Annotated in this window: 46 protein-coding genes and 2 pseudogenes (2 of these 48 only partly in view); 40 read left to right on the top strand and 8 right to left on the bottom strand. The window is 70.2% G+C overall.

All coding sequences use genetic code 11. The features are described from left to right. The 13 genes and pseudogenes from ubiE to FHR56_RS13320 all read left to right on the top strand — a co-directional run. On the top strand, positions 1 to 121 hold the end of the coding sequence (ubiE, locus tag FHR56_RS13260; RefSeq protein ID WP_160945464.1) for a bifunctional demethylmenaquinone methyltransferase/2-methoxy-6-polyprenyl-1,4-benzoquinol methylase UbiE. It extends 641 nt beyond the left edge of the window; only the last 121 of its 762 coding nucleotides appear in the window; its start codon lies off the left edge, out of view; the stop codon is at positions 119 to 121. A 124-nt stretch (positions 122 to 245) separates the two neighbouring features. Next, a pseudogene (locus FHR56_RS13265) lies at positions 246 to 346 on the top strand (bifunctional demethylmenaquinone methyltransferase/2-methoxy-6-polyprenyl-1,4-benzoquinol methylase); the annotation flags it as partial. 151 nt (positions 347 to 497) lie between these two features. After that, positions 498 to 2438, top strand: a complete 1941-nt coding sequence (locus tag FHR56_RS13270; RefSeq protein ID WP_160945463.1) for a M1 family metallopeptidase — start codon at positions 498 to 500, stop codon at positions 2436 to 2438. Positions 2439 to 2855: 417 nt separating this feature from the next. Continuing rightward, positions 2856 to 3206 carry a cupin domain-containing protein gene (locus tag FHR56_RS13275; RefSeq protein ID WP_160945462.1) on the top strand — a complete coding sequence of 117 codons (351 nt, stop codon included), beginning with the start codon at positions 2856 to 2858 and terminating at the stop codon, positions 3204 to 3206. A 33-nt stretch (positions 3207 to 3239) separates the two neighbouring features. Further along, positions 3240 to 4223, top strand: a complete 984-nt coding sequence (locus FHR56_RS13280; RefSeq protein WP_160945461.1) for an alpha/beta fold hydrolase — start codon at positions 3240 to 3242, stop codon at positions 4221 to 4223. Further along, entirely contained in the window at positions 4220 to 4939 is a 720-nt protein-coding gene (locus tag FHR56_RS13285) for a hypothetical protein (protein ID WP_160945460.1), read from the top strand. The genes FHR56_RS13280 and FHR56_RS13285 overlap by 4 nt, the downstream gene beginning before the upstream one ends. A 5-nt stretch (positions 4940 to 4944) precedes the next feature. Then, complete coding sequence (locus FHR56_RS13290) at positions 4945 to 5583, top strand: HAD family hydrolase (RefSeq protein WP_160945459.1); 639 nt, start codon at positions 4945 to 4947, stop codon at positions 5581 to 5583. 408 nt (positions 5584 to 5991) lie between these two features. After that, a complete protein-coding gene (locus FHR56_RS13295; protein ID WP_160945458.1) occupies positions 5992 to 8004 on the top strand; it encodes a methanol/ethanol family PQQ-dependent dehydrogenase in 2013 nt (670 codons plus the stop codon). 80 nt (positions 8005 to 8084) lie between these two features. Next, positions 8085 to 9749: pseudogene (locus FHR56_RS13300) on the top strand (quinoprotein dehydrogenase-associated putative ABC transporter substrate-binding protein); the annotation flags it as partial. 77 nt (positions 9750 to 9826) lie between these two features. Further along, on the top strand, positions 9827 to 10411 hold the full coding sequence (locus FHR56_RS13305; protein ID WP_160945457.1) for a c-type cytochrome: 585 nt from the start codon (positions 9827 to 9829) through the stop codon (positions 10409 to 10411). Then, positions 10408 to 11427 (top strand): beta-propeller fold lactonase family protein, encoded by a 1020-nt coding sequence (locus FHR56_RS13310; protein ID WP_160945456.1) that lies wholly within the window; start codon positions 10408 to 10410, stop codon positions 11425 to 11427. Before FHR56_RS13305 ends, FHR56_RS13310 begins: the two co-directional genes overlap by 4 nt. 53 nt (positions 11428 to 11480) lie before the next feature. Further along, positions 11481 to 12590, top strand: coding sequence for an S-(hydroxymethyl)glutathione dehydrogenase/class III alcohol dehydrogenase (locus tag FHR56_RS13315; protein WP_160945455.1), 1110 nt, complete (start codon positions 11481 to 11483; stop codon positions 12588 to 12590). Between the two features lie 16 nt (positions 12591 to 12606). Next, a complete protein-coding gene (locus FHR56_RS13320; protein WP_160945454.1) occupies positions 12607 to 15003 on the top strand; it encodes a TonB-dependent receptor in 2397 nt (798 codons plus the stop codon). Positions 15004 to 15548: 545 nt separating this feature from the next. On the opposite strand, the gene FHR56_RS13325 is transcribed toward FHR56_RS13320, so the two are convergent. Together FHR56_RS13325 and FHR56_RS13330 are read right to left on the bottom strand one after the other, a co-directional pair. Further along, positions 15549 to 17531, bottom strand: coding sequence for a sigma-54-dependent Fis family transcriptional regulator (locus FHR56_RS13325; RefSeq protein WP_160945453.1), 1983 nt, complete (start codon positions 17529 to 17531; stop codon positions 15549 to 15551). A gap of 293 nt (positions 17532 to 17824) precedes the next feature. Continuing rightward, positions 17825 to 18757 (bottom strand): carbohydrate kinase family protein, encoded by a 933-nt coding sequence (locus FHR56_RS13330; RefSeq protein ID WP_010343691.1) that lies wholly within the window; start codon positions 18755 to 18757, stop codon positions 17825 to 17827. 260 nt (positions 18758 to 19017) lie between these two features. Here FHR56_RS13330 and FHR56_RS13335 point away from each other — a divergent pair, with 260 nt between their 5' ends. From FHR56_RS13335 to FHR56_RS13380, 10 genes are all read left to right on the top strand, one after another. Further along, complete coding sequence (locus tag FHR56_RS13335; protein ID WP_010343692.1) at positions 19018 to 20064, top strand: rod shape-determining protein; 1047 nt, start codon at positions 19018 to 19020, stop codon at positions 20062 to 20064. A 169-nt stretch (positions 20065 to 20233) separates the two neighbouring features. Next, the gene (gene mreC / locus FHR56_RS13340) at positions 20234 to 21322 is read left to right on the top strand and encodes a rod shape-determining protein MreC (protein ID WP_160945451.1); all 1089 of its coding nucleotides are present in this window, start codon (positions 20234 to 20236) and stop codon (positions 21320 to 21322) included. Beyond that, positions 21319 to 21804 (top strand): rod shape-determining protein MreD, encoded by a 486-nt coding sequence (mreD, locus tag FHR56_RS13345; protein ID WP_010343694.1) that lies wholly within the window; start codon positions 21319 to 21321, stop codon positions 21802 to 21804. Before mreC ends, mreD begins: the two co-directional genes overlap by 4 nt. A gap of 1 nt (position 21805) precedes the next feature. Continuing rightward, the gene (gene mrdA, locus FHR56_RS13350) at positions 21806 to 23866 is read left to right on the top strand and encodes a penicillin-binding protein 2 (RefSeq protein ID WP_160945450.1); all 2061 of its coding nucleotides are present in this window, start codon (positions 21806 to 21808) and stop codon (positions 23864 to 23866) included. Next, positions 23863 to 24969 (top strand): rod shape-determining protein RodA, encoded by a 1107-nt coding sequence (rodA, locus tag FHR56_RS13355; protein WP_160945449.1) that lies wholly within the window; start codon positions 23863 to 23865, stop codon positions 24967 to 24969. Before mrdA ends, rodA begins: the two co-directional genes overlap by 4 nt. 323 nt (positions 24970 to 25292) lie before the next feature. Beyond that, entirely contained in the window at positions 25293 to 26633 is a 1341-nt protein-coding gene (locus tag FHR56_RS13360; protein ID WP_160945448.1) for a virulence factor family protein, read from the top strand. Further along, positions 26630 to 28060 (top strand): glycosyl hydrolase family 28 protein, encoded by a 1431-nt coding sequence (locus tag FHR56_RS13365; protein ID WP_160945447.1) that lies wholly within the window; start codon positions 26630 to 26632, stop codon positions 28058 to 28060. The genes FHR56_RS13360 and FHR56_RS13365 overlap by 4 nt, the downstream gene beginning before the upstream one ends. A 332-nt stretch (positions 28061 to 28392) precedes the next feature. Then, the gene (mltB, locus tag FHR56_RS13370; RefSeq protein WP_160945446.1) at positions 28393 to 29526 is read left to right on the top strand and encodes a lytic murein transglycosylase B; all 1134 of its coding nucleotides are present in this window, start codon (positions 28393 to 28395) and stop codon (positions 29524 to 29526) included. Then, a complete protein-coding gene (locus FHR56_RS13375) occupies positions 29523 to 31007 on the top strand; it encodes a septal ring lytic transglycosylase RlpA family protein (RefSeq protein WP_160945445.1) in 1485 nt (494 codons plus the stop codon). Before mltB ends, FHR56_RS13375 begins: the two co-directional genes overlap by 4 nt. Positions 31008 to 31157: 150 nt before the next feature. Beyond that, positions 31158 to 32369 (top strand): D-alanyl-D-alanine carboxypeptidase family protein, encoded by a 1212-nt coding sequence (locus FHR56_RS13380; protein WP_048491032.1) that lies wholly within the window; start codon positions 31158 to 31160, stop codon positions 32367 to 32369. A gap of 219 nt (positions 32370 to 32588) precedes the next feature. Here the strand turns inward: FHR56_RS13380 and FHR56_RS13385 are convergent, their stop codons facing one another. Further along, positions 32589 to 33644, bottom strand: a complete 1056-nt coding sequence (locus tag FHR56_RS13385; RefSeq protein WP_160945444.1) for a lipid A deacylase LpxR family protein — start codon at positions 33642 to 33644, stop codon at positions 32589 to 32591. 334 nt (positions 33645 to 33978) lie between these two features. Here FHR56_RS13385 and FHR56_RS13390 point away from each other — a divergent pair, with 334 nt between their 5' ends. The 4 genes from FHR56_RS13390 (at position 33979) to FHR56_RS13405 (ending at position 38391) form a co-directional block, all read left to right on the top strand. Further along, complete coding sequence (locus FHR56_RS13390) at positions 33979 to 34257, top strand: YbeD family protein (RefSeq protein ID WP_160945443.1); 279 nt, start codon at positions 33979 to 33981, stop codon at positions 34255 to 34257. Then, on the top strand, positions 34245 to 34952 hold the full coding sequence (gene lipB, locus FHR56_RS13395) for a lipoyl(octanoyl) transferase LipB (protein WP_160945442.1): 708 nt from the start codon (positions 34245 to 34247) through the stop codon (positions 34950 to 34952). The genes FHR56_RS13390 and lipB overlap by 13 nt, the downstream gene beginning before the upstream one ends. A gap of 22 nt (positions 34953 to 34974) precedes the next feature. After that, the gene (gene lipA / locus FHR56_RS13400; RefSeq protein ID WP_160945441.1) at positions 34975 to 35985 is read left to right on the top strand and encodes a lipoyl synthase; all 1011 of its coding nucleotides are present in this window, start codon (positions 34975 to 34977) and stop codon (positions 35983 to 35985) included. 228 nt (positions 35986 to 36213) lie between these two features. Continuing rightward, positions 36214 to 38391: a carboxy terminal-processing peptidase gene (locus FHR56_RS13405; RefSeq protein WP_017908122.1), complete on the top strand. Its 2178-nt coding sequence runs from the start codon at positions 36214 to 36216 to the stop codon at positions 38389 to 38391. Between the two features lie 330 nt (positions 38392 to 38721). Here FHR56_RS13405 and FHR56_RS13410 read toward each other — a convergent pair whose 3' ends face one another. Continuing rightward, positions 38722 to 39465, bottom strand: coding sequence for a sulfite exporter TauE/SafE family protein (locus tag FHR56_RS13410; RefSeq protein ID WP_160945440.1), 744 nt, complete (start codon positions 39463 to 39465; stop codon positions 38722 to 38724). Positions 39466 to 39551: 86 nt separating this feature from the next. Here FHR56_RS13410 and FHR56_RS13415 point away from each other — a divergent pair, with 86 nt between their 5' ends. Continuing rightward, positions 39552 to 40451, top strand: coding sequence for a LysR substrate-binding domain-containing protein (locus tag FHR56_RS13415; protein WP_160945439.1), 900 nt, complete (start codon positions 39552 to 39554; stop codon positions 40449 to 40451). A gap of 575 nt (positions 40452 to 41026) precedes the next feature. Here FHR56_RS13415 and FHR56_RS13420 read toward each other — a convergent pair. Next, positions 41027 to 41908, bottom strand: coding sequence for an endonuclease/exonuclease/phosphatase family protein (locus tag FHR56_RS13420; RefSeq protein WP_160945438.1), 882 nt, complete (start codon positions 41906 to 41908; stop codon positions 41027 to 41029). Between the two features lie 88 nt (positions 41909 to 41996). Then, the gene (locus tag FHR56_RS13425; protein WP_160945437.1) at positions 41997 to 42995 is read right to left on the bottom strand and encodes a glycosyl hydrolase 53 family protein; all 999 of its coding nucleotides are present in this window, start codon (positions 42993 to 42995) and stop codon (positions 41997 to 41999) included. A 283-nt stretch (positions 42996 to 43278) separates the two neighbouring features. On the opposite strand from FHR56_RS13425, the gene FHR56_RS13430 reads away from it, so the two are divergent. The 6 genes from FHR56_RS13430 (at position 43279) to FHR56_RS13455 (ending at position 49348) form a co-directional block, all read left to right on the top strand. Continuing rightward, positions 43279 to 44334 (top strand): bifunctional nicotinamide-nucleotide adenylyltransferase/Nudix hydroxylase, encoded by a 1056-nt coding sequence (locus FHR56_RS13430; RefSeq protein WP_010343124.1) that lies wholly within the window; start codon positions 43279 to 43281, stop codon positions 44332 to 44334. Between the two features lie 60 nt (positions 44335 to 44394). Then, complete coding sequence (locus FHR56_RS13435) at positions 44395 to 45819, top strand: nicotinate phosphoribosyltransferase (RefSeq protein ID WP_160945436.1); 1425 nt, start codon at positions 44395 to 44397, stop codon at positions 45817 to 45819. Between the two features lie 9 nt (positions 45820 to 45828). Beyond that, on the top strand, positions 45829 to 46935 hold the full coding sequence (locus FHR56_RS13440) for a hypothetical protein (RefSeq protein WP_160945435.1): 1107 nt from the start codon (positions 45829 to 45831) through the stop codon (positions 46933 to 46935). Beyond that, a complete protein-coding gene (locus FHR56_RS13445; RefSeq protein WP_160945434.1) occupies positions 46928 to 47977 on the top strand; it encodes a DNA methyltransferase in 1050 nt (349 codons plus the stop codon). Before FHR56_RS13440 ends, FHR56_RS13445 begins: the two co-directional genes overlap by 8 nt. Before the next feature lie 124 nt (positions 47978 to 48101). Next, the gene (locus FHR56_RS13450; protein WP_160945433.1) at positions 48102 to 48848 is read left to right on the top strand and encodes a DUF2242 domain-containing protein; all 747 of its coding nucleotides are present in this window, start codon (positions 48102 to 48104) and stop codon (positions 48846 to 48848) included. Positions 48849 to 48979: 131 nt separating this feature from the next. Then, complete coding sequence (locus FHR56_RS13455) at positions 48980 to 49348, top strand: glycine zipper 2TM domain-containing protein (protein WP_160945432.1); 369 nt, start codon at positions 48980 to 48982, stop codon at positions 49346 to 49348. A 141-nt stretch (positions 49349 to 49489) separates the two neighbouring features. Here FHR56_RS13455 and FHR56_RS13460 read toward each other — a convergent pair whose 3' ends face one another. Next, complete coding sequence (locus FHR56_RS13460) at positions 49490 to 50380, bottom strand: TIGR01777 family oxidoreductase (protein WP_160945431.1); 891 nt, start codon at positions 50378 to 50380, stop codon at positions 49490 to 49492. A gap of 183 nt (positions 50381 to 50563) precedes the next feature. Here FHR56_RS13460 and FHR56_RS13465 point away from each other — a divergent pair, with 183 nt between their 5' ends. Further along, positions 50564 to 51865 (top strand): hypothetical protein, encoded by a 1302-nt coding sequence (locus FHR56_RS13465; protein WP_160945430.1) that lies wholly within the window; start codon positions 50564 to 50566, stop codon positions 51863 to 51865. A gap of 69 nt (positions 51866 to 51934) precedes the next feature. Further along, the gene (gnd, locus tag FHR56_RS13470) at positions 51935 to 52879 is read left to right on the top strand and encodes a phosphogluconate dehydrogenase (NAD(+)-dependent, decarboxylating) (RefSeq protein ID WP_160945429.1); all 945 of its coding nucleotides are present in this window, start codon (positions 51935 to 51937) and stop codon (positions 52877 to 52879) included. Positions 52880 to 52889: 10 nt separating this feature from the next. On the opposite strand, the gene FHR56_RS13475 is transcribed toward gnd, so the two are convergent. Next, a complete protein-coding gene (locus FHR56_RS13475; RefSeq protein WP_160945428.1) occupies positions 52890 to 53930 on the bottom strand; it encodes an oxidoreductase in 1041 nt (346 codons plus the stop codon). Between the two features lie 145 nt (positions 53931 to 54075). Here FHR56_RS13475 and FHR56_RS13480 point away from each other — a divergent pair, with 145 nt between their 5' ends. The 4 genes from FHR56_RS13480 to FHR56_RS13495 form a co-directional block, all read left to right on the top strand. Further along, a complete protein-coding gene (locus FHR56_RS13480; protein WP_019796628.1) occupies positions 54076 to 54492 on the top strand; it encodes a BON domain-containing protein in 417 nt (138 codons plus the stop codon). Between the two features lie 189 nt (positions 54493 to 54681). Further along, complete coding sequence (locus FHR56_RS13485) at positions 54682 to 55026, top strand: hypothetical protein (protein ID WP_237473011.1); 345 nt, start codon at positions 54682 to 54684, stop codon at positions 55024 to 55026. A gap of 199 nt (positions 55027 to 55225) precedes the next feature. Further along, positions 55226 to 57037 carry an ATP-binding protein gene (locus FHR56_RS13490; RefSeq protein ID WP_160945426.1) on the top strand — a complete coding sequence of 604 codons (1812 nt, stop codon included), beginning with the start codon at positions 55226 to 55228 and terminating at the stop codon, positions 57035 to 57037. Next, positions 57034 to 57316, top strand: the 5' portion of a protein-coding gene (locus FHR56_RS13495) for a response regulator (RefSeq protein ID WP_019797077.1). It continues 158 nt past the right edge of the window; 283 of the gene's 441 nt are visible here — the first part of the coding sequence; its start codon is at positions 57034 to 57036; its stop codon lies off the right edge, out of view. Before FHR56_RS13490 ends, FHR56_RS13495 begins: the two co-directional genes overlap by 4 nt.

Below are 57316 nucleotides of genomic sequence, written 5' to 3' on the forward strand. Positions count from 1 at the left end.
CCGCAAGCATCCGCCGCAGGACGCGCTGAAGGGCATGATGGAAGAGGCGGGCTTCGCTCGCAGCCACTACAAGAACCTCACCGGCGGCATCGTGGCGATCCACTCGGGCTACAAGATTTAGAGCCGGGATTGGGGAATCGGGATTGGGGAATCGCAAGAGCGGGCGATCGGTTGCTGACCGATCGCGGTGCTGTGCCGTCCTTGTGGGGGGACTTCAGTCCCGACGCGCGGTCCGGCGGCGCCGGCGCAAGCATCCGCCGCAGGACGCGAAGGCAAGGATGGAGCAGCCGGCTTCGCCCGCAGCCACTACAAGAACCTTGCCGGCGGCATCGTGGCGATCCACTCGGCGACAAGATCTGAGTGGAGGCGGGATTGGGGACTGAAGATTCGGGATTCGTCAGCACGCGCCGCACTGCCGTTGCGAATCCCCACTCCCAAATCCCGAATCCCAGGCCTTCCGGTAAACTTCCGGTTTCCCCGAACCGGTGCTGTCTGCCATGCGTTCCCCGTTCCTGTTGTTGTCCCTGGCCGCGATGGTCGCGTCCGGGTGTTCCCGTGAAGCGCCTGCGCCCGATGCGGCCGCATCTGCCGCCAAGCCGGCGCCCGCCGCGGCCAAGCCGGCCGACCGCAGCCACGACGAGACGTCCTACGCCGAGCCGTCCAAGGTCGTGATCAAGGACCTGGCGCTGGATCTGAAGCTGGATTTCGACAGCAAGCAGATCGGCGGCACCGCCACCTACACGCTGGACTGGAAGGACAAGAGCGCCAAGCAACTCGTGCTGGACACGCGCGACCTGACCATCGAGAAGGTGCAGGCCGACGACGGCAAGGGCCAGCAGGCGCCGCTGCAGTACGCGCTGGCGCCGGCCGACAAGATCTACGGCAGCAAGCTGACCATCGAGGCGCCGACGCAGCCGCAGACGATCAGCATCACCTACCACACCGCGCCGACCGCCTCGGGCCTGCAGTGGCTGGAGCCGTCGATGACCGAGGGCAAGCAACTGCCCTTCATGTTCAGCCAGTCGCAGGCGATCCACGCGCGTTCGTGGGTGCCGTTGCAGGACACGCCGAGCGTGCGCTTCACCTACAGCGCGCACGTGGTCTCGCGTCCGGACGTGATGGTGCTGATGAGCGCCGACAACGATCCCAAGGCGGTGCGCAACGGCGACTATCGCTTCAAGATGCCGCAGCCGATCCCGTCCTACCTGCTGGCGATCGCCGCCGGCGACCTAGTGTTCAAGCCGATCTCGGCGCGCTCGGGCGTGTGGGCCGAGCCGGCGATGGTCGACAAGGCGGCCAAGGAGTTCGAGGACACCGAGAAGATGATCGTGGCCGCCGAGACGCTGTACGGTCCGTACCGCTGGGGCCGCTACGACATGCTGGTGCTGCCGCCGTCGTTCCCGTTCGGCGGCATGGAGAATCCGCGCCTGACCTTCGCCACCCCGACGGTGATCGTCGGCGACAAGTCGCTGGTGTCGCTGATCGCGCACGAGCTGGCGCATAGCTGGTCCGGCAACCTGGTGACCAACGCCAGCTGGAAGGACATCTGGCTCAACGAAGGCTTCACCACCTACGTGCAGGCGCGCATCACCGAGGCGCTGTACGGCCCGGAAGCGGCGGAGATGGAGCGCGAGATCGACCAGACCGACCTGCTCGCCGAACTGAAGGGCATGAGCCCGGCCGACCAGGCGCTGGCGCTGCCGGCGCTGACCGAGCGCGATCCGGACGAGGCGCTGAGCCAGGTCGCCTACGTCAAGGGCGCGTGGTTCCTGCAGTTCCTGGAGCAGCGCTTCGGTCGCGACATCTTCGATCCGTTCCTGCGTGGCTGGTTCGACGACCACGCGTTCCAGAGCGCCAACACCGACCAGTTCGTCGAGTACCTCAAGACCCATCTGCTGGCCAAGAAGCCCGACGCGGTGACCGCGCAGGAACTGCATGCGTGGCTGGACGAACCGGGCATCCCGGCGTTCGCGCAGAAGGCGCGCTCGCGCAACTTCGCCATGGTCGACACCGCGCGCATCGCCTGGACCGGCAGCGGCACGCTGCCGGGCAAGCAGGTGACCGATGCGTGGAGCACCCAGGAGTGGACGCGCTTCCTCAGCGGCCTGGGCGAGAAGTTGACCCCGGCGCAGCTCAAGCAGCTCGACGACGCCTATCACTTCACCGGCACCGCCAACGGCGAGATCGCCATGCGCTGGTATCCGCTGGCGATCCGCAGCGGCTATGTGGACGCGCGCCCGGCCGCCGGCGAGTTCATCGCCCGCGTCGGCCGCCGCAAGCTGATCCTGCCGATCTACGCCGAACTGGTGAAGACCCCGGACGGGCTGGCCTTCGCCGAGGAAGTGTTCGCCAAGGCCAAGCCCGGCTACCACCCGATCACCACGGTGTCGGTGCAGGAGATGCTGGACAAGGCCAAGGCGGGCAGCACCGCGCACTGACGCGCGGCGTCCGCGGCAGACCGCGCACACGGCGCCGGGAGCGATCCCGGCGCCGTGTGCGTTTGTGCGACAGGCAGGTTGCGATGATCGCGCCGTGCTGGAGCGAGACGATCGTGGCGACGGATTGGGCGAGCGCGCGTTGCGCCATGTCATCGTGCGCGGCGTCGCATGCGCTTCCTCAGGAGGTGCGCATGTCCACCACGGCGTTAACGAATTCCACACGCGCCGCCGCTGCTGGGCAGTGACCCGCTGCCACGCATTCGCGATATCCTCGGCAGTCCCGATGGTTCCCGGTCCATGCGTGCATGACATCGTCCGCCACCGCCGCCCCGGTCTCCGCTGCAAGCGCCATCGCCCCGGCAGGCGACGGCCGGAGCCGATGCAAGCGGACCCACCTGCGCCAGGCGAGGCGGTGAGATGAGCGACGCCCGCGTCCTGTCCGGTTCCCTGCTGGCCGCGCTGCCCGATGCGCGTGGCGGCGAAGTCTTCACCGAATTGCTCCGGCGCTCCGGTTGCCGTGTGGAGCGCATCGTCTCGCACGGACAGACCACGCCGCAGGACACGCCCTACCAGCAGGCGCACGACGAATGGGTGCTGCTGCTGCGCGGCAGCGCGCGGGTGGTGCTATGCGAGCGCGAGGTGACGCTGGCGCCGGGCGACCATCTGTTCATCCCCGCCGACACGCCGCATTGGGTCACCTTCACCGATCCCGACCAGCCGACCGTGTGGCTGGCCCTCCATCTCGGCGAAGCCGACGTGGTGGTGTGAGCGCATGACCCGGATCCGCCCCCTGGTGTCGCCGTGCTGGTGCTGACCATGGCCTGGCTGCTGCTGGCAGGGGTGCTGCTGGTGGTGGCGGCGCTGATCGGCATGGTGCTGGTGCTGCGCGATCCGTTCCTGCTGGTGCGTTTGGAAAGCCTGCGCCAGCGGCGCGGCAGCGGACTGCAGCGCCGCCAGGCGCACGTCGCCGGGCATGCCTGGACCTATCTGGTGCGCGCCGCGGCCGATCCCGCTGCGCCGACCCTGCTGCTGGTGCACGGCTTCACCGGCAGCAAGGAGAACTGGCTGCCGCTGGCGCGCGCGCTGGGCACCCGCTATCACCTGGTGATCCCGGACCTGCCCGGCTGGGCCGAGAGCCAGCGCATCGCCGGGCAGGATTACGGCTTCGTTGCGCAGGCCGAGCGCGTGGCCGCGTTCGCGCGGCAGTGCGCGCGCCGTGCGGGCAGCGACTGCGTGCTGCTCGGGCATTCGATGGGCGGCGGCATCGCCGCGCTGGCCGCGGCGCGGCATCCGGCGGTATTCGACCGGGTCGGTCTGTTCAACGCCGCCGGCGTCCGCTTCGCCGACAACGCCTTCGGCCAGGCGGTGCTGGATGGGCACAATCCGTTCGCGGTGCACGATGCCGCATCGTTGCAGCGCTACATCGACACCGTGTTCCTGCTCGATCGCGCCAAGCCGCGCATCCCGCGCTGGGCGGTGCCGGCGGTGGTGGCCTGGCGCCGCCGCGAGGCGGCGTTCGAACAGCAGGTGCTGGCGCGCATCGGCCGCGGCGAGGAGGCGTTCCTGCCGTTCGAGGAGGCCGCGCACATCCGCCAGCCGGCGCTGCTGCTCAATTGCGTGCAGGATGCGGTGATCGACGCCAGCGCGCTGGCGCTGTACGCGCAACGCCTGCCGCAGGCGATCCAGGTGCTGCTGGACGGCAGCGGCCACATGTCCATCGTCGAGAAGCCCGCCGAGGTCGCGCAGGCCATCGACACCCTGATCCAACGAGGAACCCCACGATGAAACGCATCCTGCTCGGCGCGCTGTGCGCCGTCGCCCTGGCCGCTTGCGGCGATCACGAGGCCGAGCGCAAGGCGCAGGCGGCCGCCGAAGCGCAGGCCAAGGCGCAGGCCGCCGACGACCTGGCCAAGCAGTACGACGCCGCGGTGAAGTCGGGCAACTGGGACCTGGCGCGGATCCACGGCGCGGCGCTGCTGCAGCAGTATCCCGGGTCGGACGCGGCCGAACGCATCCAGCCCGGCTACGCCGAGGTCAAGGCCAAGGGCGAGGCGGCGCGCGAGCTGCGGCGCATGCAGGCGGCCTGGCAGTACTCGCAGGTGCCGGCCGGCAAGGGCGTGCAGCGCTCGGCGATGCTGTACAGCCGCGACAAGGTCGACGTGGACGGCAGCGGCCCCAAGCCGGTGCAACTGGTGTTCCGCGACCATCCGGAATGGAAGCGCAGCGCCTACCTGGTGCTGCAGTCCGGCGATTTCCGCTGCGCCGGCGGCTGCAAGGTGGAACTGAAGGCCGACGACGCGCCGCCGCGCGCGGCCGCGGCCTGGCGGCCCAAGACCGACGAGGCCATCGCCATGTTCATCAGCGACGACAAGGCGCTGTGGAAGCTGGCGCGCAAGACCACGGTGCTGCAGATCACCTTCCCGGTGAAGGCCGGCGGCACCCGCACCGCGGTCTTCGAGACCGGCGGCCTGGACGGCGCGCAGATGCCGGGCTGGGATTGAGCACGATGCACGCTGCGATACCGCCATCGGCCGAGGCGCTGCGCCAGGTGCGCCACTGGGTGTTCGACATGGACGGCACCCTGACCCGCGCCGTACACGATTTCGCATTGATCCGCCGCGAACTGCAGATCCCGCCGCAGGCCGACATCCTGCAGCACCTGGCGGCGCTGCCGGAGGCGCAGCGCGCCAGCAAGCACGCCTGGCTGCTGGAGCACGAGCGCGTCCTTGCCCAGGAGGCCACCGCGGCCAATGGCGCGCCGGCGCTGCTGCGCACCCTGCACGCCGCCGATTGCCGGCTGGCGGTGCTCACCCGCAATGCGCGCGAACTGGCGCAGTTGACGCTGGAAGAGATCGAGGTCGACGACCTGTTCGAGGAGGTGACCATCCTCGGCCGCGACGAGGCGCCGCCCAAGCCGCATCCCGGCGGCCTGCTGCAGTTGGCCGAGCACTGGGGCGTGGCACCGCAGGCGCTGGCGATGGTCGGCGACCACGCCTACGACCTGCAGTGCGGGCGCCATGCCGGCGCCACCACCGTGCTGCTGCATCCGGACAATCCCTGGCCGGCGCTGGCCGACCTGCACTTCGCCGATTGCGCCGCGCTGCTGGCGTGGTGGCAGGACCACGCCGGGCCGCAGCCGCACTGACCGTTGCTCCGCGGCGGCTGCGCGCCGTCGCGCGTTCACCCGATTCCGCCGTCCCACGCGGCGGCGGGCGTGCCGCGTGCGCGCTGCCACCGCGCGTTGCGCCGTGCGCATCCGCGTGGGACGGCAGCGTGCGCGCCGATGGCACAGGCGGTGCCACGCGCGCGTGCCGGCACTGCGCCAATCGCGATGCAAGGGCATGGCACAAAGTGTCACGTTCTCGAGACGCCTTCGATCGCGATGCGTGCAGCGCTGGGACAACCACCGACGTTGTGATCCGTCCGTCAGGGGATGTTGCATCGCAGCGGCGCGATGGCATGGACGTTGCTCGTAGATACCCACGCTTCAGGTTCCGTGGCACACGCCCACCAGGTGCAGCTGTCGCGGCTCTTCAACGAGGGGAGTAGAACGATGCACAGTCATCCACGTCGTACCCAGGCTTGTACATTGCTCGCACTGGCCACTGCGTTGGCGCTTGCGGGCTGCAAGAAGCAGGAAGAGGCCGCGGCGCCGGCCGCGCCGGCCGCCGCGCAGCAACCGCCGGCCGCCGCGCCGGCCGCGGTCGCCGATACCGACAGTGAGTTCGCCAGCAATGCCGCCAACCCCGACAACTGGGGCGGCGTCGGCCGCGATTTCGGCCTGACCCGGCACAGCCCGCTGGCCGAGATCAACCGCGACAACGTCAAGAATCTGAAGATGTCGTGGGAGATGAAGACCGACGCCACCCGCGGCCACGAAGGCCAGCCGCTGGTGGTGGGCAGCACCATGTACATGGTCAGCGCCTATCCGAACAACGTGTTCGCGATCGACCTGTCGCAGGAAGACAACGGCAAGGTGCTGTGGAAGTACACCCCGCAGCAGGACGAGCGCGCGGTGGCGGTGGCCTGCTGCGACACGGTCAACCGTGGCGCCTCCTACGCCGACGGCAAGGTGGTGTTCGGCAGCCTCAGCGGCGACGTGATCGCGCTCGATGCCAAGACCGGCAAGGAAGTGTGGAAGCAGAAGCTCGCCTATCCGGAGAAGGGCGAGACCATCACCATGGCCCCGATCATCGCCGACGGCAAGGTCGTGGCCGGCATCAGCGGCAACGAGTTCGGCGTGCGCGGCCGCGTCGCCGCGTATGCGCTGGCCGACGGCAAGCAGGCCTGGTCCTGCGAAGCCACCGGCACCGACAAGGACATCTGCCTCGGCCCGGACTTCAACAAGGCCAATCCGCAGCACGGCCAGCTCGGCGACCTCGGCCAGAAGACCTATCCAGACGAAGGCTGGAAGCGCGGCGGCGGCGCGGCCTGGGGCTGGTACAGCTACGACCCCAAACTCAAGCTGGTCTACTACGGCACCGGCAATCCCGGCCTGTGGAGCCCGTCGTACCGCTGCGGCAAGACCACGCAGAAGGAGTGCGATAGCGGCGAGTACGACAACAAGTGGTCGATGACCCTGTTCGCGCGCAAGATCGACACCGGCGAAGCGGTGTGGGGCTACCAGAAGACCCCGTTCGACCAGTGGGACTACGACGGCATCAACGAGCCGATCCTGGTGGACCTGACCATCGACGGCAAGCAGGTGCCCTCGGTGGTGCAGTTCGATCGCAACGGCTTCGCCTATGTGCTCGACCGTCGCGACGGGACCCTGCTGCGCGCCAACAAGTTCGTGCCGGCCAACTGGGCCGAGCGCATCGACATGAAGACCGGGCGCCCGGTCAAGGTCGCGGCGCATTCGCCGCTGGAGCGCGGCCGCAAGGTCGAGGCGTTCCCCTCGGCGATGGGCGGCAAGGACCAGCAGCCGTGCTCGGTGGATCCGGCCAATGCGGCGGTGTTCTTCTGCGGCACCAACAACTGGCACATGGAGCTGGACCCGCAGGAGCGCGGCAACACCATGATGGGCCTGCCCTACGTGTTCGCCAACGTGATGATGAAGCCGAACGAGCCCGGCGCGCTGGGCATCGTCAAGGCGTTCGACGTGGTCGAAGGCAAATCCAGGTGGGAGATCAAGGAGAAGTTCCCGGTGTGGAGCGGCACCCTGGTCACCGACGGCGGACTGGTGTTCTACGGCACGCTGGACGGCTGGTTCCGCGCCGTGGACAAGGACACCGGCAAGAAGCTGTGGGAGACCAAGTTGCCCTCGGGCATCATCGGCAACCCGATCGCCTACAAGGCCAACGGCCACCAGTACGTGGCGGTGTTCTCGGGCATCGGCGGCTGGATCGGCCTGCCGGTCGCCGCCGGCCTGGATCCGGGCGATCCGTACGGCGCGCTGGGGGCCGCGGGCCTGGCCTTCAGCAACGGCTTCGACAAGATCCCGTTGGGCGGCATGGTGCACACCTTCCGCATCGACGGCGCCGGCAAGACCGTCACCCCCACCACGACCGCCACCGCGGCCGCGGGTGGCGGCAGCGCGGCGGTCGCCGCCAAGACGGTGCGATGAGCCGGCGGCGCCGCGTCCAGGAGGCGAGCGGGGGCCGCATGGCGCCCGGCTCGTGGCGCCTGCCTGCGGGCGCGCGCGCCGTGTTGCTGTTGTGCAGCCTCGGACTCGTCGCCGCAGGCTGCACGCGCGAGCCGTCGTCCGCGGCGGCTCGCGCTTCTGCTGCCCCAGCCGCCACCGCGGCGCCGGCCTCGGCCGCGCCCGCTGCCACGCTGCCGGCCGATGCGCCGGTGCTGCGGGTCTGCGCCGATCCCGGCAACATGCCGTTGTCCGATCGCGCAGGCGAGGGGTTCCAGAACAAGATCGCGCAGGTGGTGGCCGCGGAGATGGGCCGGCGCCTGGAGTACGCGTGGCGCAGCTACTACCAGCGCGGCCTGGCGCGCAGCACGATCAACGCCGGGCGTTGCGACGTGCTGATGGACATGAACAGCGATTTCGAGATGGGCCTGCCCACGCGCCCGCTGTATCGCTCCACCTATGTGCTGGTCACCCGCAAGGGCCTGGAGCTGCGGCCGGCTTCGCTCGACGATCCGGCGTTGAAAAAACTCAAGGTCGGCGTGTTCCAGAGTTCGCCGGCGCGGCAGGCGCTGTTCGACCATGGCGTGCAGGGCGAGGTGCAGTACCTGTTCTACGACTCGGCCAGTGCGCCGCAGGAGCATCCCGGCAAGCTCGCCGAGCAGGTCGCCGCCGGCAAGCTCGATGCCGCCGAATCCTGGGGGCCGGTGGCCGGCTATTACGCCGCGCGCGGCGGCCTCGGCGTGGTGCCGTTGAACGTCATCGACAACGAGGTGCTGGAGTATTCGATGGCGTGGGCAGTGTCGCGCAAGAACGCGGCACTGCGCGATGCGCTGAACGCGGCGATGCAGCGCAGCGCCGGCAAGATCGACGCGATCCTGCGCGATTACCACGTGCCGCTGGTGACCTGCGCCGATTGCATCGTCGCCGGCGACCTGCGCTCGCACGGCCCCTATCCGGTGCCTGCTGACCAAGACGACACCCCCAGTGCGCAGGCGTCATCTGACATGCTGGCGCAATTGCAGCTGCGCATCGCCGGTGGCGCCGATCCCGACGAGGAACTGGCGCATGCGCTCGACGCCGGCGATGGCGTGCGCGTGGCCTGGCTGCTGCGTCACGGCGCCAGCGCCGACCAGCCCAACCGGCTCGGCGAGCCGCCGCTGCAGCAGGCGATCCGCAACCAGGCGCCGCTGCTGGTCGGCGAACTGCTGGCCGCCGGTGCCCAGGTCGAACGCCGCGACAGCAATGGCTGGACGCCGCTGATGAAGGCGGCGTGGTCCAACGACGGCAAGAGCGTCGCGCAGTTGCTGGCGCATCACGCCAAGGTCGAGGCCGTGTCCACCGACGGCTGGACGCCGCTGGACCTGGCGATCTCCTACGCCGATGCCGACGTGGTGCAGGCGTTGCTCGACGCCGGCGCCAGCGTGCGCCGCGCCAATCCGGCCGGCTTCACCCCGGTGATGTTCGCGGTGGCGCGCAACGATCCGACGATCCTCGACCTGCTGCTCAAGCGCGGCGCCGAGGCCGACCGTGCGAACCGCGCCGGCGTCACCCCGTTGATGCTCGCCGCCGCGGCCGGGCGCGAGGACAGCGCCCGGCGCCTGCTCGCCGCCGGTGCCAGCGCCGATGCGCGCGACGCCGACGGCAAGACCCCGGCAGCGCTGGCCCAGCAACGCGGCAATGCCGAACTCGCCCACCTGTTGACGGAGGCCCAGCACCGCCGCACGCAATGACCGCTTCCTGCCGTCCCGCACACGCCGTTCGCGCGGCCTGTTCTTCCCATCGTGCACTCCGCAAAGGTGTTGTCCCCATGCGTCCTGCCTCCATCCGTCGTCGCACCGTCTCCCTGCTGTTTCCCGTGTTCCTGTTCGCTTCGCTCCTGTTGTTGGCCGCCTGCGGCAAGCAGGAGACGCCACCAGCCCCGGCGGCCACCCCCGCACCGGCCGCCCCTGCCGCGGCGCCCGCGTCTGCGCCTGCCTCCGTCCCGACGGCGGCCGCGCCCGCCGCTGCCGCCGCACCGGCACCGGCACCGGCTGCGGCGGTGACGCCGATTCCGAAGGGACCGCCGGTCAAGGTCACCCCGGAACTGGTCGCCGAGGGCAAGGCGATCTTCAACTCCGCCGGCTGCACCGCCTGCCACGGCGGCACCGGTGGCGGCGGCATGTGCCCGCCGCTGACCAACGACATCTGGGTGTACGGCAACGACGACGACACCTTGCGTACCCTGATCATCGAAGGCACCGCCGGCATGGCCGCGCACGGCAAGACCCGGATCGGCCACGAGAAGGTGGTGGGGCAGATGCCGCCATTCGGGCCGGTGCTCAAGCCGGACGATACCGAGAAGCTGCTGGCCTTCATCCACTCCATCAACAAGACCGCGGGCGCCACGCAATGAGGAACGGGTTGCGCTTGTCCGCCGTGGTCGCGCTGTCGCTGTTCGCCGCGGCCTGCCAGCGCACGCCTGCGCCGGCGGCCGGCACCGATGCCGCGGCGGCCGCACCGGCGCCTGCGGCCAGCGCGGCGGCGCTGGCCTACGTACCGAACCAGCGCAGCGGCACCATTTCGGTGATCGACACCGGCAGCGACCGCGTGGTGCGCACGCTGTCGGCGCAGGGCCAGCTCGGCAAGCGCCTGCAGCAGGTGGTGCCGGGGCCGGCCGGGCATCTGTACGTCATCGACGCGCAGGGCCATCGCCTGCTGGAGCTGGATACCGTGCAGGACCGCGTGCTGCGCAGCGTCGACATCGGCGAGAACGCCGAAGGCGTCGCGGTGGCGCCGGATGGTCGCCAACTCGCGGTATGCGTGGAAGGCCAGAACCAGGTGATGCTGATCGACCCGGCCAGCTTCGCGATCGGCGCGCACATCGCCACCCGCGGGCAGGCGCCGGAACACTGCGTCTACACCCCGGACGGCGCGTTGTTGCTGACCAGCAACGAAGGCTCCAACGACCTGGACGTGATCGACGTGCAGGCCGGCACGTCCACCGGCGTCATCGCCACCAGCGGGCATCCGCGCGGCATGGCGTTCGCGCCCGACGGCAAGACGGTCTACGTGGCGCAGGAGTCGGCCAACGTGGTCGACGTGATCGATCTGGCGGCGCGCAAGCGCGTGGCCAGCATTCCAGCCGGGCAGCGCACCGCCGGCATCGCCATCGCCCGCGACGGCAGCCGCGTGTACGCGTCCAACGGCGCCGGCACGGTCAGCGTGATCGACACCGCCGCGCGGCGCACGCTGGCCGAGATCCCGGTCGGGCAGCGGCCGTGGAATCCGGCGCTGAGCGCGGACGGCAAGGCGCTGTACGTGGCCAACGGCCGGTCCAACAGCGTCAGCGTCATCGACACGGCGGCGATGAAGGAGATCAAGCAGATCGGGGTGGGCGAGACGCCATGGGGTGTGGTCGTGGCGCAATGAGGTGAGGCCAGCGACGCCAGCGGGCGCCGCGACGGGGAGGCGGGAGAGCCAGAATGAAGACGCGAGCCGCGGTCGCTTGGGCGGCGAACCAGCCGCTGGCCATCGAGGAGGTGGATCTGCAGCCGCCCAAGGCCGGCGAAGTGCTGGTGCGGATGGTCGCCAGCGGCATCTGCCACAGCGACGAGATCGCCCTGTCCGGCGCCGATGCCGAGGCGGCGTTCCCGGTGATCCTGGGCCAGGAAGGCGCCGGCGTGGTCGAGGAGGTCGGCATCGGCGTGACCAGCGTGCGCCCGGGCGATCACGTGATCCCGCTGTACATGCCCGAGTGCGGCGTGTGCAAGTACTGCCGTTCCAACCGCACCAACCTGTGCCAGGCGATCCGCAGCAGCCAGGACCGCGGGCTGATGCCCGACGGCAGCAGCCGCTTCTCGCTGCACGGGCGCCCGCTGCTGCACTACATGGGCACCAGCACCTTCGCCGAATACACGGTGCTGCCGGAGATCGCGGTGGCCAGGATCCATCCGTCGGCACCGCTGGACAAGGCCTGCCTGCTCGGCTGCACGGTCACCACCGGCATCGGCGCGGTGCTCAACACCGCGCGGGTGCGACCGGGCGAGAACGTGGCGGTGTTCGGGCTGGGCGGCATCGGCCTGTCGGTGGTGCAGGGCGCGGTGATGGCGCGCGCCGAACGCATCATCGTGGTCGACATCAACCGCGACAAGTTCCCGCTGGCGCGCGCGCTGGGCGCCACCGACTGCCTGGACCCGAAGGATTTCGGCGCGCCGGTGCAGCAGGTCATCGTCGACCTCACCGATGGCGGCGCCGACCACAGCTTCGCCTGCGTCGGCGACGTGCGCGCGATGCGCGCGGCGCTGGAGTGCTGCCACAAGGGCTGGGGCGAAAGCATCATCGTCGGCGTGGCGCCGAGCGCGCAGGAGATCAGCACCCGGCCGCTGCAACTGGTCACCGGGCGCGCCTGGCGCGGCAGCGCGTTCGGCGGGGTCAAGGGGCGCAGCGAATTGCCGGCCTATGCCGAGCGCTACCTGGCCGGCGAGATCCGCATCGACGAACTCATCAGCGAAACCCTGCCGCTGTACCACATCAATCGCGGTTTCGAGACGCTGCGCGCAGGCCGCGGCATCAAATCGATCGTCCTCTACTGAGCCTCAAGGAACCGGCATGACCCTGACTCCAGGATGCAGCACCCCGCCGGCGAGCCTGCTCGCGCTGGCCGTCGCCACCGCCATCGGCGTGCTCGCCGCACCGGCGCGCGCGCAGACCACGGTCAACGCCGACGATGCGCAGATCACCGCGCTGGACCGGGTCGAGGTCACCGCCACGCCGATTCCCGGCACGCTGATCGATGCCGACCTGCTGCCGTACACCGTGCAGACCGCCAATGCCGACGACATCGCGCGCAGCCAGGCCGGCAACCTCACCGACTTCCTGCTGCGCGAGATGAACGGCGTGGACACCAACGAGGTGCAGGGCAGTCCGTTCCAGACCGATCTGACCTTCCGCGGCTTCCGCGCCTCGGCGCTGCCCGGCGCCTCGCAGGGCGTGTCGGTGTACCTGGACGGCGTGCGCATGAACGAGCCGTTCGCCGACATCGTCAGTTGGGACATGATGCCGGAGGCGGCGATCCGCAGCGTGGCGCTGATGCCGGGATCCAACCCGCTGTTCGGTCCCAACACGCTGGGCGGCGCGCTCGCCTTCACCACCCAGTCCGGCCTGACCGCGCCGGGCCTGCGCACCGACCTGTCGGTGGGCAGCGGCGCGCGCAAGCGCCTGGACGCGTCCTACGGCTACGCCGGCCGCGACGGCCTGCATGCCTTCGTCGCGGCCACCGGCTTCGACGAGAACGGCTGGCGCGACGCCTCCGCCGGCCGCCTGGGCACCGTGTTCGGCAAGCTCGGGCGGCAGGGCGAGCGTACCGACTGGGACGTGTCGCTGCTGCACGGGCGCAGCCGGCTGGTCGGCAACGGCCTGCTGCCCAGCCATCGCTACTCCGACGAGGGCATCGAACCTGGTTTGTATGAAGCCGACCGTGCCGCGGTCTACACCTCGCCGGACCTGACCCGCAACCGCAACACCTTGCTGACCGGCCAGTTCAACCATCGCTTCGACGAACGCACCGCGCTCCATGTGCTGGCCTACTACCGGCAGGGGCGCCGCGACACCGTCAATGGCGACATCAACGACGACTACGAAGACTTCGTCGACGACTGCGCCGATGGCTACGCTGCCGATGGCACGCCGCTGGATGCGGGTTGCACGGTCGCGCGTGCCGATGCCGACGCGCTGCACAGCGGCGTGCTCAACACCACGCAGATGCGCCAGCATGCCGAGGGCGTGGCGCTGAATCTCAGCCGCCAGGCCGGCGCGCATGCGCTGAGCATCGGCGCCACCTACGACCGCAACCGCGTGCGCTACCGCCAGTACGCGCAGGACGCGTTCGTGCAGGACGACCGCTCGGTGGTCGCCGATCCCGACGAGGACCGCGCGTTCTTCTCCGGCGTCGACGGCCGCAGCAGCACCCTGGGCCTGTTCGCCGCCGATACCTGGGAGTTGAGCGAGGCCACCCATGTCAGCGGCGCGCTGCGCTGGAACCGCGTCGCCGTCGCCAACACCCTGTCCACCGGCGACGACGGCGTGTTGCCGCGCGAGCGCTTCGTGTTCGCCAAGGCCAACCCCTCGCTGGGCATCACCCAGCGCCTGGGCGGCGGCGTCACCGCGTTCGCCTCGGCCTCGCAGAACAGCCGCGCGCCGACCGCGATCGAACTCGGCTGCGCCGACCCGGAGCAGCCGTGCCGGTTGCCGACCGGGCTGCAGGCCGATCCGCGCCTGGAGCAGATCGTCTCGCGCACCTACGAACTCGGCCTGCGCTGGAACCCGTCGCCGGCGCAGGCGCTGAACGCCTCGCTGTACCGCGCCGACAACCGCGACGACATCCTGTTCCTGCGCGCGCCCAATACCCAGCAGGGCTATTTCGACAACGTCGGCCGCACCCGCTACCAGGGCGCCGACCTCAGCTACCGCGGCAGCCGCGGCGCGCTGCGCTGGTTCGCCGGCTACAGCTACCTGGACGCCACCTACCGCAGCGTCGGCGAACTGCTCTCGGGCGAACGCACCGTGGCGCTGCGCCCGGGCACGCGCATCGCCGGGCTGCCGCGCAACACGCTGAAGCTGGGCGTGGAATGGCAGGCGCTGGCGCAGCTGGCGCTGGGCGCGGACCTGCGCGCGGTGTCGCGGCGCGTGGCCAGCGGCAACGAGGACGGGCTGGTCGAGGATCCCGAGGACGGCGAGGCGCCCGCGCGTCACGACCTGTCCACCGGCGGCTACGCCTTGCTCGACCTGCACGGCACCTGGCAACTCGCCGACGGGCTGTCGCTGTACCTGCGGATCAACAACGTGTTCGATCGCCGCTACGAGACCTATGCGGCGATCGCCGAGGACCTGTTCCCGGGCGGCGCCTTGGCGCGCCCACAGGACGCTGCGGTGGAGGACGGCCCCTCGCGCTTCGTCGCGCCTGGCGCCCCGCGTCAGTACCAGGTCGGCCTGCGCTGGCGTTTCTAGCGGGCGCGGTGTGGCGGGGCGCTGCGTGGGGCTCATCGGCTTCGTATCCTCCGCCTTGTCCACCGGCCGGGAGCTGGTCGGCTCCGGCGGCGGTCGCGGCTGAAGCCGCTCCTACAGAAGCGCTGCGCCGGTGACGAAGCGCGACCCGTTAGGAGCGGCTTCAGCCGCGACCTAGCAGCCGTGGAGCATTCGGCTTTGGCAGCAGTCGGGACTGACGTCCCTCCCACAGGGTGTGTCGCCCAATCGGCTTGCCTGCCGTTGTCGTAGGAGCGGCTTCAGCCGCGACCGTGAGGCCGAAAAGCTTCTGGCTTCGACAACAGCCGGGACTGAAGTTTCCGCCACAGGTTGTGCGGTCTCACCGACTCGCCGGCTGGTGTGGGAGCGACTTCAGCCGCGACATCGAAGCCAGACATCCTCCAGCCGCCTCAGCGGTCGGGATGCGAATACCGGCAGCACTCACGTCGCTACCGAATGGCAGGTCGCGACAGACGAGCCTGCATTCGCGACGCCCAGTAAGGTCCGCAAGGGTGCGACACCGCCTCGACTCACACCGTCGCCAACCCATGCTTGCGCAACTTGCGATACAGGGTGTTGCGGCTGATGCCCAGCGCATCGGCGGTGCGGCTGACGTTCCAGCGGTGGCGCTCGAGTTGCTGCTGCAGCACGCTGCGCTCGGCGCTGTCCAGGGCGACGCGGCCGGGCACGCCGTCGGCGGCGTGCGCATCGTCGCCGAGCAGGCACGGCCCGCTGTCGGCGTCGACGATCTCCTGCGGCAGGTTGGGGATGCGGATGACGCCGTCGGCGCACAGCACGGCGGCGGTGCGCAGCACGTTGCGCAGCTGCCGCAGGTTGCCGGGCCAGGCATAGCTGAGCAGCTTGTGCAGGGCGTCCTCGCTGATGCGCACCGGTTGCTCGCCGCTCTCCTCGCGCAACAGGGTGCGGATCAGTTCGGCCTTGTCGCTGCGCTCGCGCAGTGGCGGCAGGTGCAGCACCACGCCGTTGAGCCGGTAGTACAAATCCTCGCGGAAGCCACCGGTGCCGACCATCTGCGCCAGGTCGCGGTGGCTGGCGCTGATCACGTGCAGTTCCAGCGGCATTGCGCGGTCGCTGCCCAGCGGCGTCACGCTCTGTTCCTCCAGCACGCGCAGCAGGCGCGTCTGCAAGGGCAGCGGCATGTCGCCGATCTCGTCCAGGAACAAGGTGCCGCCGCTGGCCTGCAGCAGCTTGCCGTGGCGTCCTTCGCGCGCGGCATCGGTGAAGGCGCCGCGCGCGTAGCCGAACAGTTCGCTCTCGATCAGCGCTTCGGGAATCGCCGCGCAGTTCACCGCCACGAACGGCCGGTCGGCCCAGGGCGAGCCGCGGTGCACCGCCTTGGCGAATTCCTCCTTGCCGGTGCCGGTGGCGCCGCACAGCAGGATCGACACGCGGTGCTTGGCCAGCTTCAGCGCATTGTCCAGGTTGTGCAGCATGCGCGGATCGGAACCGACATGGTCGTTGGCGCGGCTGGCCTGGCTGTCCTCGCCGGCGGCGCGGGCGCGGCCCGCGGTACTGCGCGCGCGCGGCGGCTGCGCCAGTGCGAAGAAGCGGCGGCCGTGGCAGGCGCAGCGGATCGACCACAGGGTGCTGGCGTCGTTGCGTGCGCGCTGCTCCAGCGTATCGAAATCCAACTGCATCACCTGGGCGATGTCGTGCCCGACCAGCGCGGTGCGATCGGGCTTGCCCAGCTGTTCCAGCGTCGCCTCGTTGACCGCGAGCACGCGGCCGTCGCCGCCGACCGCGATCAGCGCCTCGTGCAGCAGCCCGGCGAACTCCGGGCGGCTGTGGAAGCGCAGGATCCACGCATGCCGGTACTGCTCCAGGAAGTAGGCGCGGGCGATCTGCGCCGCCGACATGCGCACCAGCGCGCCGGTATGGCATTGCACCAGCTTGGTGTCGCGCGCGTCGGGCGTGGAGGCATCCAGCACCCCCAGCAGCTGGCCTTGCGGATCCAGGATCGGCGCGCCGCTGCACGACAGCGGCAGGTGCCGCTCCAGGTAGTGCTCGCCCCGGTGCACGCTCAGCGCGCTGCATTCCACCGCACAGGTGCCGATGCCGTTGGTGCCCTGGTAGCGTTCGGCCCAGCTGGCGCCGCAGAACAGCCCGGTCTCGCGGAACGCGCGCAGCAGCGCCGGATCCTGCACGCTGTGCAGCACGGTGGCCTCGGTGTCGGCGAACACCACCGCGTAGCTGCCGCCGGCGATCTGTTCGTAGAGATTCTCCATCTCCACCTTGGCGATGCGCAGCAGCGCCTCCAGCCGCTGCTGGCGCTCGCGCAGCTGGCCATTGTCGTGGACCATCGGCGAGGGATGGGTGTCCGGGTCCAGGCCGTAGTCGTCGAGGCAGCGCCGCCAGGAGCGCGCCAGGGCAGGCGGCAACGGATCGATCTGGCGGAACCGGCGCATCCGCGCCAGCAAGGCGGACTCGGCCTCGGCGGCCGATGGCGCCAAGGCCGCGGCCTGCGGGAGGTTGGCTACAGTCAACTCCGACACGTGGCGCCCCTCGATCCGACCCCGGATCAGGCCGCCAGTGACGCACAATCGGGTGCCGCGCTCAAACCGCAGTGCAGCAAAAGCGGGGATTGGGGAATCGGGATTGGGGATTGGGGATTGGGGATTGGTAAGAGCGGCTACCTGGTGCCGATCCTGTTCCGCTCTGCGGCCAGAACGAAAAAACCGCGCGGTCGCGCGGTTCTTCGTGGCTTCAAGACGCCGGATTCCGCTTTGGCGAAACCCCAATCCCGATTCCCGGCTTTTCAGCAGCCGAATGGCTGATCATCCCAGCCTTACAACGCGTAGCCGAACTGCTGCTTGAACTGGTCGTTGAACTCGTCGAAGTCGAAGCGCTGGTTCTGCGTGCCCGGGTGCTCGACCTTCAGCGCGCCCATCAGGTTGCCCATGCGGCCGATGGTCAGCCAGTCGCAGCCGCGCTGGATGCCGAAGATCAGGCCGGCGCGGAAGGCGTCGCCGCAGCCGGTGGGGTCGACCACGCGGCGCTCGTGCGCCGGCGGGATGTCGTAGGTCTTCTCGGGAGTGTGCACCAGCGCGCCCTTCGGGCCCTGGGTGGTGATGTAGGCCTGCACGCGCGAGACGATGTCCTTCTCGTCCCAGCCGGTGCGCTCCTGCAGCAGGTTGGACTCGTAGTCGTTGACCACCACGTAGTCGGCCTGCTCGATGAACTGCCGCAGCTCCGGGCCGTTGAACAGCGGCATGGCCTGGCCGGGGTCGAAGATGAACGGCACGCCGCCGGCGCTGAATTCCTCGGCGTTCTGGATCATGCCCTCGCGTCCGTCCGGGCCGACCAGGCCCAGGGTCACGCCCGGCACGTCCTTCACGTGGTTCTCGTAGCTGCGCATCATCGCCCCGGGGTGGAAGGCGGTGATCTGGTTGTTGTCGTGGTCGGTGGTGATGAACGCCTGCGGGGTGAACAGTTCCTCAATCACCTTGACCCGCGACAGGTCGATGCCCAGTGCCTGGAAATGCTCGCGGTACGGGCCGAAGTCCTGGCCCACGGTGCCCATCGGGATCGGGTGGCCGCCCAGCAGGTGCAGGTTGTAGGCGATGTTGCCGGCGCAGCCGCCGAATTCGCGGCGCATCCGCGGCACCAGGAACGACACGTTCAGGATGTGCACCTTGTCCGGCAGGATGTGGTTCTTGAACTGGTCCGGGAACACCATGATGGTGTCGTAAGCGAGAGAACCACAGATCAGTGCAGACATCGGGCAGGCCTTGGCGGAGGGATGAGCCCGCATTCAGGCGGGCGAGGGGCGGGGTCGCCGCGGCGCAAAGGGTAACGGCTGCGGCCCGGCAGGGCCAGAACCACGATCCGCGGCGGTCCCGGCAATGCCGCGCAACGCGCGGTTTTAGCGAGAATTTTCCTTGCCCGCACCCAGGCGGATTGCTAGGCTAGCGGACTTCGTTTTCTGCCCATTTTTTCGCCATTCTGGCGACGGCGCGCGCCCCAGGACCCAATCCCCCGATGTTCAAGAAACTCCGCGGCATGTTCTCCAACGACCTGTCCATCGATCTGGGCACGGCCAACACCCTCATCTACGTGCGTGGCCAGGGCATCGTGCTGAACGAACCGTCGGTGGTGGCGGTGCGCCAGGACCGGGCGATCGGCGGCACCCGCTCGGTGGCCGCGGTGGGCGCGGAGGCCAAGCAGATGCTCGGCCGCACGCCGGGCCACATCACCACCATCCGCCCGATGAAGGACGGCGTCATCGCCGACTTCACCTACACCGAGGCGATGCTGAAGCATTTCATCAAGAAGGTGCACAAGTCGCGCTTCCTGCGCCCCAGCCCGCGCGTGCTGGTGTGCGTGCCGGCCGGTTCCACCCAGGTGGAGCGCCGCGCGATCAAGGAATCGGCCGAGGAGGCCGGCGCCCGCGACGTGTACCTGATCGAGGAACCGATGGCCGCGGCGATCGGCGCCGGCATGCCGGTGACCGAGGCGCGCGGCTCGATGGTCATCGACATCGGCGGCGGCACCACCGAGGTGGCGGTCATTTCGCTGAACGGCATCGTCTATTCGCAGTCGGTGCGCATCGGCGGCGACCGCTTCGACGAGTCGATCACCAACTACGTGCGCCGCAACCACGGCATGCTGATCGGCGAGGCCACGGCCGAGCGGATCAAGCTGGAGATCGGCTGCGCCTACCCGCAGGCGGTGGTGCAGGAGATGGAGATCTCCGGCCGCAACCTCGCCGAGGGCGTGCCGAAGATGATCAAGATCAACTCCAACGAAGTGCTGGAAGCGCTGCACGAGCCGCTGTCGGGCATCGTCTCGGCGGTCAAGCTGGCGCTGGAGCAGACCCCGCCGGAACTGTGCGCCGACGTCGCCGAGCGCGGCATCGTGCTGACCGGCGGCGGCGCGCTGCTGCGCGACCTGGACCGGCTGATCTCCGAGGAAACCGGCCTGCACGTGCAGGTCGCCGACGATCCGCTGACCTGCGTGGCCCGCGGCGGCGGCCGTGCGCTGGAGCTGGTGGACATGCACGGCAACGAGTTCTTCGCACCGGAGTGAGCGTGAGGCCGGGAATGGGGAATCGGGACCGGGGAATAGAATGGCCCCTCCGCCTCCGCAGCGCCGGCTCCGTCTCCACTCGCCTGCTCGCGCCCCGGCCTGATCGCGCCGGGAGTGCGCCATTGCTTTTCGATTCCCCACTCCCGATTCCCCAATTCCGGCTTTAACCGTGCCTCCTTACGCCGGTCCTCCCGTCACCGCCCGCCCCGGCGAATCCGCCAGCACGCCGCGCCTGCTGGTCTACCTGGCGCTGGCGCTGGTGCTGATCGTGCTCGATGCGCAGGCCGACTGGCTGGCTCGCCTGCGTAGCCAGGCCACGGTGCTGGTGCAGCCGATCTGGGCGCTGGCCGGCCTGCCCGGGCGGCTGGGCACCCAGGTGCAGGAGAACGCGGCCAGTCACGCGCAGTTGGTCAAGGAAAACCGCGCGTTGCGCAACGAACTGCTGATCGCCAAGGCGCGCCTGACCCGGCTGCAGACCGCGGCGCTGGACAACGCGCAGCTGCGCGAACTGCTGGGCGTGGCCGAGCGCCGCGGCCTGGACGTGCAGTTGGCGCCGATCCTGGACATCGACCTGGACCCGACCCGGCAGCGGCTGGTGCTCGACGCCGGCAGTCGCGACGGCGTGCACGTCGGCCAGGCGGTGATCGACGCCGGCGGCCTGATGGGCCAGGTGATCGCGGTGACCCCGCTGCATTCCACCGTGCTGCTGCTGACCGATCCCGACCACGCGGTGCCGGTGACGGTGGCGCGCAACGGCGTGCGCCTGATCGTCTACGGCCGCGGCGGCAGCCTGGAGCTGCGCGATATCCCGCTCAGCGCCGGGGTCGAGGTGGGCGACGAGATCGTCACCTCCGGCCTGGGCGGCCGCTTCCCGGCCGGCTTCCCGGTCGGCACCATCTCCGCCTTGCGCCCGGACGACACCCATGCCTTCCTGGTCGGCGAACTGAAGCCGGCGGCGAAGCTGGACCGCGGGCGGGATGTGTTGTTGTTGAAGCCGGGACCCGGGGCCCGGGACCCGGGGCCCGGGGACGAGCAAAAGCCGATGCAGGGCGCTGGTGGCGTGGCGGCGTCCACGGCTGCGTCGCCTGCGCGCTCAGACGGCGCCCGGCCTGCTGCAGCGCCTCCGACGCAGAGCGGTACGCCCCAGATCGACGCTTCGGCAGCCCCGGCGACCAACTCGCAGCCCGCGGCTTCTTCCCGGGTCCCGGGTCCCGGGTCCCGGGTCCCGACTGCGGCTCCAGCGGAGTCGCAGCCATGAGCCGCCTGCGCAGCAAAGGCTGGGTGCTTCCGGTCAGCGTGATCGTGGCGCTGTTGCTGGGGTTGATGCCGTTGCCGCTGGTGGTGCAGCCGCTGCGGCCGTACTGGCTGGCGCTGGTGGTGGCGTACTGGGTGATCGAGACGCCGGACAAGGTCGGGCTGGGCTTCGCCTTCGCGGTCGGGGTGCTGGCCGATCTGCTGTACGGCGGGGTGCTGGGCGAGCAGGCGCTGCGGCTGGTGATCCTGAGCTTCATCCTGCAGCGCTTCCGCGCGCGCATCCGCTTCTTCCCGATGTCGCAGCAGGCGCTGGCGATCGGCGGCCTGCTGGTCAACGACCGCATCGTCGCCGCGGCGGTGCACCTGGCGGTCGGCGAGCCGACGCTGCCGTGGAACTACTGGTGGGCGCCGCTGCTGGGCATGGCGCTGTGGCCGCCGCTGTTCGTGCTGCTGGACGCGCTGCGGCTGGGCCGGCGGAGCAAATAGCATGGCCCTGCATCCGCGCCGCGCGCAGAAGAACCCGCACGCCGAGGCCGAGCAGTTCCGGCGGCGCGCGGCGCTGGGCTTTCTCGGCGTGCTGGTGGCGTTGCTGGGCCTGGGCGGCTGGTACTTCAAGCTGCAGGTGCTGGACCACGACGTCTACGCCACCCGCTCCGACGCCAACCGCATCAAGCCGCGGCCGGTGGTGCCCGGGCGGGGCATGATCTACGACCGCAACGGCCGCCTGCTGGCCGAGAACGTCCCCGCGTTCCGGCTCGACGTGACCCCGGACAAGGTCGCCGACATGGACGCGCTGCTGGCCGAGCTGGGCAAGGTCATCGCGTTGTCGCCGGAAGACATCGAGCGCTTCCAGGCCGCGCGCAAGGCTAGCCGCAGCTTCCGCCCGATCACCCTGAAGCTGCGCGTCAGCGAGGAGGAGCGGGCGCGCTTCGCGGTGGACCGCTGGCGCTTCCCGGGCGTGGAGCTGGAGCCCTACCTGACCCGGCACTATCCCTACGGCGACCTGTTCGCGCACGTCATCGGCTACGTCGGCCGCATCGACGAGAAGGACCTGGAGGCGCTGGGCGAGGGCAACGCCGCGCTGACCCACATCGGCAAGTCCGGGCTGGAGCGCTATTACGAGGAGGAACTGCGCGGCAAGGTCGGCTACGAGCAGGTCGAGACCAACGTGCAGGGCCGCGCGATCCGCACCGTCGGCCGGGTGCCGGCGCAGTCCGGCGCCGACCTGCGCCTGTCCATCGACGCCGACCTGCAGCGCGCCATGGTCGCCGCGTTCGGCGACTACCAGGGCTCGGCCATCGCCATCGATCCGCGCACCGGCGAGATCCTGGCCATGGTCAGCCTGCCGTCCTACGACCCCAACCTGTTCGTCAACGGCATCTCCCACGCCGATTTCCAGGCGCTCAACAGCGACCCGTCGCGGCCGCAGTTCAACCGCCTGGTGCTGGGCGGCGTGGCGCCCGGCTCCACCATCAAGCCGTTCATGGGCCTGGCCGGCCTGGACAGCGGCACCCGCCGCCCGGAGGACAAGATCCTCTCCACCGGCATGTTCTACCTGCCCGGGGTCAGCCGCGGCTGGGGCGACTCGCACCGCGGCGGCCACGGCTGGACCGACCTGCGCAAGTCCATCGCGCAATCGGTGAACACCTACTACTACAAGCTGGCCATCGACATGGGCATCACCAAGGTCGACCAGTACATGACCCGCTACGGCTTCGGCGTGCCCACCGGCATCGACCTGGTCGGCGAGACCGGCGGCATCGTGCCGTCGCCGGCGTACAAGGCCAAGAGCCGCAAGGAAGCCTGGTACCCCGGCGACACGGTCAACATCGCCATCGGCCAGGGCGACTGGAAGGTGACGCCGCTGCAACTGGTGCGCGGGGTCGCCGGCATCGCCGATGGGCAGTTGCGCACGCCGCACCTGGTGATGGCCACGCGCCAGGCCTTCGACCAGCCGTGGGCGCCGGTGCAGCCGGGCACGAGCAAGCCGATCAGCGACAACCCCAGCAATCTGCAGGCGGTGCGCGAAGGCATGATGGACACCATGCGCCCGGGCGGCAGCGGCTATTCCATCACCGTCGGTGCGCCGTATCAGATGGCCGGCAAGACCGGCACCGCGCAGGTGGTCAGCCGCAAGGGCATCGCCGCGGTCGATCCGCGCAGCCTGCCGATGCACCTGCGCCACCGTTCGCTGTTCGAGGGTTTCGCGCCGGCCGAGCGGCCGACCATCGCCCTGGCGATCGCGGTGGAGGGCGGCGGCTACGGCGCCAGCACCGCCGCGCCGATCGCGCGCAGGATCTTCGATGCCTGGTTGCTCGGCCGGCTGCCGCCCGGGGTCGAGCCGCTGGACAGCCTGCGCGGCGCCACCGCGTTCGGCAGCCACCTGTACTACGCCGAGGATCCAGGCTCGCGCGCCGCCGCCGATGCGGTGGCGCTGGCCGCCGGCGAACGCCCGGTGCTGATCGGCCAGGCCGAGGTGGATGCCGCGGCGGTGCCGCTGCCGTCCGCGCCGCCACCGATCCCCGACGAGATTCCGGACGAGCGATGAAGGATTTCCTGCGCTGGCTGGTCGAGATCGGCGGCCGCTTCACCCGGACCCTGGACTGGCCGCTGTGCCTGGCGCTGGGCGCGCTGATGGCGATGGGGCTGGCGGTGCTCAAGAGCGCCGGCGGCATGCACCTGGTGATGGCGCAGGGCGCGCGTTTCGCGATCGGCGCGGCGGCGATGTGGAGCCTGTCGCGGGTGTCGGCGTTGCGTCTGCGCGCCTGGACCCCGCTGATCTACGCGCTGTCGATGCTGCCGCTGCTGGCGGTGTTCGTGCTCGGCACCGGCAAGTACGGGCGGCAGTGGCTGGACCTGAAGGTGTTCTACCTGCAGCCGGCCGAGTTGCTGAAGATCAGCATGCCGATGATGGTGGCCTGGTACCTGCACCGCATGCCGCTGCCGCCGCGCATCCCCACGGTGCTGGTCAGCGCGGTCATCATCGGCATTCCCACGGCCTTGATCATGCTGCAGCCGGACTTCGGCACCGGCGTGCTGATCGCCGCCAGCGGCGGCTTCGTGCTGCTGCTGGCCGGTTTGCCGTGGTGGTGGGTGGGCATCGCTGTCGGCGGCGTCGCCGCGGCCGCGCCGGTGGCCTGGCTGTGGCTGCTGCGGCCCTACCAGAAGGACCGCATCATGATGTTCCTCAACCCGGAGAACGATGCGCTCGGCGCCGGCTGGAACATCATCCAGTCCAAGATCGCGATCGGCTCCGGCGGCCTGCACGGCAAGGGCTGGGGCCTGGGCTCGCAGTCGCACCTGAACTTCATTCCCGAGCAGACCACCGACTTCGCCTTCTCCGTGCTCAGCGAGGAGTTCGGCTGGATCGGCGTGGCCACGGTGCTGACCCTGTACCTGATTGTGATCGGGCGTTGCCTGTGGATCGCCTCGCAGGCGCGGGATACCTTCTCGCGGCTGCTGGCCGGCGCCACCGGCCTGGCGTTCTTCGTCTACGTGCTGGTCAACGGCGGCATGATCTCCGGGCTGCTGCCGGTGGTCGGCGTGCCGATGCCGCTGATGAGCTACGGCGGCACCTCGGCGGTGTCGCTGCTGGCCGGGCTGGGCCTGGTGATGGCGGTGAAGGCGCACCGTCCGGTGCACGGGTACTGAGCCAGCGGTACGGCGGCGGCGCGCGCTGGCTTAACCGCACCCTCGAGGCAGGTTGCCGCATGATTGCGGCGCGTGTCGCGCTTGCGCACAATGCGCGCCGATGCCACGTGACGCGCGCCGCTCCCCCCGGCCCACACGCGTGCAGGAACTTCCGGGTAGGCAGGTGCGACCCCGCGCATCCATCCCAGCCCACATCGCCGAGGCACCCACGCAGCGCATCCGCCGATCCGGGCCCCGGCCCGTCCGTCCGCGTCGTCCGCCGCTCCCTCGCCGTTCCCGTGGTTGTCCCGATGCTCGGCGCTGGCCGAGATGGATGCGTGTCGATGAAATTCCTGCGCGTGTTGCTGTTGACGAGCGTGGTGCTGGGCCTGAGCGGCTACGCACTGCTGCGCTATTACTTTCCGCCGGGGGCGCTGCATGCCCGCGGCTATGGCCGCGCGACCCTGGTGCATCCGCAGGGCGCGCCGCAGGGCCTGGTGATCCTGCTGGCCAGCGGCAGCCCGGCGCAGCGGCAGGCCGCTGCGCAGCGCATCGCCGCCAGCGGCGCGCTGGTCGCGGTGGTCGACGGCCAGCGCTATCTCAAGCACCTGCGCCGTGGCGGCCACGGGTGCGACAAGGCCTGGCACGACGCCGAGCAGTTGAGCCGGCGGCTGCAGCGGCAGTTGCACGGCGACAACTACTACCTGCCGTTGCTGGCCGGCACCGGTACGGCCGCCACGCTGGCCGGGCGCATCGTCGGGGCCGCGCCCACCGCGACCCTGGGCGGCGCCATCGGCGTGGCGCCGGCGCCGACCGAGGTCTGCGCCGGCACTGCCGCCGCCACCCCGGCGCAGGGCTTCGTCGACACCGTGGCGGCGCCGGCCGACGGCGGCGTGGATGCCGCGCTGGCGGCACGGGTCGCCGCGCACCTGCATGCGCGCGGCCGCGGCGGCGCGTTGGACGACCTGCCGCTGACCGAACTGCCGTCGAACATCCCGGGCGCGCCGCTGGCCATCGTGCTGTCCGGCGACGGCGGCTGGCGCGACATCGACAAGGGCATGGCCGAGGCCTTGCAGCGCCGCGGCGTCGCCGTGGTCGGCTGGGACAGCCTGCGCTACTTCTGGCGGGCCAAGCCGCCGGCGCGGGCCAGCGCCGACCTGAGCCGGGTCATCGCCTATTACCAGCAGCGCTGGCGGCCGCAGAAGATCCTGCTGGTCGGCTATTCCTTCGGCGCCACCACGCTGCCGTTCATGGTCAACCGGCTGCCGCCGGCGCAGCGCGAGCAGGTCGGCTTGGTCGCATTGCTGGGCCTGGAGCACAAGGCCGATTTCCAGATCCGCGTGCGCGGCTGGCTCAATCTCGGCGACGCCGACGACGCGCTGCCGGTGCTGCCGGAACTGGCGCGCATCGCCCCGGCGCAATTGCTGTGCGTGTACGGCGACAAGGAAACCGACACACTCTGCCCGCAACTGCGCGCACGCGGCGCGGAGGTGGTGGTGTTGCACGGCGGTCACCATTTCGACCAGCACCCGGCCGGGCTGGCGACGATCGTCGACGACCGCTGGCAACAACTGTCCGCCGATGCGCAGCCCATCGCCGAATTGCGAACGCCGCCGCACCCCGCGCCGGCCGCAGCGTCGCCCTCGGCCACGCCGCAGCCAGCGCAGGGCGCACTCCGGCAATGACCTCACCCATGCGCGCGGCGCTGCTGCTCGGCGGCCTGCTCGCCGCCGCTGCGTGCGGCAGTAGGGCGGCGACCGGCGATTCCCGCCGTGTCGTCGAACCGCGCCTGCCGCCGCTGTGCATGACCCTGGACGCGAGCTTGCAGGCACAGCAACGCCGCTTCGCCGATGCGCAGGAACGCAACCCACCGGACACCGCGCGCATCCAGGCCGCGCTCGACCGCTGCGCCGACGGCGCGCACGGCATGGTGCTGCTGCGCGCCGGCCGCGGCACGGCCTTCCTCAGCGGGCCGTTGACGATGCGCAGCAACACCACGCTGGCGATCGACAGCGGCGTGACCCTGTTCGCCTCGCGCCAGCCCGCCGACTACCAGGTGCCCGGCCGCAGCGCCTGCGGCCAGGCGGCGACGCGCAGCGGCAGCTGCCGCGCGCTGATCACGCTGCAGGGGCGCGCCCTGGGCGTGATGGGCGTGCGCGACGCCGCCGGCCACCAGGGCAGCATCGACGGCCGCGGCGACCTGCCGATGCTCGGCGGCAGCGACAGCTGGTGGCAGTTCGCGCGCAGCGCCAAGGCCGCCGGCCTGACCCAGAACGCCCCCGACCTGATCCGCGCCCAGGACGTCGCCGATCTGCAGCTCTACCACCTCAACCTGCTCGACGCGCCGTACTTCCACCTGTTCGTGCACGGCGGCGACGGCGTCACCGTGTGGGGCGTGCGGGTCAGGGCGCCGGCCAACAGCCCCAACACCGACGGCCTGGATCTGGACAGCGTGCGCAACGCGACCCTGGCCGACAACGACGTGATGGCCGGCGACGACGGCGTCGCGATCAAGACCAGCGCGGCGCGTTCGGCCGACATCACCGTGCGCGACTCGCGCTTCTACGGCACCCACGGCATCTCCATCGGCAGCGAGGTGATGTACGGCGTCGGCAACGTGCTGGTGGACGGCAACAGCGTGGTCGGCCACGACGCCGACGGCATCGTCGCCACCGACAACTACGGCCTGCGCATCAAGACCGGCCTGGGCAAGGGCGGCCCGGTGCGCGACGTGCTCTACCGCAACACCTGCCTGTTCGGCGTGGCCAGGCCGCTGGTGATCACGCCGCTGTACGGCCACGACCACGGCGGCAGCAAAAGCGACAGCGTGCCCAGCTTCACCGGCATCGTGGTCGATGGATTGCGCGCGCAGGACACACCCGCCGGCAAGGGCAGCACGGTGCAGGGCTACAGCGCCGCGACGCCGCTGGACCTGGTGCTGGCGCACGTGGCCGCCGACGTCACCGCCCTGCATGCCAGCAACGCGCGCATCGGCGTGGACCAGTCCAACCTGCAACCGGGCGAGGACAGTAGCGCGGCCGCCACTTACGCGACCACGCTCGCAGGCTCGGTCCCGGCCTGCGCGCATGCGCCGGTGTTTCCGGCGCTGTAGCCCGCTGCGCTCTACACCTCGTGAGTCCCGGCTGGTTGTGCGAGACGCGACCAGGGGCGAATGCGCGGCGAGGGCGGTCCATGCCCATGCTGCTCGCGCGCTCCGTTGCGCGGCCTGCCGTCCGCTCGTTGCGAGAGCGCTATCACGCGGAGAATCTTGCGCCGCGCGGACGGGCGCTCCGGGCCGGCGTCTCACGTTGCGGCAGCGGCAACCCCGGAAGTGCAGGGAGCCCCAGGGAGAGAATGCTGCAGGCGCACTTGACCTGGAGCAAACTTCTTTTGTTTCATGGCGTTATTGGTAGAAATTCATCTTGAATCTGGTAGTCTGCCGGCATGATCCGACGCTCGCTGATTTGCCTGCTCACGCTTGGCCTGGTCGCATGCGCGACCCAGCCCAAGGCGCCGCCTTCGCCGCCGCAGGCCAGCGCGCCGCCGCCGGCCCCACGCCCGGCACCGCCGGTCGAAGCCGCGCCCGAGGCGGTGCAGGCGCCGCCGGTGGACCTGACCCCGGTGCCGTTCGAGGTCGCCCGCGCCAACTTCGTCCGCGACACCGCGGCCAAGTACGGCATCGATCCGGCGCAGATCGAGGCGACCCTGGCGCAGGCGCAGTTCAAGGATGCGATCGTCGCGGCGATGTCGCGCCCGGCCGAGCGGGTCAAGCCGTGGAGCGAGTACCGGCCGATGTTCATCAGCCAGGCGCGCATCGACGGCGGCCGCGCGTTCCTGGCCACGCACCGCGACGAACTGCAGCGGGTGCAGGCGCGCACCGGCGTGCCGGCCGAGACCATCGTCGCGATCATCGGCGTGGAGACCAGCTACGGCAAGAACGCCGGTTCCTATCGCGTGCTGGACGCGCTGTACACGCTGGCGTTCCGCTATCCGCGCAGCGGCGATCCGGCCAAGCTCGAGCGCGAAGTGCGCCGCGAGCTGTTCTTCCGCGATGAGCTCGGCCAGCTGTTCGCGCTGGCGCGCGAGGAGAACCTGGACATCACCACGCTGATCGGCAGCTATGCCGGCGCGATGGGCCTGGGCCAGTTCATGCCCTCCAGCTACCGCCAGTTCGCGGTGGACGGCGACGGCGACGGCAAGCGCAACCTGTTCACCGACTACGACGACGCGTTCTCGTCCATCGCCAACTACTTCGTCAAGAAGGGCGGCTGGGTGCGCGACGGGCTGGTCGCGGTGCCGGCCACGCTGCGTCCCGGTGCCGAGGAATTCAATCCGACCGACTGGACGCCGACCTACACCCTGGCCGACCTGGCCGCGCGCGGCTACACGCCGACCGTGCCGGTACCGGCTGGCGCCACCGCCACCCCGATCGCGCTCGACGGCAGCGCCGGCAAGCAGTACTGGCTGGGCTTCCAGAACTACTACGCGATCACCCGCTACAACAATTCCAAGATGTACGCGATGGCCGTGTACCAACTGTCCCAGGCCATCGCCGGCAAGGAGTTACCACCGGCATGAACCCGAACGCGCTGCTCCGGATCGCTCCCGTCGTCGCTGTGCTGGCGCTGGCCGCCTGCAGCAGCGCCCCGAAGAAGACCGCCGGCGGCGCCGGGCCCGGCATCCGGGTCGAGGGCAAGGGCCCGGCGCACGTCGCCACCGGCTGCCCCTCGACCTCGCCCTACGCGCCGGCCAAGGAAGACCCGTCCAAGCGCGGCAACTACACCGCCGGCGGCCTGTACGCGCCCGGCGTGCGCGACACCACCCCGGACTACGTGCCCAACGTCGCCTGCATCCCCGAGCCGCTGGTCACCGACGAGCCGCGGTCGGCGATCGGCAACCGCTCCCCGTACATGGTGCTGGGCCGCGAGTACGTGGTCATCGACGATCCGCACAGCTACGTCGAGCGTGGCACCGCCTCGTACTACGGCAGCAAGTTCCATGGCCGGCTGACCTCCAACCGCGAGGTCTACGACATGTACGCGTTCACCGCCGCGCACAAGACCCTGCCGCTGCCCAGCTTTGCCCTGGTCACCAACCTGGACAACGGCGAATCGGTGGTGGTGCGGATCAACGACCGCGGCCCGTTCCACGACGACCGGCTGATCGACCTGAGCTACGCGGCCGCGGTCAAGCTCGGCATCACCGGCAAGGGCACCGGCCGCGTGGAAGTGCGCGGACTGACCCCGGCCGACAACGGCGACCTGCTGGCGCGGCGCCGCACCGGCCGTGCGCCGGCGACGCTGCTGGCCAGCGCGCGTAGCGATACCGTCACGCGCGATCCCGCCGCGGTGCGGCGCGCGGCGCAGATGGACGATTTGGTGAAGGCCCTGCCGGCGAAGTCGGCCGGATCGGCCGGCACCACGGTGGCCGCTGCCACGACCGTGCCGGCGCGTGCCGCCACGTCCGCGGTCGCCGCGCCCACCGCGGCAGCGGCGACGGCCACGGCCGCGGCGCTGCCGGAAGGCGAGCGGTGGCGCTATCGCGTCCAGGACGCGCCGGGCCGGGTCGGCGACGCCGACCGCTTCGACGCCTGGATGAAGTCGCGCGGCGTGCGCGTGGCCACCGGCAAGCCGGGCACGCCCGCCCCCAGCGTGGCCGCGGCGAGCACGCCGGGGCGCGGCTCACGCGGCACCGCGACCGCCACGCCCACTGCCGCACCTGCAGCCGCCGTGGCCGCGCCGAGCGTTGCGGTGGCGACGCCGGCAACGCCGCCCAGGGCGGTCGCCACAGTCGCTCCGCGCGCCGAGGCCGACAGCGCGCGCGGGCCGCTCGGTATCCTGCTGCAGGTGGCCAGCTTCGCCAGCCGCGAGAACGCCAACCGCGCGCTGTCGCAACTGGCCTCGGCCGGCATCGTCGGCGCCAGCGTCAGCGATATCGTCTCCGGTGGCCGGACCCTGTGGCGGCTGCGGGTGGCCGCCGAGGACCATGGTCGCGCCGCGGAACTGGCCGCGCGCATCGCCGGCCTGGGCTTCGGCCGGCCGCAGATCGTCAAGGATTGAGGCGTCGCGCCCGCGGCTGCGGGCGTGCGGCCATGCCGATGGCTTAACGCCGGGTCGTGGCGGCAGCGTGTGTGCGTCTGCCCGGGCGCCGGCTCGGCCTACAATGTCGCGTTTTCCATCGGCCTTCGGGCCCGCCAGGAGTCGTTTTAGATGAAATTCCGCTTCGCCGTCGCTGCCGTGGCCACGTTCGCCGTCGGCCTGGTTTCCGCGCAGACGCCCGGTCCGGTTCCCGCGCCGCCGGCCGCCGCTGCCGCCGCTCCGGCCACCGTGGCGATCCCGCCCGCGCCGAAGCCGGCCGTCTCCAAGTCCTGGGTGCTGATGGATTACGCCACCGGCCAGGTGCTGGCCGGCGAGAACGAACACGAACGCGTGGCCCCGGCCAGCATCACCAAGGTGATGACCTCGTACGTGATCGCGGCCGAACTGAAGCTGGGCAAGATCACCCGCGACGACCAGGTCATGCTCAGCGAGCGCGCCTGGCGCGAGGGTGGCGCCGGCACCGACGGCAGCTACAGCGGCTTCCCGGTCAACAAGACCGCGCGCCTGGAAGACATGGAAAAGGGCATGGCGATCCAGTCCGGCAACGACGCGGCGATCGCGCTGGCCGAACATACCGCCGGCAGCGAGGAAGCCTTCGCGTCGCTGATGAACGAGTACGCGAAGAAGATCGGCATGACCGGTTCGCACTTCGTCAACGCCCACGGCCTGTCGGCCGAAGGCCACTACACCACCGCCTACGATCTGGCGCTGCTGGGCCGGGCGATGGTGCGCGACTACCCGGAAACCTACGCGTACAACAAGATCAAGGAATTCCGCGTCGGCGACATCACCCAGCCGAACCGCAACCTGCTGCTGTGGCGCGACCCCAGCGTGGACGGCATCAAGACCGGCCACACCTCCGAAGCCGGCTACTGCCTGCTCAGCTCGGCCAAGCGCGGCGACCAGCGCCTGATCGCGGTGGTGATGGGCGACAGCTCCGAGAAGCAGCGCGCCGAGGACAGCCTGGCGCTGCTGAACTGGGGCTTCCGCTTCTTCGAGACCCACAGCCTGTACGAGCCGGGCAAGCAGGTCGCGCAGCAGCGCGTGTGGAAGGGCACCGAGAAGCAGGTGCTGCTGGGCGTGGCGCAGCCGCTGCTGGTCAGCGTGCCGCGTGGCCGCTACAACGAACTGAAGCCCTCGATCGAAGTGCCCAAGACCCTGGAGGCCCCGATCAAGCAGGGCCAGGCGATCGGCATGGTCAAGGTGACCCTGGACGGCAAGGTGGTGGCGCAGGCCCCGCTGGTGGCGCTGAAGGCGGTCGACGAGGCCGGCTTCTTCAAGCGTCTGTGGGACAGCTTCTGGATGTGGTGGGAATCGGAATAAGTTCCTCGCGAAAAAAGCCGGCTGACGCCGGCTTTTTTCTTGGGGATTGGGGATTCGGGATTGGTGGCAACAGCGCGTGCGTGCCGCCTCTCGCTCTTCGTAGGAGCGGCTTCAGCCGCGACGCCTTACCGATAAAGCGTCGCGGCTGAAGCCGCTCCTACGGCACTGCGCGCTCGCGAAGACCTCGAATCCCTAATCCCGACTCCCTAATCCCGGCGGTTAAAGCCGCCTGCTCACCGTAAAACTCCCGAACACCGGCGTCTGCCGCTGCAGGTCGAACTCGCGGGTGCGCCAGTAGCGGGCGAGCGCGAACTTCCATTTGCCGCGCATCACCGCCAGGCCGATGCCGGCGTCGCCGACGAAGGGGCGCTTCTTCACGCTGTGGCTGTCGCGGAAGGTGTTGCCGTCCAGGGTGATGTCGCGCAGCACCCAGCGGCCGTCGCTGGTCACGAACAGGTGCGCCGACCAGCCGCTGCCGACGCTGCTGGCCGGCGGGGCGACGTTTTCGCCGGCGGGGCGCAGCGGCGAACTGCCGAAATCGTCGGGCAGCTTCCAGCCCAGGCGCAGTTCCATGCCGGCATTGGCGTGGGTATCCAGTGTGCCCAGCGCGCCGCCCCAGTGGCTGATCGCGTCCCACCCCCAGCCGTCGCGGCTGCCGTCGCCGGACCAGCGGCGCAGGCGTTCGTGCAGCACGCGGAACACCGGTTCGTCGTGCAACTGGTTGTCCCAGCCCTGGAACTTGGCGTCGCCGAGCAGTTCGTGCACTGCATCCTGCACCTGCTTGCCCTGCGCCGACGGGCCGATCAGGCCTAGGGTGAGTTGCGTGGTGCGCAGGCGCTCGTCGTTGCGCGCGTTGTAGCCGATGTTCATCAGCAACAGGCCGGCGTAGGGACGATCGTCCTCGATCAGGTCGCGGCGGGTCTTGTCGGTGGGGGTGAACAGCGCCTGGCCGATCGCGAAGGTCATGTTGCGCTGGGTGAAGTCGCTGTTCGGCTGCAACCATGTCAGAGAGCGGTTCACCGCCCGCGCCAACCGCGGCAGGCAGGGGTCGTCGGTGTAGTCGCGCAGATTCGGCGAGACCAGGATCAGGCCGAACCCGTTGGTATAGCCCTGGTCCTGGCCGGCGCCGCCGAACAGGTCGTTGTCGACGCGGAAGTTGACCGTCGGCGCGGTCGCTTCCAGGGTGTCGCGTGGGCATTGCGCGGTGGCCGCTGCGGGCGCGGCGATGAGGGCGAGGGCAACAGCCAGCGGAAGAAGCGGGCGCGATGACGGCATGAATGGCGTCTCTGTTCGGAGGAGGGGGACGGCGCCGCCCGCCCGCCGCCGGTGGCAGGGGTGAACAGCAGGGACCATGAACGCAGCCCGTGCGACAAGGATAGGTGTATGCGCGTCGGCGGACAAATTCGTCCGCTTGGGTTTGTCCGTCCCATTTGCCCGCTTGCCGTGTGAAGGCGGTAGTGCGACGTGCGAGCAGGAAGCCAATGCACCTGCGCGCAGGGGCATTGGCGCCTGACCTGCCGGGCGCCTCGGACGCGCCGGCGCCGAGGGCTGCTTCGCTATCCACCGGCGCGGCCTTGGGTTTGCCCGGCGCCGGCCCGATAATGCGGGCATGGACATCACTTCCGACAACCCCGATCACGGTTTCCAGTTCCCCGGCGTGTTCGAACTCAGCGCCATGGGTACCGCCAACACCGGCCTGGAGGCCGAACTGCCGCGCCTGCTCGTCGCCGCCGGCGTGGAGGTGATGGAGGAGCGCATCAGCTGGAAGCATTCGTCCAACGGCAAGTACGTGTCGGTCCGCATCGCCTTTCGCGCCGTCGACCGCGCTCAGTACGACGCCGCGCACCAGGCGCTGCGCGAGCACCCGGAAGTGAAGTGGACGCTGTAGCCGAGGACGCGCCGCTGGCGCCGGCACCGACACTGCCGCCGTGCCGGGTGCGCCAACTCGGCCGCCAGCCCTACGAGCCGGTGTGGCGGGCGATGCAGCGCTTCACCGACGCGCGCGACGAGGCCACGCCCGACGAACTGTGGGTGGTCGAACACGACCCGGTGTTCACCCTCGGCCAGGCCGGCAAGCCGGAACACGTGCTGGCGCCCGGCGACATTCCGGTGCTGCAGGTCGATCGCGGCGGGCAGGTCACCTACCATGGCCCCGGCCAGTTGGTGGTGTACCCGCTGCTGGACCTGCGCCGGCTGCACATCGGCGTGCGCGACTACGTGTGCCGGATCGAGCAGGCGATCATCGACACCCTCGACGAATGGAACATCCTCGGCCAGCGCCGCGAGGGCGCGCCGGGCGTCTACGTCGGCGGCGCCAAGGTCGCCGCGCTCGGCATCCGCGTGCGCCGCGGCTGCACCTTCCACGGCCTGTCGTTCAACGTGGCGATGGACCTGGAGCCGTTCCACCGGATCAATCCCTGCGGCTACCAGGGCCTGCAGGTGACCGCGGTGCTAGACTTGGGCGGTCCCTCCGGCATGCAGGCGGTCACTCCGGTCCTGCTGGCCCAACTGGCGCGCCAGTTCGGGCTGACCCTGCAGCCGCTCGACGCCTTGCCCGATCTCTCGTTCACGCACGCGGCCTGACCGCCTGCCCGCCGACCACGCCATGACCCAGCCCAGCGCACGCTCCATTCCCTTGCAGGTCCTTTCCGGCGATAGCGCGTCCGCGCCGCTGCAGACCGGCGTCAAGCAGTTGGGCGGCGACAAGATCGCGCGCTCGCCGGTGCAGTTCGCCGACGCGCCGGTGCTGCGCAAACCGTCGTGGATCCGCGTACGCATTCCCTCCGGCAATGCGGTGCAGAACCTCAAGGCCAAGCTGCGCGAGAACCGCCTGGTCACCGTCTGCGAAGAGGCCAGCTGCCCCAACATCCACGAGTGCTTCGGCCACGGCACCGCCACCTTCATGATCCTGGGCGAGGTCTGCACCCGGCGCTGCTCGTTCTGCGATGTCGCCCACGGCCGGCCCAAGCCGCCGGATGCCGGCGAGCCGGCCAGCCTGGCGCAGACCGTGGCCGACATGGGCCTGAAATACGTGGTGGTGACCAGCGTCGACCGCGACGACTTGCGCGACGGCGGCGCCCAGCATTTCGCCGACTGCATCGGCGCGATCCGCGCGGCCGCGCCGACCACCCGCATCGAGATCCTGACCCCGGACTTCCGCGGCAAGGGCCGCATGGACCGCGCGCTGGAAATCCTGGCGACCAATCCGCCGGACGTGTTCAACCACAACATCGAGACGGTGCCGGACCTGTATCCCAACGTGCGTCCCGGCGCCGACTACCAGTGGTCGCTGACCCTGCTGAAGAAGTTCAAGGCGCAGCACCCGGCCATCGCCACCAAGTCCGGCATCATGCTCGGCCTGGGCGAGACCCTGGAGCAGGTGCAGGCGACCCTGCGCGACCTGCGTGCGCACGACGTGGACATGGTCACCATCGGCCAGTACCTGCAGCCGACCGCCCATCACCACCCGGTGATGCGCTACTGGACCCCGGACGAGTACAAGGCGCTGGAGGAGTACGGCAACGCGCTGGGCTTCAGCCACGTCGCCTCCGGGCCGATGGTGCGGTCCTCCTACCACGCCGATCGCCAGGCGGCCGGCGCTGGCGTCGCTGCCTGAGCCGCATCCGCGCGATCGCGCGCCGCGCGCTCTGCCGCGCGGGCACCGCGCGTTCGTCGCCGCAGCACCGCCGTCCGCACGGCTCGCACCGGCAGCGTTCACACTTCTGCGCAGGCCGGCCGCTAGTCTGCTTCATGAACAGGTGACACGGCCTGCAACTTGCGTCACTGTCGTGTTGTCTCACGCGATGTGCTGCCCCCCTGACGGCCTGGTGCCGAGAGTCCCCAGATGAAATTCAAAGCTTCCGCCTTCCTGCTGGCGTTTGCGCTGACCGCACCGCTGGCGCTGTTCGCCCGGACCGATGCGCCCGCACTGCCGGCCGCTGCCACCGCCGACCAGGCCACCACCGCCAAGCTGGTGTACGGCCTGCTGTCCGACAGCCGCTACGCCTACCGGCCGCGTGCCCTCGACGAGGCGACCTCCAAGGAGGTCTTCAAGAAGTACCTGGAGACCCTCGACGGCAGCAAGCAGTTCTTCACCCAGGCCGACGTCGACAAGTTCGCCAGCTTCCAGAACAACCTCGGCGCCAACATCGCCTCCGGCCAGCTGGAACCGGCGTTCCAGATCTTCGCCGTGTATCGGCAGCGGGTGGACGAGCGCATCGCCTACGCGCGCAAGCTGCTCAAGCAGGACTTCAACTTCGACGGCGACGAGAAGTTCGAGTACGACCGCAAGAACGCGCCGTGGGCCAAGGACGACCAGGAGCTGGATGCGCTGTGGCGCAAGTCGGTGATGAACGACTGGCTGCGGCTCAAGCTCGCCGGCAAGAAGCCGGAAGACATCCGCAAGACCCTGGACAAGCGCTACGCCAACCTCGACGACTCGGTGAAGGAACTGAAGAGCGAGGACGTGTTCCAGTTCTTCATGAACGCCTACACCAACACGGTCGATCCGCACACCGACTACTTCACTCCGCGCACCGCCGAGAACTTCAACCAGCAGATGTCGCTGTCGCTGGAAGGCATCGGTGCGCAGCTGCAGAAGCAGGACGACCTGGTGGTGATCCGCGAGGTGATCCCGGGCGGTCCGGCGGCGCTGGACGGCACGCTCAAGCCGGGCGACCGCATCGTCGGCGTCGGCCAGGGCAAGAGCGGCCCGGTCGAGGACGTGATCGGCTGGCGCATCGACGACGTCGTCGCCAAGATCCGCGGCGACAAGGACACCCAGGTGCGCCTGGAATACATCCCGGCCGAGGCCGGCGTGGACGGCAAGCACCGCCAGGTGCTGCTGACCCGGCAGAAGGTGCGCCTGGCCGAACAGGCCGCCAAGGGCGAGACCATCGAATTGCCGGCGAAGGACGGCGAGCCAGCGCGGCGCATCGGCGTGATCAAGCTGCCGGCGTTCTACCAGGACTTCGAAGGCCGCCGTCGCAACGCCAAGGACTATGCCTCGGCGACCCGCGACGTGGCCAAGCTGCTGGCCGGGTTCAAGACCGACAAGGTCGACGGCGTGGTGCTGGACCTGCGCAACAACGGCGGCGGTTCGCTGGATGAGGCGATCGAGCTGACCGGCCTGTTCATCGAGCAGGGTCCGGTGGTGCAGGTGCGCGAATCCGGCGGCCGCGTCACCGTCAACAGCGACCAGAATCCGGCCGTGGCCTGGGACGGCCCGCTGGCGGTGCTGATCAACCGCGGTTCGGCCTCGGCGTCGGAGATCTTCGCCGGCGCCATCCAGGATTACGGTCGCGGCCTGATCATCGGCGAGACCAGCTTCGGCAAGGGCACGGTGCAGAACATCGTCGACCTGGACCGCTGGCCAGCCAACGAGACCGACCGCTTCGGCCAGGTCAAGCTGACCATCGCCCAGTTCTTCCGCGTCAGCGGCAGCAGCACCCAGCACAAGGGCGTGGTGCCGGACATCGCCTTCCCGGCCAGCGTCGATGCCACCGAGTTCGGCGAAAGCACCTACGACAATGCCCTGCCGTGGAGCCGCATCGCCGCGGTGCCGCACACCCAGTACGGCAATTTCGCGCCGCTGCTGCCCAAGCTGGAGGCGCTGCACACCACGCGCATCGCCAACGACAAGGAATTCCAGTGGTGGGAAGAGGACGTGCGCCAGTTCCGCACCGAGGCGGCGAAGAAGTATGTGGTGCTCAACGAGGCCGAGCGCCGCGCCGAGCGTGAGAAGCAGGACGCGCAGCGCAAGCAGCGCCAGGAGATCCGCAAGCAGCTCGGCCTGCCGCTGGATCCGCTCGCCGACGACAGCAGCGACGACGGCCTGACCGGCAACGAGCGCGACATCGTCAAGGATGCCGCACGCGAGAAGCTGGTCGACAAGCGCCCGGACCCGCTGCTGCGCGAATCGGCGTCGATCCTGAGCGATGCGGTCAACCTGCTGGAGAAGGACCGTCCGCTGTCGGTGCAGGTGCTGCCGCAGTCCACCGGCCCGGGGCGCTGGGCCGACTGAGTCCACGCTCCACCGTCGTGCGAACACGAACGCGCCATCGCTCAGCGGTGGCGCGTTTTTCGTTGCAGGTTCGGGTTGGGTCCCGGTCTGCGCCATCGTCGTGCGCCGGCCGATCGGTCCAGGGTATCGGTGTCGGTGCGTGCGGAGGAACCGGCGGGCTGCGCGGGCCGGCAGGCCACGGCCTGGTGATCGGCACGCACCGCGGATGCGGCGGTTAGTCCGCCGCGTCCTTGCCGTGGCGTGTCGTGGGAGCGGCTTCAGCCGCGACAGGGCTTCTCGGGGATGCCGGGTCGTCCTACGGCTGACCGGTGCCGCGGCGAAATCACATCTTCAACCCAGCGCCTGCCACAGCTGATGCAGGCCCAGCCCCAGCAGGGTCAGGAAGAACACACGGCGGAACGCGCTGGCGGAAATGCGCTCGCGCAGCCGCGCGCCCAGCCACATGCCGATCGCGGTGGGCAATAGCGCCAGCAACGAGGGGCCTAGCGCCTGCGTGGGGAAGGCGCCGTGCGCGATCAGCGCCGCGGCCAGCGCCAGGGTGGCCGCGGCGAAGCAACTGCCCAGGGCGCGCATCAGCGTGTCCCGCGGCTGGTGCAATGCCACCAGGTAGGGCAGTACCGGCAACACGAACACGCCGGTGGCGCCGGTCAGCAGACCGGTCGCCAGGCCCACCGGCGGGGCCGCCCAGCGCGCCTGGGAGGGCGACAGGCGCCCCTGCCACTGGACCAGGCCGAGCGCGGCGTACAGCGCCAGCAACGCGCCCAGCCCGGCGCGCGCCAGCCGCGGGTCGGCGCCGGCGAGGATGCCGGCGCTGCACCAGGTACCGGCGACGATGCACGCCAGCAGCGGCCACAGCCGCCGCAGCAGCGCGCCGGTGCCCGCGCCCCATGCCTGTTGCAGGTTGGTCAGCAGCGATGGCAGCGCCAGCAGTGTCGCGGCCTCGGTCGGCGTCAGCCACAGCCCGAGCAGGCCCATCGCCACTGTCGGCAGGCCCATGCCGGCCACGCCCTTGACGCCGCCGGCGAGCAGGAAGACCAGGGCGATCGGCAGCAGGTGCGGTGCGAGGGTGTCCATGGGGGCCAGCATCGGCGCGCCGCGGCGGCCGCACAATGCGCGAATGCTTCAGGCAGACTTCGGCAACGACGAAGGCGGGAGTGCCGATGCATCTGGATTTCACCGATCTGCGGCTGTTCCTGGCGGTGGCCGAGGCCGGCAGCATCACCGCCGGCGCCGACCGCGCGGCGCTGTCGCTGGCCGCCGCCAGTGCGCGCATCCGCGCGCTGGAAACGCAGCTCGGGGTTGCGTTGTTCGAACGCGGCCCGCGCGGCGTCGGCCTCACCGCGGCCGGCACCGCGTTGCTGCGGCACGCGCGGCAGTTGCTGGGCCAGGCCGAGGCGATGCGCAGCGAACTGGGCGAGTACGTCGGCGGCCACCCGACCAGCGTGCGCCTGCTGGCCAATACCGCGGCGTTGTCGGAATGGCTGCCAGAGGTGCTGGCCGGGTTCCTGGTGGCGCATCCGCGCATCGATCTGGCGCTGCGCGAGCAGGGCAGCGTCGCCGCGGCCGACGCGCTGCGCGAGCAACGCGCCGATCTGGCGGTGATCGCCGACCATGCCGATCTGCAGGGCCTGCACGCGCACCCGTTCCGGCAGGACCGGCTGGTGCTGGTGGCCGCGGCCACGCACCCGCTGGCGCAGGCGTCGCAGCTGCGGTTCTCGGAGCTGTGGCAGGCGCAGTTCCTCGGGCTCACCGAGGACAGCGCGCTGCAGCGGCATTTGCGCACGCAGGCCGCGCGCACAGGCGGGCAGTTGCGCCTGCGTGCGCAGGTGCACGGCATCGAACCGTTGTGCCGGATGCTGGCGCGCGGCGCCGGCGTGGCGATCCTGCCGCAGGCGGCGCTGGAGCGGGTCAGCGTGCGCGCGCAGCTGGTCGCGGTGCCGCTGCAGGAGCCGTGGGCGCTGCGCCGGTTGTCGATCGTATGGCGGCCGACACCGGCGCCGTCGCCGCCGGTGCAGCGGGTATTGGACTGGCTGCGTGCGCATGCCGCGCCGGAGGCCTGAGGATCCGCCGGCTGGCGCACGACGGACGCCTCTGACGATGCGCTTGCGCACTGGTGCAGCGAGGCATCGTCAACCGGCAGGCGCGGGCCTTGCTACGCTGTTCGGGATCGCTTGCGACGGCTGTTCCCCGGTGACGCGTGTCGCGGCTGACGCCGCTCCTGCGGACGCCCGGCCCTCTGTCAGCGCAGTTGCTTCCTGTGGGAGGGACTTCAGTCCCGGCTGCTATCGGAGCCGGATGCTTTTCGGTGCGAGATTGCGACTGAAGCACTGCGCGGATCACGCGCTTCTGCTTTGGCTGTGCCGGAGGTGTTGCCCGTCTTGCAGCGCTCGATGTGGCCTTGGCCAGCCAGCCACGCCGAGCTCTTTCGCGTCATGCGCGTCGCGGCTGAAGCCGCTCCTACGAGGAGCGGCACTTCGTTAGCGCACCGTCTGCCTCGCCAGGCATGACGTTGCCTCGTAGGAGCGGCTTCAGCCGCGACAGGCGTTACCGCTGGCGCCTCGTCGCGGCTGATTCCGAACAGATGGGAACCGCTGCCGATCGTGGGCCTGCGACCCATGCCGCAGGCCCACGCGCGTCAGTTCGGCCAGGCGAACGTGGCGATCACCGGGAAGTGGTCCGACGGCCAGTGACCCTGCGGCCGCGCGTCGAGCGTGGCGTAGTGGGTGGCCTGCAGGCCGCGCGAGAGGATCCAGTCGATGCGCCGGTCCGGGTGGCCGGTGAAATCGTGGAAGGTCGCTTCCGGGCCCTGCGGCTGCGCCACCTGCGTACGCGCGTCGGCCAGGCTGGCGGTGAGGGTGCGGTAGGTCGGCGAGTCCGGCACCGTGTTGAAGTCGCCGGTCAGCACCACCGGCACGTCCGCCGGCAGCGCCTTCAGGCGCGACACGATCAGCGCCGCGCCCTTGGCGCGCGCGGCTTCGTCCTCGTCGCGATAGGGCAGGTGGGTATCGAACAGGTAGAAGCGGCGGCCATCGCCGATGCGCTCGAACAGGCCCCAGTTGACCATGCGCGGCAGCGGATGGCCCCAGCTGATGCTGCCCATCACCTCCGGCGTGTCCGACAGCCAGAAGTGTCCCGACTCCACCAGCTTCAGTTTTTGGCTGTCGTAGAACACGCCCATGCGTTCGCCGTCGTCCTTGCCGTCGCGGCTGGGGCCGAACCAGCGGTACTCCGGCAGTTGCGCGGCCAGGTAGTCGGCCTGGCGCTTGACCAGTTCCTGGGTGCCGAACACGTCGGGATGCTGCGTGCGGATCAGCGCGGCCATCGCACTGCGGCGCACGTCCCAGCGCTTGTCGCCGTCGGTGTCGACCGGCACGCGCACGTTGAAGCTCATCACCTTGAGCGGGGCCGGCGTGGCGGGCGGCGCCGGCTTATGTGCCTGCGCCGGCGCAATGCACACGCCCAGCACCAGCAGCAGAGGGAGCGCGAGCTTGCGCGCGGACGACAGCGACAGCGACATGGCAGAGATCTCGACAGGAGCGGAACGCGCGATGGTGGCACGGCGATGGTGTCGATGACCACCGCGCGGCGCGCCTGTCGAGCGGCGATCAATTGAATGCCGACAGCGCCTGGGTCAGCTGCCCGTTGTTGTTGACCGCTCCCATCGTGTAGCCCTGCCAGCCTGGGTAGGCGTCGGGTTCCCAATAGAACACGCCCAGGCCGCGGCTGCCGAGCGCGCGGCTCCTGGTGAGCAGATCGGCCAGCATCGCGCGGGTGGTGGCGGCCTGCTGCCAGTCCATGCCGACCTCGCTGACGATCACGTCCGAGCCGTAGCGCGCCACCATGTCCTGCATGTTGCTGGCGATCTGCGTGTTGGCGCTCTGCCAGGCGTTGGGGGACGGGTAGTGCGACATGCCGACCACGTCCCACTTGCCGCCGGCCGACTTGAGGCCGTCGAAGAACCAGCGGAAAGTCGCATTGTCGTAGCCGTTGGCCAGGTGCACGACCACCTTGGCGTTGGGGTAGACCGACTTGCTGGCGTTGTAGCCGCTGTTGATCAGCTGCGCGAGGTTGCCGAAGTTGGGCGTCTTGCCGTCCGGCCACAGCATGCCGCTGTTGATCTCGTTGCCCACCTGCACCCAGCTCACGTCGATGCCGTTGGACTTGAGGTAGGACAGGATGCCGTTGGTGTGCGCGTACACGTCCTTCACCAGGGTGGCGAAGTCATGGTTGCTCCAGGCCGCCGGCTTGGTCTGCTTGCCGGGATCGGCCCAGCTGTCGCTGTAGTGGAAGTCGATCATGATGCGCATGCCCTGCGCCTTGGCGCGCTTGGCCATGTTCAGCGTGTCGGCGCCGTCGTTCCAGCCGCCCTGCGGATTGACCCACACGCGCAACCGGATCGCGTTGACCCCGGTGCCCTTGAGCAGCGAGAAGAAGTCGGTGGTGGCACCGGAGGCGTTGCGGAACACGCGCCCGCTGCTTTCCTGCTGGTCGATCCAACTGACATCGGCGCCTTTGGCGAAGGTCTGCGCCATGGCCGGCGCACACAGGCAGGCAAGCAACAACACCAGCAGCCAGGCGGACACGCGCTTGCTCGATCGGTTCATGCGATTCTCGCAGTGATGGAAGGAGGGAAGGAGGGGTGTCGCGCGGCCCCGAACGGCGGCCGGCAGGACTGCCGGGCTGTCCCCTTGGCCGCGGCGCGCACGAGGCTAGCGCGATCGCCTTGGCGACGCGCGCTGCACTGCAGCGGCGCTGGCACGCGTCGGGACGCGCTGTCTGGATGGCCGATGAATCTGCGCGGTGCGTCACTTGACGCGATGCGGCATCGGCGTAGCATTTCGCCCACGCCAAGGGACAGACCCGCGGCGATCCACCCAACCGTGAGGGATGCTCATGGAGTTCGACTATCTGGTGTTCATCGGGCGCTTCGAGCCCTTCCACAACGGCCATGCCGCCGTTGCCCGCCACGCCCTGGCGCGTGGCCAGAAACTCATCTTCCTGATCGGCTCGGCCGAGACGCCTCGTACCATCCGCAATCCCTGGACCGTTGCCGAGCGCAGCGTGATGATCCAGGCCGCGCTCGAGGGTGCTGGCGAACGCCTGATCCTGCGACCGCTGCGCGACCACCTGTACAACGAAAGCCAATGGATCGCCGCGGTGCAGTCCACGGTGGCCGAGGCGGTGCGCAGCGACGGCGGCAGCGCCGAGGCGCGGATCGGCCTGATCGGCATGGACAAGGACGCCAGCAGCTATTACCTGCGCGAATTCCCGCAGTGGCCGCTGGTCGACGTGCAGCACACCGAAACGCTGTCGGCGACCGAGCTGCGCCGTTACCTGTTCGAGGCCGGCAGCATCGATTTCCACGGCGCGCTGCTGATGCTGCGCGGCAACGTGCCGGCGCCGGTCTTCGACATGCTCGAGGCGTTCCGCAAGAACTCGCCGTCGTATGCCGAACTGCTCGCCGAATACCAGTTCATCGAGCAGTACCGCGCGGCCTGGAAGGAGGCGCCGTATCCGCCGACCTTCGTCACCGCCGACGCGGTGGTGGTGCATTCCGGACACGTGCTGCTGGTGCGCCGCCGCGCGGCGCCGGGCAAGGGCCTGTGGGCGCTGCCGGGCGGCTTCGTCGGCCAGCACGAGAGCATCCTCGACGCCTGCCTGCGCGAGCTGCGCGAGGAGACCCGGCTGAAGATCCCGGTGCCGGTGCTCAAGGGTTCGCTGAAGAACCGTCACGTGTTCGACCACCCCGAGCGCAGCCTGCGCGGGCGCACCATCACCCATGCCTTCCACTTCGAGTTCGTGTTCGGCGAACTGCCCGAGGTGCGCGGCGGCGACGACGCCGACAAGGCGCGCTGGGTGCCGGTCAGCGAAGTGCTGGGCATGGGCCCGAAACTGTTCGAAGACCACCTGCACCTGCTCGAATTCTTCCTGGGCCGCGGTTGACGCGGCCTCCCGGCTGGCGGACAGACCGCCGGCTTTCCCCGACGCGAAGGAGCTTCCGTCATGCAATGCCTGAACAACCTGCTGCTCAACACCGATAGCTACAAGGCCAGCCACTGGCTGCAGTACCCGCCCGGCACCGACGCCACGTTCTTCTATGTGGAATCGCGCGGCGGCGTCTACGACCGCACCGTGTTCTTCGGCCTGCAGTCGATCCTCAAGGAGGCGCTGGGCCGCCCCGTCACCCATGCCGACATCGACGAGGCGCGCGATCTGTTCGCCGCGCACGGCGAGCCGTTCAACGAGGCCGGCTGGCGCGACATCGTCGACCGCCTCGGCGGCCAGTTGCCGATCCGTATCCGCGCCGTGCCCGAGGGCAGCGTGGTGCCGACCCACAACGCGCTGATGACCATCGAGTCCACCGACGCGCAGGCCTACTGGGTGCCGTCGTACCTGGAGACGCTGCTGCTGCGCATCTGGTACCCTGTGACGGTGGCCACGGTGAGCTGGCATGCCAAGCAGACCCTGCGCCAGTTCCTGGAGCGCACCAGCGACGATCCGGACGGGCAGTTGCCGTTCAAGCTGCACGACTTCGGCGCGCGCGGCGTGTCCAGCCTGGAATCGGCCGCGATCGGCGGCGCGGCGCACCTGGTCAACTTCCTCGGCACCGACACCGTGTCCGGACTGTTGCTGGCGCGCGCGCACTACCACGAGCCGATGGCCGGCTATTCCATCCCCGCCGCCGAGCACAGCACCATCACCAGCTGGGGCCGCGAACGCGAGGTCGACGCGTACCGCAATATGCTCAAGCAGTTCGGCAAGCCCGGCGGCGTGGTCGCGGTGGTGTCGGACAGCTACGACATCTTCCACGCGATCCGCGAGCACTGGGGCACCACGCTGCGCGAGGAGGTGATCGCCTCCGGCGCCACCGTGGTGATCCGCCCCGACTCCGGCGATCCGGTAGCGGTGGTGCACCAGTGCCTGGAACTGCTCGACGAGGCCTTCGGCCACAGCGTCAACGGCAAGGGCTACAAGGTGCTCAACCACGTGCGGGTGATCCAGGGCGACGGAGTCAACCCGACCAGCATCCGCGCGATCCTGGAGCGCATCACCAGCGCCGGCTACGCCACCGACAACCTGGCCTTCGGCATGGGCGGCGCCTTGCTGCAGCGGCTCGACCGCGACACCCAGAAGTTCGCGTTGAAGTGCTCGGCCGCGCGCGTCGACGGCCGCTGGATCGATGTCTACAAGGATCCGGTCACCGACAAGGGCAAGCTCAGCAAGCGCGGCCGCATGCGCCTGCTGCGGCACCGCGAGTACGGCAGCTATCGCACCGAGCCGGTGCCGCCAGACGCGGTGTCGGCCGAAGCGGTCGCCGGCCCGGCCGGCTACGACGATGCGATGGTCACCGTGTGGGAGAACGGCCGCCTGCTGCACGACTGGACCTTCGCCGAGGTACGCGAGCGCGCGAACGCCGCGCGCCTGTAGGAGGCGGCCATGCACGCCTCCCTGCCGAGTGCGCCGCCGTTGAGCGGCGGCTCGCCGCTGTTCGCCGCGCTGCGCGCCAGCACACCGCATCTGGAATGGCGGGTGCCGGCCGCGACGGATGCGTCGCGCTGGCGCCAGCAGCGCATCGGCGCGCGCGACTACCGCGTCGCGCAGCCAGTGACCTTCACTCCCTACGCATCGGTGCGGCCGTGTTCGGCGCGCTGCCGCTTCTGCTCGGAAACCCTGCGGCCGCAGAGCGGCGGCACCGCCGCGGCCAGCCTGCGGCCGCCGCCGGACTACTTCGCGCAACTGCGCCAGGCGCTGGCGCAACTGCACGGGTTGCCGCTGTCGCATTCGCTGTCGGGGCTGGAGATGACCGACGACGAAGCCTGGTTCGTGGAACTGCTGCAGACCCTGGGCGCGGCCGAGCGCGACGGCCTGTTGGTCGAACAGCGGGTGCTGTACAGCAACGGCGCCGGTTTTGCCCGCGGCCACGGCGATGCGCTGTTGCAGGCCTTGCAGCGCTTCGACCTGTCGTGGATCGAACTGTCGCGGCATCATCCGCAACAGGCGCGCAACGACGCGATCATGCGTTTCCGCCCTGGCGAGGCGATCGCCGATGCGGGCGTCTTCGTCGCCACCGCCCAGCGCATCGCCGAAGCGCTGCCGCTGCGCCTGGTGTGCATCCTGCAGCACGGCGGCATCGCCGACGCCGACGGCGTCGCCGCCTACCTGGACTGGGCGCGCGCCTGCGGGGCGCGCACGGTGATCTTCCGCGAGTTTTCCCGACTCGGCGACGGCTACCGCGACGGCGGCACCGCGCGCTATCTGGCGCAGGCGCGGGTCGCGGTCGAGCAGGTGCTCGGCGCCTGCATGGCGGCGCCGTGGTGGCGCGCGCTGCAGCCGCTGCAGATCACCGAGGGCTACTACTTCTGGAATGTGCGCCTGGCGACCGCCGACGGCATGGAGGTGGTGTTCGAGACCTCCGACTACGGCGCGATGCATGCGCGCCACGACAGCGGCGACATCTACAAGCTGGTGTTCTTCGCCGATGGGCGGCTGTGCGCCGGCTGGCAGCCGGACCGCGATCTGCTGTGGCGGGCGCCGCATGGATAGCCGCAGCTGGTGGACGCCGTCGCCGGATCCGCCGGAACATCGGCTACCGGAGGATCTGCGCCAGCGCGATCCGCTGGGCGCACGCGACTGCGGCTGGGTCGGGCAGATGCGGCCGTTCGTGCGCCACTTCAGCGCGCGCGGCGCGCGCGTGCTGGATCCGTTCTGCGGCTTCGGCAGCACCTTGCTCGCCGCCGAGCTGGAAGGTCGCCACGGCATCGGCCTGGAGATCGACCCGGCGCGCGCGCGGCTGGCGCGCGAACGGCTGCAGCGGCTCGGCCTGCAGGCCGAGGTGCTGGACGGCGGCTTGCCCCAGTGCATGACGGCCGCGCCGGTGGACCTGTGCCTGACCAACGTGCCGTACTTCGGCTGCGCCTGGCCGGCCGCGGCGGCACCCGGCCAGCTCTACGCCAGCGCCGACTACGCCGCCTACCTGCATGGCCTGCGTGCAGTGTTCCATGGCGTGCGCCGTGTCCTGCGCGAAGACGGCTTCTGCATCGCGATGGTGGAGAACGTGCAGCTCGGCGACGCCACCGTGCCGCAGGCCTGGGACCTGGCCCGGATCCTCGGCAGCCTGTTCGCGCCCCGTCCTGAGCGCGTGCTGTGCTACCCGCGCGAGACGGCGCAGCCGCTGGCGCCCGGCGACACCCGCAACGACCGCAGCCACGAGTACGCGCTGATCTTCCAGCACCGGCGCCAGCCCATCGACCTGCCCGGCACGGCGCAGTTGCTGGCGGCCCTGCGTGCCGACGGCTTCGCCTTTGCGCTGTACGGCAGCTATCCGCACTGGCTGGACGATCCGGCGGCGGCACCGCGCCCGCCCGGCGACGTCGACCTGCTGCTGCCGCGCGACCTGGACGGGCTGCTGCGGCTGCTCGAATGGCTGCGCGCGCGTGGCTTCCTGCTGAGCCTGTGGGGCGAGCCGCTGGCGGCGCCGCCGACCCTGGAACTGCTCGATGCCCATCATTACCTGCGCGCCGAACGCCGCGCCCACGACGGCGGCCTGCTGCGCGTGGACCTGGCGCTGGAACCCGCCGCCGCCTGAGTCGGCGCGGCCCACGCCGCGCACCTCGCTAACCGCGGGATGAGCGGCCGCGCCGGCGTCAAGGCCGCGCCGACGCGCTTGCGGCTATTCTTTGCCGCGGTTCCCTCTCTCCGGTCAACGGCCTATGTCCGCTCCCTCCAAGGTTCTCGCCATTCCCGCGCTCGCGCTGATCGCGATCGGCCTGAGCGGCTGCTTCGCCCGCAAGCAGGACGGCCTGGTGAAAGAGACCTTCAATTCCGACAACACCTATTCGCGCAACTACCCGGTGCAGCCGGCGCAGGCCTGCGAATCGGCGCGCCGCGCCCTGCTGAGCCAGGGCTATGTGGTCTCCAAGGCCACCGCCGATGCGGTGGAAGGCACCAAGAACTTCCAGCCCAGCGACGAGTTGCACGAGCAGCTCGAGTTGCGGGTGTCCTGCGTGGCGCATGGGCAGGACGAATCCTGGGTGTTCGTCAGTGCGTTGCAGGACCGCTATGCGCTGAAGAAGAGCCCGACCTCGGCCAGCGTCGGCGTCGGCGTGCTCGGTTCGGTCTCGCTGCCGATCGGCAGCAGCGACGACTCGATGGTGCGCGTGGCCAGCAGCACGGTGCAGGACGGCGACTTCTACAAGCGCTTCTTCCAGTTGATGAGCGAATACCTGCCCAAGAACAAGCCGGCACCGGAGCCGCCTACGCATCCGCCCGCCGCGGCGGCCGTGACCGCGCCGGCACCGACGCCGGCAGCGCCCGCACCTGCGCCGGCAGCGCCGCTGATGCCGACTCCGATGCCCACGGCGACGCCTGTGCCACCGCCGGCACCCGCGGCCACCACCGCGACGCAGCCGCCTGCGACGATGGCGCCGCAGAGCGGCGAACCCGGCGGCGCCGACTGATTCAGGCGCCGCTGCGGAAGCTGAATCCGCGCGATTTCGCTTCACGAACCATTCGCGAAGTCGGTGAGAAGGTGGCGCCCGTCGAGAGCGCGGTGCTTGTGCATCGGCTCCGCCACCCAGGAGCAATCAGCATGAACACTCTCAAGTCCGCCTTGTGTCTTTCCGTGCTCGCCATCGCCACCGCCGCCGCGCCGCTGGCCGAGGCGCAGCGCCACTACGGCCCCGAGGACAACGGCCGCCGCTTCAGCGACGGCACCCGCGTGCACTGCAAGAAGGTCGCGGTGCGCAAGAACAGCACCGACCCCGACCGCCTCGGCGGCACGCTGGCCGGAGCGGCGATCGGCGGCCTGCTCGGCAACCAGATCGGCAAGGGCGATGGCCGCAAGCTGGCCACGGTCGGCGGCGCGGTCGCCGGCGGCGCCACCGGCCGCTACATCCAGGGCCAGCGCCAGCAGGCCAACGGTAACCGCGTGGTCGAGACCGTCTGCAAGCGCTATTGAGTCGCACCAATATATCGCGTCGACCGGCGCCTGACGCCGGCGCGGCGACCTGATGCAACACGCCCCTGCGGAGTCTCCGCCGGGGCGTTTTCGTTTCGGTACTGATTGCGGCGCTGGGCGACGCGGCGCCTCCGCAGTGGCTCAGTCGGCGAGCACGGCGCGTAGCGCTGGGTCCAGTTGCGGGTAGCGGAATACATAGCCCTCGCGCTGTGCGCGCGTCGGCAGCACGCGCTGGCTGCCCAGCAACAGGTCGGCCATCTCGCCGAAGGCCAGGCGCAATGCCGCCGCCGGCATTGGCAGCAGTGCCGGACGATGCAGGGTGGCGGCGAGTTGCTGCGCGAACGCGGCATTGGTCACCGGCGCCGGCGCGGTGGCGTCGTAGGCGCCTTCGCCGCCGTGCTGCAGCAGCCACAGCAGCAGCCCGACCTGGTCGTCGCGGTGGATCCAGCTCATCCACTGGCGGCCATCGCCCATGCGCCCGCCCATCCCGAACCGGAACGGCAGCAGCATCCGCGCCAGTGCGCCGCCGTCGCGGCCCAGCACCACGCCGGTGCGGACCAGGCTGGTGCGCACGCCCAGGTCCTGCGCGCGCAGCGCCTCCGCTTCCCAGTCGCGGCACAGCTGTGCGGAAAAGTCGTCGCCGGGCGTGCTGGTTTCGTCCAAGACCTCGTCGCCGCGATCGCCGTAGTAGCCGATCGCCGAGCCGGAGATCAGGCAGCCCGGGCGCCGCGCGGCGTCGAGCCCACTCATCCAGTCGATCAGGGCGCGGGTGGTGCCGATGCGCGAGGTGCGGAAGCGGCGCTTGCGGGTAGCGCTCCAGCGGCCCTCGCCCAGCGGTTCGCCGGCGAGGTTGATCACCGCATCGGCCGGTCCGGCGCGCTGCAGGTCGTCCAGCGTCTGCACCGCCGGCAACAGGCGCGCTGCGCGTGCCGGGTCGCGGGTGAGCACGCTGACCTTGTACCCCGCGTCGAGCAGGGCAGCGCACAGCGCGCGGCCGATGAATCCGGTGCCTCCGGTAACGAGCACGTGCATGCAGGGGGTCGCTTGCGCCAAGAGAGCCGCAGTGTAGGTGCGTCGGGCATGGCGGAAGAGTGAACGCCGCGCGGGTGGTGGGGGACCGGATGACTTCGCGACGCCTGCACGGGCGATGCGGCACGCTGCACCGGCGCCGCCGCCGCTGCGGCCGACGGAGTTCCTGCCCGCGATGCCCGCTGCATGATTCGATCACTCAGGTTCGCTTGCGTTGCGCGTCGTCGCGGCGCCGGCCTGCTGTTGGCCGCACTGCTGGCCAGTGCCGCAGCCGACGCCGCGCCGGCGCCGGCCGACCAGGCCAGCGCGACCTGCCTGGCCGCGCTGCTGGAGCGGCTGGGCTGGCGCATCGGCAGCACCGCCGCCGCCCAGCCGCAGATCGCGGCCGGCGCGCCGTGCCAGCGCGGTTCGCTGGCCGAGGCGCAGGCGCACGGCGATCTGCAGGTGGCCTTGCCCGCTGCCTGGAACGACGCGCAGCGTCGCCAGGCGCTGCGCGCCTTGCTGGACACGCCGGCGACGCAGTGCGGCTATTTCCTGCAACTGGGCACGGCCACGACGCGCGCGGTCACGCGGCTGCAGGACAATCCCGGCTATCGCTTCTCGGCGCTGCAGCTGGGCTGGATCGGCTTCGGCCTGCGCGGCGCGCAGGCGCAGGGCTGGGAGCGCTTCCGCAGCTTCGGCCGCGGCTATCGCCCGGCAGGCGGCAATGCGCAGGCGATCGAGACGTTCTACAGCGGCCATGTGCGTTCGGAATGCGGCGTCGGCCGGCAGATCGCGCAATTGGCCACGCAGCGCGAACTGTATGGCGATGCCGCGTTCGATCGTGCGTTCAGCGCCGACGAACTGTCGATCGGCACCTTCCTGACCCTGCACGACACCGACAGCGTCCTGCTCGGCGCGCACGCCGGCGACTTCTTCGCCGACGGCAAGGCGGCCAAGACCGCGCAACGCGGCCGTGCCGCCTTCCTCGGCGCGCCGGGCTACATCGTGCACGTGTTCGAACGCCGCTACCTGGACGACATCAACAACCAGGCGGAGAACTTCGTGGTCGCCGCGGTCAGCGCCGAGGCCGCCGCCGCGCTGCGCACGCACGGTGGCTTCGCGTACTACGACGGCCAGAACCGGCGCATCTGGGAACTGGCGCGGGCGCTGCGCGGTCCCGGGCGCGAACGCTTCGAGCGCCTGCTGTACGATCGCGACCCGGCGCTGCGCGCACGCCTGGATCCCGCGCAGCAGGCCGTGCTCGCGCAACTGGACGCCCTGCTCGACGATCCGTTCTACCGCGGCTTTCAGGTCTACGTGCATCCCAAGGGCGTCAAGCCGATCGGCTACCACGTGGTGCGGCTGCTGGACCGCAATCCGCGCACGCCGTTCGCGGTCGAACTGACCCTGCACAACCTGCACACCACGCTGTACCGGCGCTGGCGCGACCTGCAACTGCGCGACTGCGCGCAGGCGCCGGTGCCGGCCGCCGCAGCGGCGCCTTAGCTGCGCGTCACGTCGGCGCCGCCGCTTCGTGAGACCCTAACCCTCCTTTTTTCGAACCGGGAACGACGCATGGAACTGGGACTTGTAGGCTTGGGCCGGATGGGCGCCAACATGGCCGAGCGGCTGGTGCGCGGCGGGCATCGCGTGGTCGGCTTCGACCTGGGCGAGGCCGCGCGCAGCTCGGCGCAGCAGCGCGGGGTGGAAGCGGTCGACAGCATGGCCGCGCTGATCGCGGCGCTGCCGGCGCCGCGCGCGGTGTGGCTGATGGTGCCCGCCGGCAAGGTCGTCGACGACACCCTGGCGGCGTTGCTGCCGCTGCTGGGCAAGGGCGACGTGGTGATCGACGGCGGCAATTCCTACTACAAGGATTCGATGCGCCGCGCCGGCGAACTCGCCGCGCACGGCATCGCCTATGTCGACTGCGGCACCAGCGGCGGCGTGTGGGGACTGCGCGAGGGCTACAGCCTGATGATCGGCGGCGACACCGCCGCGGTGCAGCGCCTGCACGACGTGTTCGCGACCCTGGCACCGGCGGCCGATGCCGGCTGGGGCCATGTCGGCCCGAGCGGCGCCGGCCACTTCACCAAGATGGTCCACAACGGCATCGAGTACGGGATGATGCAGGCCTACGCCGAGGGCTTCGCGCTGATGGGGCGCAAGCAGGAGTTCGCGCTGGATCTGCACCAGGTCGCCGAGGTCTGGCGCCAGGGCAGCGTGGTGCGTTCGTGGCTGCTGGACCTGTGCGCGGACGCGCTGGGCGCCAATCCGACCCTGGCCGGGATCGCGCCGTACGTGCAGGACTCCGGCGAAGGCCGCTGGACCGTGGCCGAGGCGATCGACCTGGACGTGCCGGCGCCGGTGATCACGCTCTCGCTGCTGGAACGGCTGCGCTCGCGCGACGACGATTCGTTCGCCGACAAGCTGCTGGCGGCGATGCGCAACCAGTTCGGCGGCCATGCGATCAAGCACGAGGGCGGCGACGCGCCCGCGCCGGGCGGCACGCGTCCCGCCTGACCCGCGCCGCTCAGTCCAGCGTCACGCTGCAGCCGGAGGCGGCGCTGCGCACGCCCGCCTCCAGCAGCCGCATCACCGCCAGCGCCTGCGCCGCATCCACCGGCGCAGGCCCGCGCCCGGCCAGCGCTTCGCGAAAGGCCGCATAGCAGTCGCGGTAATCGCCGCGGTGTGCGGGCAGGGTCTGTACCGAATGCGTGCCGTCGGCGCCGACCAGACGCAGTTGGCCGGGCAGGGGATCCTCGCCCCACTCCGCTGCGCCCGGCGCCACGCCCGCGCGCAACTGCGCTTCCTGCGTGTCCAGGCCGTGCTTGAGATAGCTGCCGCCGCTGCCGTGGATCGCGAAGCGCAGCCCGTTCGCGGCGACCAGCGAGCCGGCATGCAGCACCACCAGCAGCCGCGGATAGCGCAGGACCGCATGCACGTAGTCCACCGTCTGTGCGCCGGGGCGCTGCAGTGCCAGGTCGGCCTGCACCGCCTGCGGCGGCCCGAATAGTTGCAGCGCCTGGTCGAGCAGGTGCGGCCCCAGGTCGAACCACAGCCCGGAGCCGGGCAGGGCGTGCTCGCGCCAGCGGTCGCCCACCTGCGGGCGATGGCGGTCGAAGTGCGAATGGAACTCGGCGATCTCGCCCAGCGTGCCGGCTTCCAGCAACGCGCGCACACCGAGGAAGTCGCCGTCCCAGCGCCGGTTCTGGAACACGCTGACGATGCGGCCGGCCCGCTGCGCCTGCTCGAGCACCTGCTGCGCTTCGGCCACGTCCAGGGTGAACGGCTTGTCCACCAGCACGTGCTTGCCGTGCGCCAGCGCGGCCAGCGCCAGCGGCGCGTGGGTCTGGTTGGGCGTGGCGACCACCACGGCGTCGATCTGCGGATCGGCGAAGGCCTGCGCCGCATCGGCGAGCACATGCGCCTGCGGCCAGGCCGCGTTCACGGCGTCGGCCTGGCGCGAGACCACGGTGTGCAGGCGCAGGCCGGGCGTGTGGGCGATCAGCGGTGCATGGAAGGTACGGCCGACATAGCCGAAGCCGAGCAGGGCGAGATTGAAGTCGGACATGGGGCGCGGGCGAGTGCGACGGGAATCCAGTATCGCGCGGCCCATGTCGGCGGATTGCGCATTCACGCTGCGGCGATTTCGCGGTCACGCCGCCTGTACGACGGCGTGGTGGAGACTGCGCGCACCTTCAGCGGAGGAAGACACGATGAAAACGATCAATGCACGCACCCTGCTTGGCGCCACCCTGGTGGCCGGTTTTGCGTTCGGCGCGGGCCAGGCGTTCGCGGCCGGCCAGTCCACCGGCGCCAAGGACCACGGCACCATGGGCCAGCAGGACACCATGCAGCACGACACGACCGCCCACGAGGCAGGCCACCACGACTCCAAGGAGCCGGTCACCGACACCTGGATCACCACCAAGGTGAAGGCCGATCTGCTGGCGACCAAGAACGTGTCGGGCACCGAGATCAAGGTCGATACCGTCAACGGCACGGTCAAGCTGTCGGGCGCGGTCGCGACCAAGGCGGAGAAGGACAAGGCCGTGGCGGTCGCCAAGAAGATCGACGGGGTCAAGAAGGTGGATGCGACCGACCTGAAGGTCAGCGCGGCTGCCAAGAAGTAAGTAGCGCGATCCGCGGCCGCGGGTGGGGATGCGACGAGGCGCCCCACCCGCGACACCGGCCATGGCGCACCCTGCGGGGTGCGTTTTTTTTGGTGGATGCCGAAGAAATTGAGACGCGCATAACATTTCGCGTCGCTTTGACACCGGTTCGGACATCATCCCTTCATGTTCCTCAACGGATCACGCGCGATGTTGGACACCCAACCCCACCCGGCCGCGGGGCATGCGGCCGCAGCCGCCGAGGCGCTGGGCGCCGCGCTGTCCGGCCATGCGGCGCAGGGGTCGCCGCTGCTGGCCGCGGTACGCCGGCTCGAGGCGCAGTTGAGCATGCTGTTGACCACCTTCCACGACGATGCCGGTTTCTGGCCCGCCTTCTCGTCGCTGATGCAGGAACTGGATCAGGGCCTGAGCCAGTCCGAGCGCCGGCGCCTGCGCAGCCATGCCGATTTCCTGCTGGTCCGCGCCGGCATGCCGGCCTGGGCGCTGGTCGGCACCCAGGCCGGTCCAGCCGCCCGCGTGGCGCGCCAGCCCTGAGCGCCGCGCGTACGTGGCGCTCCTGCCGGCGGCCGGGGGCCGCTGGCGTGGACGCGTGCGCGAAGTGGGATAGAGTCCATGCCGTTGGCGCGATCGGGGTGTCGCGCTCCCGCTGAATAATTCATCTGCTGCCGGGGAAGATGGGCGACAATGCGCGCCCGCGATGGCCGCAGCCGTTTCTCCTTCTGACGCACCCGCTATGCAGACCATCGCCAAACACGATGCTTGGGACCGCTGGCGCCTGCCGCTGCTGGCATTGGCCGTCGTCCTGATCGTCATCCTGCCCTCGCTGCTGCTGCGGCAGATGAATGCCAGCACCCTGCGTGCCGCCGACTGGGTCGGCCACAGCCAGGAGGTGACCGCCACGCTGAACGCGATGGAGGCGGACATGCGCGACATGGAGTCGGCGGCGATGGCAATGTCGCATGGCGTGCAGTCGCCGATCCTGACTGCGCGCCTCAAGGACGCGCGCGTGTCGTTGCAGCCGTCCATCGCCCACTTGGCCGAACTCACCCGCGACAACCCCGACCAGCAGATCCGCATCGGCCGCCTGCAGAGCACGCTGGAACGGCGCGGCCTGATCGCCGAGCGGATCGCGCAGACGCGCGATCCGGACCGGATCCGCGCGCTGATCCAGGACATGACCGCCGACAATCCGGTGCGCGGCCTGATCGCCGAACTGCAGCGCCGCGAGGACGAACTGTTGACCGAGCGCACCGCCGACGCCGAACAGCGTCGCATGGTCGCCTCGATGGTCAGCTGGGCCTCGCTGGTGGTGCAGTTGCTGCTGCTGGGCCTGGTGATCTGGCTGCTGCAGCGGCAGATCGGCCGGCGCCTGGATGCCGAGCGCCACATGCTGCGCGCCAACGGCCGCGCCGCGGCGGTGCTGCAGACCGTGCGCGAGCCCATCGTGCTGCTCGACGGCAGCCAGCGCATGCTGATGCACAACACCGCCTTCGCCGAACTGTACGGGATGGACCTGGCCGATCCGCCGAAGATGCTGGCCGATGTGGGCCACGGCGTCTGGCAGGATCCGATCATCGTCCAGCGCCTGGCCGACGTGCTGCTGCGCGGACGCGAATTGTGGGATTTCGAGCACGAACAACTCGGCGCGGACGGGGTACCAAGGACCATGCTGCTGAATGCGCGGCGCATGCCGCTGCCCGACAGCGAGGATGAAGTGGTCTTGATGACGGTCAGCGACATCACCCTGCAGAAGACGGCGCAACAGCGCATCCAGGAACTGAACCGGCAACTGGAGGGCAAGGTCGAGCAGGTGTCGGAGGTCAATCGCGAGTTGGAGGCGTTCAGCTATTCGGTCTCGCACGATCTGCGCGCGCCGCTGCGCCATGTCGCCGGCTTCGCCGACAAGCTGGCGCGCCACCTGGGCGACGGCGCCGACGAGAAGAGCCGGCACTATCTCGAGGTGATCGGCACCTCGGCGCGGCGCATGGCCTCGCTGATCGACGACCTGCTGGTGTATTCGCGCCTGGGCCGCAGCGCGCTGCGCCTGCAGGCGGTGGACATGCAGTCGCTGGTGGCGGAGACGCGCTCGGTGCTCGACGCCAACTATCAGTCCGAGCACGGCGGCAGCGGCCACCGCATCGAATGGAACATCGCGCCGCTGCCGATCCTGGTGGCCGACGAGAACATGATGCGGCAGCTGTGGCTGAACCTGCTCGGCAACGCAGTCAAGTACAGCGCCAAGCGCGAGGTCGCGCAGATCGAGGTCGGCTACCAGGTGCAGCCGGACGGCAGCCATCACTTCAGCGTGCGCGATAATGGCGCCGGCTTCGACATGACCTACGCGGCCAAGCTGTTCGGCGTGTTCCAGCGCCTGCACAAGGCCAGCGAGTATTCCGGTACCGGCATCGGCCTGGCCAGCGTGCGCCGCGTGCTGGCCCGCCATGGCGGCCATATCTGGGCCGAGTCCGCCCCCGACCAGGGCGCCACCTTCCACTTCGTCTTGCCCCCGGCGCCCGAAACGCCCTCTACCGAGTTCATTGCATGACCGCCATCCGCACCATCCTGCTTGCCGAAGACAGCCCCGCCGATGCCGAAATGGCGGTGGATGCGTTGCGCGACGCGCGCCTGGCCAACCCCATCGTGCACGTCGAGGACGGCGTCGAGGCGATGGACTATCTGCTGCGCCGCGGCGCCTACGCCGACCGCGAGGAAGGCCTGCCGGCGGTGTTGCTGCTGGACATCAAGATGCCGCGCATGGACGGCCTGGAAGTGCTCAAGCTGGTGCGCAGCGACGAGTCGCTCAAGCGCCTGCCGGTGGTGATCC

The organism is Xanthomonas sp. F10 (assembly GCF_014206815.1).
In the GTDB taxonomy this organism is placed as follows: Bacteria; Pseudomonadota; Gammaproteobacteria; order Xanthomonadales; family Xanthomonadaceae; genus Xanthomonas_A; species Xanthomonas_A indica.

What these genes read in the sequence shown, in the direction of transcription:
- FHR56_RS13270 (WP_160945463.1), top strand. Translation starts at nt 498, where the DNA reads ATGCGTTCCCCGTTCCTGTTGTTGTCCCTGGCCGCGATGGTCGCGTCC.
- FHR56_RS13275 (WP_160945462.1), top strand. Translation starts at nt 2,856, where the DNA reads ATGAGCGACGCCCGCGTCCTGTCCGGTTCCCTGCTGGCCGCGCTGCCC.
- FHR56_RS13285 (WP_160945460.1), top strand. Translation starts at nt 4,220, where the DNA reads ATGAAACGCATCCTGCTCGGCGCGCTGTGCGCCGTCGCCCTGGCCGCT.
- FHR56_RS13290 (WP_160945459.1), top strand. Translation starts at nt 4,945, where the DNA reads ATGCACGCTGCGATACCGCCATCGGCCGAGGCGCTGCGCCAGGTGCGC.
- FHR56_RS13295 (WP_160945458.1), top strand. Translation starts at nt 5,992, where the DNA reads ATGCACAGTCATCCACGTCGTACCCAGGCTTGTACATTGCTCGCACTG.
- FHR56_RS13305 (WP_160945457.1), top strand. Translation starts at nt 9,827, where the DNA reads ATGCGTCCTGCCTCCATCCGTCGTCGCACCGTCTCCCTGCTGTTTCCC.
- FHR56_RS13310 (WP_160945456.1), top strand. Translation starts at nt 10,408, where the DNA reads ATGAGGAACGGGTTGCGCTTGTCCGCCGTGGTCGCGCTGTCGCTGTTC.
- FHR56_RS13315 (WP_160945455.1), top strand. Translation starts at nt 11,481, where the DNA reads ATGAAGACGCGAGCCGCGGTCGCTTGGGCGGCGAACCAGCCGCTGGCC.
- FHR56_RS13320 (WP_160945454.1), top strand. Translation starts at nt 12,607, where the DNA reads ATGACCCTGACTCCAGGATGCAGCACCCCGCCGGCGAGCCTGCTCGCG.
- FHR56_RS13330 (WP_010343691.1), bottom strand. Translation starts at nt 18,757, where the DNA reads ATGTCTGCACTGATCTGTGGTTCTCTCGCTTACGACACCATCATGGTG.
- FHR56_RS13335 (WP_010343692.1), top strand. Translation starts at nt 19,018, where the DNA reads ATGTTCAAGAAACTCCGCGGCATGTTCTCCAACGACCTGTCCATCGAT.
- mreD (WP_010343694.1), top strand. Translation starts at nt 21,319, where the DNA reads ATGAGCCGCCTGCGCAGCAAAGGCTGGGTGCTTCCGGTCAGCGTGATC.
- mrdA (WP_160945450.1), top strand. Translation starts at nt 21,806, where the DNA reads ATGGCCCTGCATCCGCGCCGCGCGCAGAAGAACCCGCACGCCGAGGCC.
- rodA (WP_160945449.1), top strand. Translation starts at nt 23,863, where the DNA reads ATGAAGGATTTCCTGCGCTGGCTGGTCGAGATCGGCGGCCGCTTCACC.
- FHR56_RS13360 (WP_160945448.1), top strand. Translation starts at nt 25,293, where the DNA reads ATGAAATTCCTGCGCGTGTTGCTGTTGACGAGCGTGGTGCTGGGCCTG.
- FHR56_RS13365 (WP_160945447.1), top strand. Translation starts at nt 26,630, where the DNA reads ATGACCTCACCCATGCGCGCGGCGCTGCTGCTCGGCGGCCTGCTCGCC.
- mltB (WP_160945446.1), top strand. Translation starts at nt 28,393, where the DNA reads ATGATCCGACGCTCGCTGATTTGCCTGCTCACGCTTGGCCTGGTCGCA.
- FHR56_RS13375 (WP_160945445.1), top strand. Translation starts at nt 29,523, where the DNA reads ATGAACCCGAACGCGCTGCTCCGGATCGCTCCCGTCGTCGCTGTGCTG.
- FHR56_RS13380 (WP_048491032.1), top strand. Translation starts at nt 31,158, where the DNA reads ATGAAATTCCGCTTCGCCGTCGCTGCCGTGGCCACGTTCGCCGTCGGC.
- FHR56_RS13385 (WP_160945444.1), bottom strand. Translation starts at nt 33,644, where the DNA reads ATGCCGTCATCGCGCCCGCTTCTTCCGCTGGCTGTTGCCCTCGCCCTC.
- FHR56_RS13390 (WP_160945443.1), top strand. Translation starts at nt 33,979, where the DNA reads ATGGACATCACTTCCGACAACCCCGATCACGGTTTCCAGTTCCCCGGC.
- lipA (WP_160945441.1), top strand. Translation starts at nt 34,975, where the DNA reads ATGACCCAGCCCAGCGCACGCTCCATTCCCTTGCAGGTCCTTTCCGGC.
- FHR56_RS13405 (WP_017908122.1), top strand. Translation starts at nt 36,214, where the DNA reads ATGAAATTCAAAGCTTCCGCCTTCCTGCTGGCGTTTGCGCTGACCGCA.
- FHR56_RS13410 (WP_160945440.1), bottom strand. Translation starts at nt 39,465, where the DNA reads ATGGACACCCTCGCACCGCACCTGCTGCCGATCGCCCTGGTCTTCCTG.
- FHR56_RS13415 (WP_160945439.1), top strand. Translation starts at nt 39,552, where the DNA reads ATGCATCTGGATTTCACCGATCTGCGGCTGTTCCTGGCGGTGGCCGAG.
- FHR56_RS13420 (WP_160945438.1), bottom strand. Translation starts at nt 41,908, where the DNA reads ATGTCGCTGTCGCTGTCGTCCGCGCGCAAGCTCGCGCTCCCTCTGCTG.
- FHR56_RS13425 (WP_160945437.1), bottom strand. Translation starts at nt 42,995, where the DNA reads ATGAACCGATCGAGCAAGCGCGTGTCCGCCTGGCTGCTGGTGTTGTTG.
- FHR56_RS13430 (WP_010343124.1), top strand. Translation starts at nt 43,279, where the DNA reads ATGCTCATGGAGTTCGACTATCTGGTGTTCATCGGGCGCTTCGAGCCC.
- FHR56_RS13435 (WP_160945436.1), top strand. Translation starts at nt 44,395, where the DNA reads ATGCAATGCCTGAACAACCTGCTGCTCAACACCGATAGCTACAAGGCC.
- FHR56_RS13440 (WP_160945435.1), top strand. Translation starts at nt 45,829, where the DNA reads ATGCACGCCTCCCTGCCGAGTGCGCCGCCGTTGAGCGGCGGCTCGCCG.
- FHR56_RS13445 (WP_160945434.1), top strand. Translation starts at nt 46,928, where the DNA reads ATGGATAGCCGCAGCTGGTGGACGCCGTCGCCGGATCCGCCGGAACAT.
- FHR56_RS13450 (WP_160945433.1), top strand. Translation starts at nt 48,102, where the DNA reads ATGTCCGCTCCCTCCAAGGTTCTCGCCATTCCCGCGCTCGCGCTGATC.
- FHR56_RS13455 (WP_160945432.1), top strand. Translation starts at nt 48,980, where the DNA reads ATGAACACTCTCAAGTCCGCCTTGTGTCTTTCCGTGCTCGCCATCGCC.
- FHR56_RS13460 (WP_160945431.1), bottom strand. Translation starts at nt 50,380, where the DNA reads ATGCACGTGCTCGTTACCGGAGGCACCGGATTCATCGGCCGCGCGCTG.
- FHR56_RS13465 (WP_160945430.1), top strand. Translation starts at nt 50,564, where the DNA reads ATGATTCGATCACTCAGGTTCGCTTGCGTTGCGCGTCGTCGCGGCGCC.
- gnd (WP_160945429.1), top strand. Translation starts at nt 51,935, where the DNA reads ATGGAACTGGGACTTGTAGGCTTGGGCCGGATGGGCGCCAACATGGCC.
- FHR56_RS13475 (WP_160945428.1), bottom strand. Translation starts at nt 53,930, where the DNA reads ATGTCCGACTTCAATCTCGCCCTGCTCGGCTTCGGCTATGTCGGCCGT.
- FHR56_RS13480 (WP_019796628.1), top strand. Translation starts at nt 54,076, where the DNA reads ATGAAAACGATCAATGCACGCACCCTGCTTGGCGCCACCCTGGTGGCC.
- FHR56_RS13485 (WP_237473011.1), top strand. Translation starts at nt 54,682, where the DNA reads ATGTTGGACACCCAACCCCACCCGGCCGCGGGGCATGCGGCCGCAGCC.
- FHR56_RS13490 (WP_160945426.1), top strand. Translation starts at nt 55,226, where the DNA reads ATGCAGACCATCGCCAAACACGATGCTTGGGACCGCTGGCGCCTGCCG.